At 62.8% G+C, this 54,953-nt stretch carries 56 protein-coding genes, 1 riboswitch and 1 other annotated feature (2 of these 58 running past the window's edge); of the genes, 20 read left to right on the plus strand and 36 right to left on the minus strand.

Annotated elements, in window-relative coordinates; all coding sequences use genetic code 11:
• On the minus strand, positions 1–831 hold the 5' portion of the coding sequence (locus SINAR_RS0105675; protein WP_027998178.1) for a putative bifunctional lysylphosphatidylglycerol flippase/synthetase. The gene continues 111 nt to the left of window position 1, outside the view; 831 of the gene's 942 nt are visible here — the first part of the coding sequence; its start codon is at positions 829–831; the stop codon falls past the left edge of the window.
• A gap of 59 nt (positions 832–890) precedes the next feature.
• Here SINAR_RS0105675 and SINAR_RS0105680 point away from each other — a divergent pair, with 59 nt between their 5' ends.
• Entirely contained in the window at positions 891–1,643 is a 753-nt protein-coding gene (locus tag SINAR_RS0105680) for an endonuclease/exonuclease/phosphatase family protein (RefSeq protein WP_027998179.1), read from the plus strand.
• A 76-nt stretch (positions 1,644–1,719) separates the two neighbouring features.
• Here SINAR_RS0105680 and SINAR_RS0105685 read toward each other — a convergent pair whose 3' ends face one another.
• Positions 1,720–2,226, minus strand: a complete 507-nt coding sequence (locus tag SINAR_RS0105685; RefSeq protein WP_027998180.1) for a ferritin-like domain-containing protein — start codon at positions 2,224–2,226, stop codon at positions 1,720–1,722.
• Between the two features lie 176 nt (positions 2,227–2,402).
• Between SINAR_RS0105685 and SINAR_RS1000000138155 the strand changes: the two genes are divergently transcribed.
• Together SINAR_RS1000000138155 and SINAR_RS0105695 are read left to right on the plus strand one after the other, a co-directional pair.
• Positions 2,403–2,534, plus strand: coding sequence for a hypothetical protein (locus SINAR_RS1000000138155; protein WP_272913675.1), 132 nt, complete (start codon positions 2,403–2,405; stop codon positions 2,532–2,534).
• A gap of 3 nt (positions 2,535–2,537) precedes the next feature.
• Positions 2,538–2,861, plus strand: coding sequence for a hypothetical protein (locus tag SINAR_RS0105695; RefSeq protein ID WP_027998181.1), 324 nt, complete (start codon positions 2,538–2,540; stop codon positions 2,859–2,861).
• A 19-nt stretch (positions 2,862–2,880) separates the two neighbouring features.
• Here SINAR_RS0105695 and SINAR_RS0105700 read toward each other — a convergent pair whose 3' ends face one another.
• From SINAR_RS0105700 to SINAR_RS0105710, 3 genes are all read right to left on the minus strand, one after another.
• Positions 2,881–4,863 carry a protein-L-isoaspartate(D-aspartate) O-methyltransferase gene (locus SINAR_RS0105700; protein WP_027998182.1) on the minus strand — a complete coding sequence of 661 codons (1,983 nt, stop codon included), beginning with the start codon at positions 4,861–4,863 and terminating at the stop codon, positions 2,881–2,883.
• Positions 4,864–5,009: 146 nt separating this feature from the next.
• Positions 5,010–5,615: a general stress protein gene (locus SINAR_RS0105705; protein WP_027998183.1), complete on the minus strand. Its 606-nt coding sequence runs from the start codon at positions 5,613–5,615 to the stop codon at positions 5,010–5,012.
• A 21-nt stretch (positions 5,616–5,636) separates the two neighbouring features.
• Complete coding sequence (locus SINAR_RS0105710) at positions 5,637–5,939, minus strand: PepSY domain-containing protein (RefSeq protein ID WP_027998184.1); 303 nt, start codon at positions 5,937–5,939, stop codon at positions 5,637–5,639.
• Positions 5,940–6,113: 174 nt separating this feature from the next.
• Here SINAR_RS0105710 and SINAR_RS1000000135065 point away from each other — a divergent pair, with 174 nt between their 5' ends.
• Positions 6,114–6,260, plus strand: coding sequence for a hypothetical protein (locus SINAR_RS1000000135065; protein ID WP_084617077.1), 147 nt, complete (start codon positions 6,114–6,116; stop codon positions 6,258–6,260).
• A 36-nt stretch (positions 6,261–6,296) separates the two neighbouring features.
• A complete protein-coding gene (locus tag SINAR_RS1000000135070) occupies positions 6,297–6,470 on the plus strand; it encodes a DUF1328 domain-containing protein (RefSeq protein WP_027998185.1) in 174 nt (57 codons plus the stop codon).
• Positions 6,471–6,500: 30 nt separating this feature from the next.
• Here SINAR_RS1000000135070 and SINAR_RS0105725 read toward each other — a convergent pair whose 3' ends face one another.
• Positions 6,501–6,740 (minus strand): hypothetical protein, encoded by a 240-nt coding sequence (locus SINAR_RS0105725; protein ID WP_027998186.1) that lies wholly within the window; start codon positions 6,738–6,740, stop codon positions 6,501–6,503.
• Between the two features lie 280 nt (positions 6,741–7,020).
• Here SINAR_RS0105725 and SINAR_RS0105730 point away from each other — a divergent pair, with 280 nt between their 5' ends.
• Positions 7,021–7,845, plus strand: coding sequence for a nucleotidyltransferase family protein (locus SINAR_RS0105730; protein ID WP_419761320.1), 825 nt, complete (start codon positions 7,021–7,023; stop codon positions 7,843–7,845).
• Complete coding sequence (locus SINAR_RS0105735) at positions 7,845–8,555, plus strand: metallophosphoesterase family protein (RefSeq protein WP_027998188.1); 711 nt, start codon at positions 7,845–7,847, stop codon at positions 8,553–8,555. Before SINAR_RS0105730 ends, SINAR_RS0105735 begins: the two co-directional genes overlap by 1 nt.
• 15 nt (positions 8,556–8,570) lie before the next feature.
• Here SINAR_RS0105735 and SINAR_RS0105740 read toward each other — a convergent pair whose 3' ends face one another.
• The 3 genes from SINAR_RS0105740 to SINAR_RS0105750 all read right to left on the minus strand — a co-directional run bounded on the left by SINAR_RS0105740 (position 8,571) and on the right by SINAR_RS0105750 (position 13,924).
• Positions 8,571–9,740 carry a zinc-dependent alcohol dehydrogenase gene (locus SINAR_RS0105740; protein ID WP_027998189.1) on the minus strand — a complete coding sequence of 390 codons (1,170 nt, stop codon included), beginning with the start codon at positions 9,738–9,740 and terminating at the stop codon, positions 8,571–8,573.
• Positions 9,741–10,009: 269 nt separating this feature from the next.
• Positions 10,010–13,228 (minus strand): beta strand repeat-containing protein, encoded by a 3,219-nt coding sequence (locus SINAR_RS0105745; RefSeq protein ID WP_027998190.1) that lies wholly within the window; start codon positions 13,226–13,228, stop codon positions 10,010–10,012.
• A 447-nt stretch (positions 13,229–13,675) separates the two neighbouring features.
• Positions 13,676–13,924: a hypothetical protein gene (locus SINAR_RS0105750; RefSeq protein ID WP_027998191.1), complete on the minus strand. Its 249-nt coding sequence runs from the start codon at positions 13,922–13,924 to the stop codon at positions 13,676–13,678.
• A gap of 325 nt (positions 13,925–14,249) precedes the next feature.
• Between SINAR_RS0105750 and SINAR_RS1000000138160 the strand changes: the two genes are divergently transcribed.
• A complete protein-coding gene (locus tag SINAR_RS1000000138160) occupies positions 14,250–14,438 on the plus strand; it encodes a hypothetical protein (RefSeq protein ID WP_027998192.1) in 189 nt (62 codons plus the stop codon).
• A gap of 198 nt (positions 14,439–14,636) precedes the next feature.
• Here the strand turns inward: SINAR_RS1000000138160 and SINAR_RS0105760 are convergent, their stop codons facing one another.
• From SINAR_RS0105760 to SINAR_RS0105780, 5 genes are all read right to left on the minus strand, one after another.
• Positions 14,637–15,272, minus strand: coding sequence for a response regulator (locus tag SINAR_RS0105760; protein ID WP_027998193.1), 636 nt, complete (start codon positions 15,270–15,272; stop codon positions 14,637–14,639).
• Entirely contained in the window at positions 15,272–16,939 is a 1,668-nt protein-coding gene (locus SINAR_RS0105765) for a sensor histidine kinase (protein ID WP_027998194.1), read from the minus strand. Before SINAR_RS0105765 ends, SINAR_RS0105760 begins: the two co-directional genes overlap by 1 nt.
• Positions 16,940–17,066: 127 nt before the next feature.
• On the minus strand, positions 17,067–18,062 hold the full coding sequence (locus SINAR_RS0105770; protein ID WP_027998195.1) for an SDR family oxidoreductase: 996 nt from the start codon (positions 18,060–18,062) through the stop codon (positions 17,067–17,069).
• 112 nt (positions 18,063–18,174) lie between these two features.
• Positions 18,175–18,366 (minus strand): hypothetical protein, encoded by a 192-nt coding sequence (locus SINAR_RS0105775; RefSeq protein ID WP_027998196.1) that lies wholly within the window; start codon positions 18,364–18,366, stop codon positions 18,175–18,177.
• A gap of 49 nt (positions 18,367–18,415) precedes the next feature.
• Positions 18,416–18,655 (minus strand): hypothetical protein, encoded by a 240-nt coding sequence (locus tag SINAR_RS0105780; RefSeq protein WP_027998197.1) that lies wholly within the window; start codon positions 18,653–18,655, stop codon positions 18,416–18,418.
• A gap of 197 nt (positions 18,656–18,852) precedes the next feature.
• Here SINAR_RS0105780 and SINAR_RS0105785 point away from each other — a divergent pair, with 197 nt between their 5' ends.
• The 3 genes from SINAR_RS0105785 (at position 18,853) to SINAR_RS0105800 (ending at position 22,980) form a co-directional block, all read left to right on the plus strand.
• Positions 18,853–19,710 carry an SDR family oxidoreductase gene (locus SINAR_RS0105785; protein ID WP_027998198.1) on the plus strand — a complete coding sequence of 286 codons (858 nt, stop codon included), beginning with the start codon at positions 18,853–18,855 and terminating at the stop codon, positions 19,708–19,710.
• Between the two features lie 370 nt (positions 19,711–20,080).
• Entirely contained in the window at positions 20,081–21,274 is a 1,194-nt protein-coding gene (locus SINAR_RS0105795; protein WP_027998200.1) for an MFS transporter, read from the plus strand.
• Between the two features lie 94 nt (positions 21,275–21,368).
• Positions 21,369–21,424, plus strand: a sequence feature (sul1 is cis-regulatory element that is thought to sense ions involved in sulfur or methionine metabolism; They are found in Alphaproteobacteria).
• 68 nt (positions 21,425–21,492) lie between these two features.
• Entirely contained in the window at positions 21,493–22,980 is a 1,488-nt protein-coding gene (locus SINAR_RS0105800; RefSeq protein WP_027998201.1) for a SulP family inorganic anion transporter, read from the plus strand.
• A 55-nt stretch (positions 22,981–23,035) separates the two neighbouring features.
• Here the strand turns inward: SINAR_RS0105800 and SINAR_RS0105805 are convergent, their stop codons facing one another.
• On the minus strand, positions 23,036–23,245 hold the full coding sequence (locus SINAR_RS0105805) for a dodecin (RefSeq protein WP_027998202.1): 210 nt from the start codon (positions 23,243–23,245) through the stop codon (positions 23,036–23,038).
• Positions 23,246–23,506: 261 nt separating this feature from the next.
• Between SINAR_RS0105805 and SINAR_RS0105810 the strand changes: the two genes are divergently transcribed.
• The gene (locus tag SINAR_RS0105810) at positions 23,507–24,085 is read left to right on the plus strand and encodes a dioxygenase family protein (protein WP_027998203.1); all 579 of its coding nucleotides are present in this window, start codon (positions 23,507–23,509) and stop codon (positions 24,083–24,085) included.
• 101 nt (positions 24,086–24,186) lie between these two features.
• Positions 24,187–24,633, plus strand: a complete 447-nt coding sequence (locus tag SINAR_RS0105815; RefSeq protein WP_027998204.1) for a PPC domain-containing DNA-binding protein — start codon at positions 24,187–24,189, stop codon at positions 24,631–24,633.
• A 2-nt stretch (positions 24,634–24,635) separates the two neighbouring features.
• Here the strand turns inward: SINAR_RS0105815 and SINAR_RS0105820 are convergent, their stop codons facing one another.
• The 11 genes from SINAR_RS0105820 to SINAR_RS0105870 form a co-directional block, all read right to left on the minus strand.
• Positions 24,636–24,821, minus strand: a complete 186-nt coding sequence (locus tag SINAR_RS0105820; protein WP_027998205.1) for a hypothetical protein — start codon at positions 24,819–24,821, stop codon at positions 24,636–24,638.
• A 160-nt stretch (positions 24,822–24,981) separates the two neighbouring features.
• Positions 24,982–25,380 carry a hypothetical protein gene (locus SINAR_RS0105825; RefSeq protein WP_027998206.1) on the minus strand — a complete coding sequence of 133 codons (399 nt, stop codon included), beginning with the start codon at positions 25,378–25,380 and terminating at the stop codon, positions 24,982–24,984.
• A 223-nt stretch (positions 25,381–25,603) separates the two neighbouring features.
• Complete coding sequence (locus tag SINAR_RS0105830; RefSeq protein WP_027998207.1) at positions 25,604–26,398, minus strand: class I SAM-dependent methyltransferase; 795 nt, start codon at positions 26,396–26,398, stop codon at positions 25,604–25,606.
• Positions 26,399–26,402: 4 nt separating this feature from the next.
• Positions 26,403–27,209 (minus strand): ABC transporter ATP-binding protein, encoded by an 807-nt coding sequence (locus tag SINAR_RS0105835; protein WP_027998208.1) that lies wholly within the window; start codon positions 27,207–27,209, stop codon positions 26,403–26,405.
• The gene (locus SINAR_RS0105840; protein ID WP_033057007.1) at positions 27,206–28,240 is read right to left on the minus strand and encodes a FecCD family ABC transporter permease; all 1,035 of its coding nucleotides are present in this window, start codon (positions 28,238–28,240) and stop codon (positions 27,206–27,208) included. Before SINAR_RS0105840 ends, SINAR_RS0105835 begins: the two co-directional genes overlap by 4 nt.
• 5 nt (positions 28,241–28,245) lie before the next feature.
• Positions 28,246–29,295: an ABC transporter substrate-binding protein gene (locus tag SINAR_RS0105845; protein ID WP_027998210.1), complete on the minus strand. Its 1,050-nt coding sequence runs from the start codon at positions 29,293–29,295 to the stop codon at positions 28,246–28,248.
• Positions 29,296–29,469: 174 nt separating this feature from the next.
• Positions 29,470–29,700, minus strand: a riboswitch (cobalamin riboswitch).
• 403 nt (positions 29,701–30,103) lie between these two features.
• Positions 30,104–31,450: a sigma-54-dependent transcriptional regulator gene (locus tag SINAR_RS0105850; RefSeq protein WP_027998211.1), complete on the minus strand. Its 1,347-nt coding sequence runs from the start codon at positions 31,448–31,450 to the stop codon at positions 30,104–30,106.
• Positions 31,447–33,261 (minus strand): sensor histidine kinase, encoded by a 1,815-nt coding sequence (locus SINAR_RS0105855; RefSeq protein WP_027998212.1) that lies wholly within the window; start codon positions 33,259–33,261, stop codon positions 31,447–31,449. Before SINAR_RS0105855 ends, SINAR_RS0105850 begins: the two co-directional genes overlap by 4 nt.
• A 47-nt stretch (positions 33,262–33,308) precedes the next feature.
• On the minus strand, positions 33,309–33,683 hold the full coding sequence (locus SINAR_RS0105860; RefSeq protein ID WP_027998213.1) for a DUF1850 domain-containing protein: 375 nt from the start codon (positions 33,681–33,683) through the stop codon (positions 33,309–33,311).
• Complete coding sequence (locus SINAR_RS0105865) at positions 33,680–35,797, minus strand: TRAP transporter permease (protein ID WP_027998214.1); 2,118 nt, start codon at positions 35,795–35,797, stop codon at positions 33,680–33,682. Before SINAR_RS0105865 ends, SINAR_RS0105860 begins: the two co-directional genes overlap by 4 nt.
• 208 nt (positions 35,798–36,005) lie before the next feature.
• Complete coding sequence (locus tag SINAR_RS0105870; protein ID WP_027998215.1) at positions 36,006–36,950, minus strand: TAXI family TRAP transporter solute-binding subunit; 945 nt, start codon at positions 36,948–36,950, stop codon at positions 36,006–36,008.
• A 485-nt stretch (positions 36,951–37,435) separates the two neighbouring features.
• On the opposite strand from SINAR_RS0105870, the gene SINAR_RS0105875 reads away from it, so the two are divergent.
• The gene (locus tag SINAR_RS0105875) at positions 37,436–37,678 is read left to right on the plus strand and encodes a hypothetical protein (protein WP_027998216.1); all 243 of its coding nucleotides are present in this window, start codon (positions 37,436–37,438) and stop codon (positions 37,676–37,678) included.
• A 136-nt stretch (positions 37,679–37,814) separates the two neighbouring features.
• Here SINAR_RS0105875 and SINAR_RS1000000137125 read toward each other — a convergent pair whose 3' ends face one another.
• From SINAR_RS1000000137125 to SINAR_RS0105895, 4 genes are all read right to left on the minus strand, one after another.
• Positions 37,815–38,204 carry a hypothetical protein gene (locus SINAR_RS1000000137125; protein ID WP_158500188.1) on the minus strand — a complete coding sequence of 130 codons (390 nt, stop codon included), beginning with the start codon at positions 38,202–38,204 and terminating at the stop codon, positions 37,815–37,817.
• Positions 38,205–38,743: 539 nt separating this feature from the next.
• Positions 38,744–40,705 (minus strand): elongation factor G, encoded by a 1,962-nt coding sequence (locus SINAR_RS0105885; protein ID WP_027998218.1) that lies wholly within the window; start codon positions 40,703–40,705, stop codon positions 38,744–38,746.
• Between the two features lie 215 nt (positions 40,706–40,920).
• The gene (gene hutC, locus SINAR_RS0105890) at positions 40,921–41,628 is read right to left on the minus strand and encodes a histidine utilization transcriptional repressor HutC (protein ID WP_084617087.1); all 708 of its coding nucleotides are present in this window, start codon (positions 41,626–41,628) and stop codon (positions 40,921–40,923) included.
• A 176-nt stretch (positions 41,629–41,804) separates the two neighbouring features.
• Positions 41,805–41,993 (minus strand): hypothetical protein, encoded by a 189-nt coding sequence (locus SINAR_RS0105895; protein WP_027998220.1) that lies wholly within the window; start codon positions 41,991–41,993, stop codon positions 41,805–41,807.
• A gap of 346 nt (positions 41,994–42,339) precedes the next feature.
• Here SINAR_RS0105895 and repA point away from each other — a divergent pair, with 346 nt between their 5' ends.
• From repA to repC, 3 genes are all read left to right on the plus strand, one after another.
• Positions 42,340–43,533: a plasmid partitioning protein RepA gene (gene repA, locus SINAR_RS0105900; RefSeq protein ID WP_419761325.1), complete on the plus strand. Its 1,194-nt coding sequence runs from the start codon at positions 42,340–42,342 to the stop codon at positions 43,531–43,533.
• 3 nt (positions 43,534–43,536) lie between these two features.
• Complete coding sequence (repB, locus tag SINAR_RS0105905) at positions 43,537–44,538, plus strand: plasmid partitioning protein RepB (protein ID WP_027998222.1); 1,002 nt, start codon at positions 43,537–43,539, stop codon at positions 44,536–44,538.
• 156 nt (positions 44,539–44,694) lie between these two features.
• Positions 44,695–46,005 carry a plasmid replication protein RepC gene (gene repC / locus SINAR_RS01000000133080; protein ID WP_033057008.1) on the plus strand — a complete coding sequence of 437 codons (1,311 nt, stop codon included), beginning with the start codon at positions 44,695–44,697 and terminating at the stop codon, positions 46,003–46,005.
• 506 nt (positions 46,006–46,511) lie between these two features.
• On the opposite strand, the gene SINAR_RS0105920 is transcribed toward repC, so the two are convergent.
• Entirely contained in the window at positions 46,512–47,354 is an 843-nt protein-coding gene (locus SINAR_RS0105920) for a hypothetical protein (RefSeq protein ID WP_027998225.1), read from the minus strand.
• A gap of 369 nt (positions 47,355–47,723) precedes the next feature.
• On the opposite strand from SINAR_RS0105920, the gene SINAR_RS0105925 reads away from it, so the two are divergent.
• A complete protein-coding gene (locus tag SINAR_RS0105925) occupies positions 47,724–48,881 on the plus strand; it encodes an RHE_PE00001 family protein (RefSeq protein ID WP_027998226.1) in 1,158 nt (385 codons plus the stop codon).
• Positions 48,882–48,904: 23 nt separating this feature from the next.
• Here SINAR_RS0105925 and SINAR_RS0105930 read toward each other — a convergent pair whose 3' ends face one another.
• Positions 48,905–49,435, minus strand: coding sequence for a hypothetical protein (locus SINAR_RS0105930; protein WP_027998227.1), 531 nt, complete (start codon positions 49,433–49,435; stop codon positions 48,905–48,907).
• A gap of 122 nt (positions 49,436–49,557) precedes the next feature.
• The gene (locus tag SINAR_RS0105935) at positions 49,558–50,418 is read right to left on the minus strand and encodes a DMT family transporter (protein WP_027998228.1); all 861 of its coding nucleotides are present in this window, start codon (positions 50,416–50,418) and stop codon (positions 49,558–49,560) included.
• A gap of 81 nt (positions 50,419–50,499) precedes the next feature.
• On the opposite strand from SINAR_RS0105935, the gene SINAR_RS0105940 reads away from it, so the two are divergent.
• Positions 50,500–51,924, plus strand: coding sequence for an aminotransferase-like domain-containing protein (locus tag SINAR_RS0105940; protein ID WP_027998229.1), 1,425 nt, complete (start codon positions 50,500–50,502; stop codon positions 51,922–51,924).
• Between the two features lie 92 nt (positions 51,925–52,016).
• Here the strand turns inward: SINAR_RS0105940 and SINAR_RS0105945 are convergent, their stop codons facing one another.
• Both SINAR_RS0105945 and SINAR_RS0105950 read right to left on the minus strand, forming a co-directional pair.
• Entirely contained in the window at positions 52,017–52,736 is a 720-nt protein-coding gene (locus SINAR_RS0105945; protein ID WP_027998230.1) for a cytochrome c biogenesis CcdA family protein, read from the minus strand.
• Positions 52,737–52,739: 3 nt separating this feature from the next.
• Complete coding sequence (locus tag SINAR_RS0105950; RefSeq protein ID WP_027998231.1) at positions 52,740–53,141, minus strand: thioredoxin family protein; 402 nt, start codon at positions 53,139–53,141, stop codon at positions 52,740–52,742.
• A gap of 209 nt (positions 53,142–53,350) precedes the next feature.
• Here SINAR_RS0105950 and SINAR_RS0105955 point away from each other — a divergent pair, with 209 nt between their 5' ends.
• Entirely contained in the window at positions 53,351–53,803 is a 453-nt protein-coding gene (locus SINAR_RS0105955) for a YHS domain-containing (seleno)protein (RefSeq protein WP_027998232.1), read from the plus strand.
• 128 nt (positions 53,804–53,931) lie between these two features.
• On the opposite strand, the gene SINAR_RS01000000133085 is transcribed toward SINAR_RS0105955, so the two are convergent.
• Positions 53,932–54,953 carry the 3' portion of a CaiB/BaiF CoA transferase family protein gene (locus SINAR_RS01000000133085; protein WP_050577427.1) on the minus strand. It continues 232 nt past the right edge of the window, so only the last 1,022 of its 1,254 coding nucleotides appear in the window; its start codon lies beyond the right edge, outside the window; the stop codon is at positions 53,932–53,934.

The following is a 54,953-nucleotide window of genomic DNA, read 5'->3' on the forward strand; positions in this document are numbered from 1 at the left end:
CCGAAAGGCGATCAGCGCGCCCAGGTTCGCCGAACTGCCCAGCAGAAATGCGACCGTCGCCTCGAGCACCCCGATCCCGCCCGGAACATGGCTGATAATCGCGGTGACGCCGGCGCCGACATAGGCCATTGCCGTATCGATGAAACTCACTTCTTCGAAGGCGCTGAGCAGCTGATGCAGTGCTGCGCTGACGCAAAGGAAGTTGGCGATGCCGACGATGACCTGCAGGGCGGCGATCCCCGCCGAGGGCATTTCGAAGGTCCAGCGGAAGATGCGAACCGAACCGCGCAGAAAATAAGCCAGCAGGACGTAGCCGCCCGCGGCTGCGATGCAGGCGGCGCCGAGAAGAAAAGCGCCGGTCATGGAAAATCCGGTAAGCCGAGCGGCTCCCGCCGGCACGAGCAGAAAGCAAAGCCCCGCCAGTGCGATAAGGCCCAGGCCGACTGTGACGCCGCAGAAGAGGATAACCTTCGCCACCTCTTCGGCACTCAATCCACAGCGCGAATAGAACCGGTAACGTATGGCACCGCTGCTCAAGGCCGCGCCGCCGACATTGTGGCCGATCGAAAGGCTGGTGAAAGAGGCGATGGCGATTTGCGGATAGGCAAGCTTTCGGCCGACATAGCGGATCGCGAGAGTATCGAACAGGGTCAGGCAGAAATAGGAAAGGAAGACGAAACCGATGCCCGCAAGTAAATGCCCGGCCGGAATCCGCATGACCGAGGCGACGATTTCATGAAAGCTATGCTGGCTGAGGGTGCGGTAGATCAGCCAGCCCGCCACGCCGATAGCGGCGGCGATGAACAGTCTCGCTAGGATTTTTCTGGACATCGGCCCTCCCTTGCGCACTCACCGGAACGAAAAGCAGGTGCTACGTGTTCCCGAAAGCGATGCGACAGCGGATACGTTTCCTCACCTATAACGTCCACAGCTGCTTCGGCACCGACCGCAAGCTCGATCCCGCGCGCATCGCCGCCGTCATCGCCGAATGTCAGCCCGACATCATCGCGCTGCAGGAAGTCGACGTCGGGCGCGTCCGCACCGGCGGAATAGACCAGGCCCATATGATTGCCACCCATCTCAACATGGAGGCTGAGTTCCATCCGGCACTCCATCTGGAGGACGAAAAATATGGAGATGCCGTGCTGACGGCCCTGCCCATGCGCTTGATCAAGGCCGCTCCGCTCCCCTCGTCGGGCGAGCCGCGAGGCGCGCTCTGGGTGGAGATCGACGTCGCCGAAGTCAAGCTCCAGGTCATCGTGACCCACCTCGGATTGCGCGGCGCCGAGCGCCTGCGTCAGGCAACGGCCCTTTTGGGTCACGGCTGGCTCGGAGGAATGGCGCAGAAAGACACTCATGTGGTCCTGGCAGGCGATCTCAACGCGACGGGGCGCTCGACCGCCTACAGGCTCCTGGCACGACAGCTGAAGGACGCACAGCTGCTGACCGGCGCCAAGCCGCGGCCGACCTTTCCGTCCCGATTGCCGCTTCTGCGCATCGATCACGTGCTGATCGGCGAAGACATCGAGGTGGCTTCCTGCAGAGTGCACAACAGCGCCCTGGCGCGAAGCGCTTCGGATCATCTTCCGCTGCTTGCCGAATTGGATGTCGTCCTGCGAGGTGAAAAGCAGCAATCCGCGTGAGCGCTCGGGCACTGCCGGGAAAATCGCTCGCCTGAGTCGGCCCGCACGAATTACCCGGCGCTGGGGCAGAGGAGGTTCAGTGCTTCGCCGTTACATCTTGCTGGTCTCGCTCAAGGAACCTGCGCGTGATCTCGCCGGCGTGCTGGCCCAGCCACTCGGCCATCGCGATTTCCTGCTGCAGGATGCTTTCGCAGACCCGCTTCGTCTCCTGATCGCCCACCTGTTCGGCTGCGGCTATGAGAATCCTGTAGCTGGCGATTTCCATATGCTCGAACGTGTAGCCGGCCAGCGTGCCCTTGACCACTTCGTCACCGACGAAGAGACCGCTCAAGCCTTGCCCGAGTGCCACGATCTTGCCGCTGATATCCTTGATGCTGGAAGTCCCGCCGTCGAGCCGTTCGAGGCAGCGCTCGAGCATGGCCGCCTGATCTTTCGTCTCCTGCAGGTGGTGGTCGATCCTGGTCTTGAGTTCGGGATAGTTTTCCAGCCGGCTCGATTGGCTGGTGAGCATCGTGATCGCCTGCTCTTCCATGGCATGCGCATCTCTGAGCCAAGCCACAAGGTGTTCGTTCGCGGTTGCCATCGCCTGTTCCTTTCTTTCTCGGCCGTGCTCCAACTGGCGGTTTCCGGAAATGTTCCTGCGGGATCGCAAGCAGTCCCGGTAAATCCGGGTTTCGGAACAATTCGAAGGCTTGGTGATTGGAGACCGGAAAACCGCGGGTTTCGCGGTTCGGCCTCGGCAATCGTCGGAAGGTTCATATGTCGAAAATCGTGGCTGCAGCAGTGATCGCCGTTCTGGTGCTGGTTGCAGCGCTGTGGACGATGTTTCCCCTCGACCAATCGTCCGAGCCGGGGCAACCGCCGCCACATGCGATCGACCAGTCGGAGTAGCACATGCAGGAAGAGCTCACGATATACCGTCTGTCGCCACTCGCAGGGCCTGACGATCCCAATTGGCAAAATGCCAGCTACCAGGGCGAGGTAGTGGTGGCGGCAAGGTCAAGCGGCGATGCCCGCATCGTTGCGAGCGAGGCTGAACTCGATTTCCTCGATATCGATGCCAAGCCGGCGGAAGGCGTCACGACCGACATGGCCAGCGCCTTTCGCAGCGAGAAGCTCTATACGGTCGTAGAGGAAGGGCCGGCCCCGGAGGGCACCGAGCGTGGCGTTCTGCGTGGGAAAGTGGGCGTCGACAACATCATCTCGACGCAGCTTTAGCTCAAAAGAGTTACGAGCCTCACAAACCGAATGGAAACGTGTCCGGTACGCCCTCCCTCATGTGTTCCGGGCCGAGCGGTTCGACCGGCGTAGTCTGGTCGAACCAGACGAAGGCATCGAACTGCCGCGGCAGCGACGCGTGGGCATAATGGCTGAAGCGCTCCGTGTCCGGCCTGTAGATCACCCCGATGAACCGCTCGAGCATCGGCTCGAGGAGAGCTTCGCGCAGACGGGCGTGGCGCGCAAAGTCGATGAGGAAGCGCTCGACCCCGGAATCGTGAAGCACGCGTTCGTAGCTTCCTTCGAGCGACGGCCGGATCGGCTTCACTTCCATGTCCCCGTCCCAGGCGCTTGCGGCAGCGACATGGCCGCCATGCGTGCCGAAGCCGATCAACGCGGTCTGATCGCCGAACCGCTCACGGCAGAGCTGGCCGACGTTCAACTCCTCGCGTGCCGTGCCCATATCGGTGTGTCGGGCATCGCCTATGTGTGAGTTGTGCGCCCACACGACCGCTTTCGAGCGAGCGCCGCGCGCATGCAAAAGATGCTCGAGCGTTTCGAACATATGGGTGTCGCGCATGTTCCAGGAGTCAGGCCCGGCATAATACATGATGCGGTAGTAGCGTTCGGCCGAAGCGACGAGGCGTGCATTCTGTACCGCGTCGAGAAGCTCGTCACCGCTGCCGCGGCCGGCTTCGAGCTGCTTCTCCAGGAGTTCCCGGCATTGCCTGACGACGGCCTCTTCGCATTTGCGGAAACCCGCGGTCATGGCCGCACGGCCATAGGTCGACGGCTCGTTCTGCCAGGGCGTCAGGCATCCGTAACGCTCGCGGGCGACCGCGGCGGCCTGGGGATCGGTCCGATCGAGATACCGCAGGACGGCGGCAATCGAGCCGCGCATATTATAGATGTCCAGGCCATAAAAGCCCGCCTGGTCGGAAAGGCTCCTGCCGGCGTTGTATCCGCGCATCCATTCGACGAAGTCCATCACTTCGCGATTGCGCCACATCCAAGTCGGGAAGCGTTGGAACGGCGGGTCGAGGAGCATGCCTTGCGTCCGATGGCGGACGTAGCGATCGACGGCCGCCGCATCCGGCCAGTCCGCCTCGACGGCTACGATCGTAAACCCATGTTCCTCGATGAGGCGGCGCGTGATTGCCGCGCGGGCGCGATAGAATTCCGACGTGCCGTGGCTTGCCTCTCCGAGCAACAGGACCCGCCGCCCGGCAAAGCGATCGAAAAGGCGCGCGAACGCGGGATCGTCGAAATCGGGCAGCGGCTCGGCCGCCGCGGCTACCAATTCCGGCAAGGTGGGAGCCGGCCGCAGATTTCGCCTTGCCCGCGCCTCCGCCTGTTCCTCGTTCCAGCCGTGTTCGCCGACGAGCGGCACGAATCTGACGCCGCCGAGGTCCTGTTCCTCGTATGTCGTCGCGTTCACGCGCGTGACCTTCATCAGGCGCTGCTCGTCGGGGGGGCCGACGGGTATGACGAGATGGCCCCCGAGGTCGAGCTGCTCCTTCAGCGCGTGCGGTATCTCGGGACCGCCGGCGGCGACCAGTATGGCGTCGAAGGGACCTGCCTCGGGCCAACCGGCCGTGCCGTCGCCGACGCGCACATCGATATTCCGATAACGCAGCTCGGCAAATCGTCTCTTGGCAGAGTCGGCCAGGCCGGCATGGCGCTCGATCGTATAGACATGCGCCGCGATCCGGCTGAGCACCGCAGCCGCGTAGCCGGATCCGGTCCCGATTTCGAGCACCGTATCGCCCGGCTGCACCTCGGCCCGTTCGATCATCAGCGCTACGATATAGGGTTGCGAGATGGTCTGGCCGTGGCTGATCGAAAGGGCCGAATCCTCATAGGCGAATTCCTCGAAGCCCGGATCCACGAAAGCCTCCCGCGGGACGGAGCCCATCGCCTCCACGACATGCCTGTCCCTTATCCCCCGTCGGGAGAGATGCGACGTGATCATCCGTTCGCGGGCGCGGGAAAAATCAATCATGGCGGAGGCCTTCCTTGGGTCTTGTCGCAGCCGCTGCGCAGGATCGCTTGGTCGAAGGGGGCTAAGCGGTCTAATTGCGGCGGCCGGGTTGCTTTGCGGACCCGAACGGGGCGTCCAGCCGCGGCTGCGGCCCGACAGTCCCGCCGCTAAAGCGCCGGACGGCGGAAGCGTTCCCGTTCGCGTTCGATTTCGTCGAGGGTATACGGGCTGGAAGCGGTGTCGAACCGGGTCCAGCCATCCTCGGTATAGGCGCGGCGCCGAACCGATATGTCGACGGCATCGCGATTTCTCAGGATCCCGTCCGCCTGTGCGACCAGGGTTTCCTCGGTCTTGACCACAACCAGCGTGCCGCCTCGGCGGACGCCCTCGGCGTAAAGATGCGCATCCTCCTCTTCGATCCCGGAATCGGTGAGCGATCCGATGATGCCGCCGGCCGCACCTCCGGCAAGAGCGCCCGCCGCCGCGCCGGCGGCGGTCGAGGCCAGCCAGCCAGCCGCAACCACGGGTCCGACGCCGGGTATGGCCATCAGGCCCAACCCCGTCAAAAGCCCCACCGTACCACCGCCCACGGCGCCCAGACCCGCACCGGCTCCCGCACCGGCTGCCGCACCGGAGCCGTCGCCCGAGTAGCGCTCGCCCGCATTGTTGGCGACGATGCTGATATTTTCGGAGGGAAACCCTGCCGCTTCCAGATCGCTCACGGCGCCTCGGGCTTCACCGTAATCGTCAAACAGCCCTGCCACGGTTCTCATCGTCTTCTTCCCTTTTGAGCTCTAAAGCGCGACTACGTTTCCCTGAAAGTCGAGAGCGATTGGGACGGACCTGCCGTTCTTCGTCGCGGTTGCCCGCCAGATGCCCTGATCGTCGAGCTTCAGGCCCTTGATGCCCGTGTAGCCCGCTTTTTCCATCCGCTCCCTTGCCTGGTCTTCCGTGAAGCTGTTTTCGCCCGGGACAGGTGCGGTCGGGTTTTCGGTGCCGGGGGTGGCGATGGCCGGCGTGTTTCCCGCCGTCTGCGCGAAGAGCGGCGCCGCGGCAGTGCCCATCAGCACGGCAGCGGCGAGAATGATGTTCTTCATCGCCTTTCCTCTCTCAGGGAACCTGATCCGGCCAACCAAACCGTCCGGGCCAGATTTGGTTCCGAGTGCTGCCGGTGGAGAAGCACCGATGCGTGAGCCGGCCTTGCGTCAGCCGGGAACATTATCGCGCCTCCTCGGTTGCACTCGCTCCACCGGGATCCAGGAGGAAGCGAGATGGCTACGAACGTGAAGGACGGCAAGACCGCCAAAAGCTCGAAAGGAACCCATGGCGGAAACCGCGCCGGTGATCAGGCAAAGAAGGACGACGTCAAGAAAAGCAGCCAGTCGGCCGGCAAGGATCCGCACCGGGGCAGCCGTTAACCAGCCGGCCCCCTGAGCCGAACGGAAGGAACGATCATGCTGAAGTGGGCTCTGATTTTCTTTGTGATCTCGTTGATAACCGGGTTCCTCGGCTTCTCCGGCATCTCGGCCGCGACGGCGGGGATCGCGAAAATACTGTTCTACATCGCAGTGATTATTTTTCTCGTCTTTCTGGTGCTGGCCCTGGCGGTCGGAGGCGCGGTGACCTAGTGCGACGAATCAGGCCGAAAACCGCTCCGGTCAGTGCAGGCTTTTCGAATGCATCCGCAGGAGGGATCGTGCTTCCATGGCCGAGCTTGGGCGCATGGCCGCCACATATTGTTCTGTCAGCTCCATCATTGCGAGCGCGATCTCCTGCCATGACCAGCCCGCTTCTTCAGCCAGAGCCGTAAGGACCAGGAATTCGTCCTCCAACGCTCGCTGGCATTCAAGATCGCGGCTGTTTTGCTGGCTATGAATCGTGGGGCTGATGACAGGCATATGTTCCTCCTGCAGCGCACATCGACAGACGCACGCACTCGCTACAGCGCTTTGATTTACCTAATGATTTTGCCCTTCGCTTCCGTTCCGGGCGCTCATGCGATAGCTGTCAGACAAACGCCACGACGGGGTCCGCGGTTCCATCACGTTCGCACCTTGGAGCATTTCCAGCAGAGTATCGACCGGGTTTGCTGCAAGTCCCGGGCTTTGACGGGAGCGTTCCCGCCCTGCGGAACTTCCGAAAGACTGACGTGTTGTCAGGGAAGTCCCGTTTATTTGGATGACCAGCATGACGTCAATGCCTCCGAACGCACCTTCGGAACACCCTTCCGAGCCGCTCGCACTGCCGCGTCTGGTCGACGAGGAGGCCGAGGCCTTCGTCGCCGAGGCAATCGCCGAGCTGGGCCGATCGCAAATTCCGTTTCTGATCGCCGGCACTTTCGCCGTCAGCGCGCATACCGGCATATCCAGGCCGACCAAAGACCTCGACGTTTTCTGCAAGCCGGGCGATTACACCCGCATTCTCAATCACTTCAAGTCGCTCGGATACGCCGTCGAAATCGAGGACGACCGATGGCTGGGCAAGGTCTTCAAAGGCAAGTCCTTCTTCGACGTCATCTTCTCTTCGCCGAATGGAACCATGCTGGTCAGCGACGCCTGGTTCGCCAATGCCCTGTCGGTAGAGATCGGTCCCTCCACCTGCTCGATCGTCGCGCCGACGGAACTCGTGTGGTCCAAGGCCTTCATCCAGCTTCGCCACCGCTACGACGGTGCCGACGTCGCGCACCTGATCCTGAAGGCGCATGACCGAATCGACTGGGCAAGATTGCTCGGATACATGGAAGCGCATTGGGAGGTCCTGCTCATCCACATCCTGAACTTCAGATGGATCTATCCCTCCGAACGCTGCAAGGTCCCGCTCTGGCTGATGGACGAGCTCCTGAGCAGGCTGGCGGAACAGAGAAGCCTCCCGCCGCCGCTGACGAAGATCTGTCGCGGCCGGATGTATTCGCGTCCCGACTACGAAATCGATGTGAAGGAATGGGGTTTCGCCGATGTCGGAGGCGACTCCGACGTCAGCGCAGAAACTGAGGATACGGACTGATGCGCAAGTTGAAGGTAGCCGCCGTAGCGGACCTGCACGTGAAGGAGGACCGGTCGGTCTCCTATACGGACCTGTTTGCGGAGATCTCGCGCGCCGCAGACGTGCTCGTGATCGCCGGCGACCTGACGGACCTCGGGAAACCTGCGGAAGCGGAGCTTCTCGCGGCTGATCTGAAATCCTGCACCATTCCGGTTGTCGCGGTGCTCGGAAATCATGATCACCAATGCGATGCCGTGGAGGAAGTCTCGTCGATCCTTGTCAAGGCGGGTGTGCATCTCCTCGACGGTCAGAGCATCGAAATTGCCGGGGTCGGCTTCTGCGGAACCAAAGGCTTCATCGGCGGCTTCGGCCGGCACATGCTCGGCGCCTTCGGCGAAGCTGCTATAAAGACCATGGTGGGGACAAGCGTCGACGAAGCAATGCGGCTGGAAAACGCCTTGAGGGCGACCAGGGCGGAGCGCGCGCTCGTCGTGCTGCACTACGCGCCGATCCCTGAAACCGTCGCCGGGGAGCCGAAGGAGATCTACCCGTTTCTCGGATCTTCGCGGCTCGCGGAGACGATCGACCGTTTTAAGGTGAGCGCCGTCGTTCACGGCCATGCCCACAAGGGCGCCTACCAGGGACAGACGCCGGGCGGCGCCCCGGTCTTCAACGTCGCCGCCCATGTGGAGAAGCCTACGGGCAGGCCCTACGCGATACTCGAACTCTGAGGCGCCTTCCGAAGGTCACGGCCTGAGGACAACCTTGATGCAGCCGTCCTTTCTTTCCGCGAAAGTCTTGTAGAGTTCGGGGCCGTCCTCTAGCCCGCCGCGGTGAGTCACCACGAAGGACGGATCGATCTCGCCCTTTCGAACCCGCTCCAGGAGCGAGGGCAGATAGCGTTGCACGGGCGTCTGAGCCATTTTGAGCGTCAGTCCCCGGTTGAGCGCCGAACCAAGCGGTACCTTGTCGAGAAAGCCGCCATAGACGCCGACGACGGAGACCGTGCCGAAATTCCGGCAGCAGTGGATTGCCTGCCTGAGCACATGCGGCCGGTCCGTTCCCATGAAGGTTGCAACCTTCACGCGGTCGACCAGCGAATCCAGGCTCGCCCGGCTGTCGGGTTCCGTCCCCACGGCGTCGATGCAGGCATCTGCTCCGCGGCCATGGGTGATCTCCATGATACGGTCGTAGATATCCTCCACCATAAAGTCGAGCGTCATGGCTCCCGCCTGCTCGGCAAGCCTCAGACGCTCCGCGATCGTATCGATGCCTATGACCCGTTCGGCGCCGAGCAGGAATGCCGAGCGGATGGCCATCTGCCCGACGGGGCCGCAGCCCCATACTGCGATCGTCTGGCCGGGTTCGATGTTGCAGAACTCCGCGGCCATGTAGCCCGTCGGGAAGATGTCGGAGAGGAAGAGCGCCTGTTCGTCCGTGAGTTCCTCGGGGACTTTGATCGGGCCGACATCGGCATGCGGCACGCGGAGATACTCCGCCTGTCCGCCGCTATAGCCGCCGAGAAGATGGGAGTAGCCGAACAGGCCGGCGGGCGAGTTGCCCCAGAGTTTCGCGGCCCTTTCCCGATCGGGGTTGGTCCGCTCGCAGGCGGAATAAAAGCCTTTGCGGCAGAAGAAGCACTCGCCACAGGCGATGGTGAAAGGAACGACCACCCGATCGCCCACCTTCAGCCCCGTCGCGCCCTTCCCGACCTCCACAACCTCGCCCATGGTTTCATGGCCGAGAACGTCGCCATTCTCCATGGAGGGAATGAGGCCGTGAAAAATATGCACGTCCGATCCGCAAATCGCACAGGCAGTGACCTTGATGACGGCGTCGCGGTCATCTTTGATCTTCGGATCCGGCACGCTCTCGCAACGGATATCGCCTTTGCCATGCCATGTCAGGGCTCTCACGTCGCAGCTCCTTGTCATCGCTGGAAGGAAAAGAAAAGGACGGCGCGCTGCTCGTCCTCTCACGTTTCTCCAAACACCCAGCCAGGACAGGTGTTCCCTGGAACGGAGGCGATCGATGGTCCGCCCGGATGCCCGGCTACAGCACCTGCAGGAAAACTGTGATTTTCCGTGCAGAAACGCGTAGCTTCAAAGTGCTGGAGCGTTTCGCTGCTTTAATGAAACAGCGAAACGCTCCAGGGACGGGCTTCAGGCTTGCTTCCTTCGGACGATCACACGACGAGCACGAAATCGCCCGCGGTCAGGCCAGGATGCGTCGACAGCGAGGCGAACTGCACGGCGGCATGACCGGACAGGCTGCCGTCGGCGTCGTAGTAGAGCGCACCGTTTGTCGTATTGTAGATGATCTTCTGGTTCACGTTCTGCGCCGCGGTTGCACCGGCCGCCGCGTAGAATTGCGAGTTTGCCAGCGAACCGCCACTCAGTGTGGTGAACACGCTCTTCGACAGGAAGAGCCTGTCTCCGGTGGTGAAATCCAGGACCGTGTCGACGTTGGTGGCACCGAGAGCGAAGTCGAATTGGAAGATATCCGCCCCCGCACCGCCGAAGAGGACATCGCTTCCGCCGCCGCCCGAAAGGAGATTCGCGTTGGCGTCGCCGCTCAGGCTGTCATTGCCGGTCCCGCCCCAGATATTCTCGATGTTGCGGATGGTGTCCTCGGCGACGCCACCGACCGTGACGGTGGTATAGTTGGCGCCGTCGAGTGTGACGGAAACCGATGCTGTCTTGTCCTGGTAGTTCGCGGTATCTGAGGCCGCCCCACCATCGAGAATGTCCGCCCCGCCGCCGCCCGTGAGCAGGTCCTTGCCGTCATTGCCGTTGAGGGTGTTGGCGAAGTCGTCGCCCGTAAGCCTGTCGTTGCCCTTGCCGCCGAACACGTTCTCGATGTTGCGGATGGTGTCTTCGGCGACGCCCCCGACGAAGACGAAGCTGTCGTTGGCTCCGAAAAGGGTCACATCGACAGACGCCGTCTTCTCCCTGTAGTCCGCAGTGTCCACACCCGCGCCACCATCGATGAAGTCGGCGCCGAGAGCTCCCCGGAACAGGTTGTTGGCGGCATCGCCGATAAGCGTGTCGTCGCCGGAACCCGAGAGAATGTTCTCCACACCGCGGATGATGTCTTCGGCGACGCCGCCGACGAGGACGGTCGCGTTCGTGGTGCCGTTCAGCGTGACAGAGACCGCTTCGGTCTTCTCGAGATAATCCGCGGTGTCGGTACCGTTTCCCCCGTCCAGAACGTCGTTGCCGAGGCCCCCTTTCAGCGTGTCGGCGCCGTCGTTGCCGATAAGGACATTGTCCAAGCTGTCGCCGGTGAGCGTATCTGCGGCCGAGCCCCCGGCTATGTTCTCGAAATTGCGGATCATGTCCTCCGTCACACCGCCGACCCTGACGCTCGCGAAGTTGGATCCGTCGAGCGTGACGACCACGGATTTCGTCTTGTCCCGAAAATCGGCCGTGTCCACGCCGGCGCCGCCGTCCAGCGTGTCGGCGCCCGCGCCGCCGCGTATCGTATTGCTGCCGCCGTCGCCGGTCAGCACATCGGCACCGGCACCGCCGAAGATGTTTTCGATATTGCGGATCGTGTCCTCGGCCACGCCGCCGACGGTCGCGATGGCATTGGCTGCGCCCGCAAGCGTCAGCACGACACCTGCCGTCTTGTCGCTGAAGTCGGCCGTATCGGACCCGGCGCCGCCGTCGATGATATCCTGTCCGCCGCCGCCCTTGAGAAGGTCGCCGCCGCCGCCGCCAATGAGGATGTTGGCCTGCAGGTCGCCGGTGATCACATCCGCGACCGCGCTGCCGGTGACATTCTCGATATTGCGCAGCGTATCCTCCGCAGCGTTGCCAACGATCACCTTCGCGTCGTTAGCGCCGTTGAGCGTTACCGCGATCCCCTTGGCGGAGGCCGAATAGTCGACCGTGTCGCTGCCCGCCCCGCCGTCAAAGAGGTTTTGAAACCCGTCGCCGGCGAACACGTCGTTGCCCGAGCCGCCGATGACGTTCTCGATGTTGCGCAGCGTATCCTCCGCGACGCCGCCGACGAAGACCGTCGCCGCGTTCGCGCCGGCCAGCGTCACGACCAGCGATGCCGTCTTGTCGCTGTAGTCGGCCGTGTCGCTGCCCGCACCTCCGTCCAGCAGGTCGGCGCCAAGGCCGCCGCGGAACGTATTGGCGGCGGCGTCACCGGTAAACTGGTCATTGCCGGATCCGCCGATGACGTTCTCGATGTTGCGAACCGTATCCTCGGCCATCCCGCCGACCGTCGCAACGGCATCGGCCGCCCCGTTGAGCGCCAGCACGACGGATTGTGTCTTGTCGCTGAAGTCTGCGGTGTCGCTGCCGGCGCCGCCGTCCAGCACGTCGGCACCGAGGCCTCCGCGAAACGTATTCGTGGCCGCATCGCCGATGATCGTGTCATCTCCCGCGCCGCCGACGATGTTCTCGATCTTCGCGATCAGATCCTCCGCAACGCCGCCAACCGTTACCGTAACCGGCTTGCTGCCGTTCAGCGCCACGGCAATCGCGGCCGTCTTGTCGCTGTAATCGGCGGTGTCGCTGTCTTCGCCACCGTCCAGGGTATCGGCACCGTCGCCTCCCTTGAGCCAGTCGTTGCCGCGCGCGCCAGAGAGCTTGTTTGCCCCCGCATCGCCGATGAGCGTGTCGTCCGCCGACCCGCCGACGATGTTCTCGATGTTGCGGATCGTGTCCTCGGCGACGCCGCCGACGAAGACCGTCGCCGCGTTCGCGCCGTTGAGCTGTACGACGACGGAGGACGTCTTTTCGCGGAGATCGAAGGTATCCACTCCGTCGCCGCCGTCGGCCGTGTCGTTGCCGGCGCCGCCGAAGAGCGCGTCGTCGCCGCTGCCGCCGTTGAGAATGTCGTTCCCGGCCTCGCCGCGAAGCACGTTGTTCCGGTCGTCACCGGTCAGAATGTCGTTGCCCGAACCGCCATAGACGTTTTCGAAGTTGCTGATGGTGTCCTCGGCAACACCGTTCACGAACACAGTTGAAGGTGTCGAACCCGCCAGCGTGACCACGACCGAGGCGGTTTTGTCGGTGTAGTCGACCGTGTCGTTCCCGTCGCCGCCGTCGAGCACGTCGTTTCCGCCGCCGCCCCTGAAAAGGTTGTTCTGCGTGTCGCCGGTGATGACGTCGTCACCGGAGCCGCCATAGATGTTTTCGATTGCGCGCAGGATGTCCTCGGCAATGCCGCCAACCATAACGACCGCGTCGCTGGTTCCGTTGAGCGTGACGGTGATCCCGGCGGTCTTCTCTCGATAGTCGGCCGTGTCGACGCCCGAGCCGCCGTTGATGATGTCCGCGCCTCCCAGCCCCTGAATGAGGTCGTCGCCGGCGAAGCCGCTGATCGTGTCGTCCAGATCCGTGCCTATGAGAATATTGTTTCCCGATGTGCCGCTAATGACTGCCATGGAAATCCCTCCCTGTGGCTCCCGACGGGGCGACCAGGTTTCTGGGCCCAACGCTTAGAGTATTGCCGAGCTGAGCATTTCCGCTTTTCTCCGAGTTGAGGAAATGCTCTACCCCTTTTGTTTTGCCGCAATTCCGGACGGAAGGCCCATGAGCATTGGAATTGCACTAGAGAAATTCTTCACTGGTTCATGCGCGCAGCCCTATCTGCCCGTGTCTGCATCAGGAAGTCGCGCTGTCTCAACTGGTCGTGTCGCGGGATGGAAGAATGCCTGCGGCCTGTCGTCGCTTCCCGCTTGAACTTATCGCAATCAAATGTGTTCTATGATTTTGGGCCGGCTCTACCCGAAAATTGGGCTATTGCGGCGCTCCTTCACAATCGCAAATATGGTCCGTTCGCCAATTCCGGCATGACCTCGTCCGGCAAAACAGACTACCAAAATTCCCTACTACAGCCTGTGCCCGTCACGCCGCCTGCCCTGTTTCGCTCCATCCTGCCGGGGTGCGGCCTGTTTGTGGTCCCCGATCCTGCCACCGCCGGTTCCCGACTTGGCAATCGCGTCTGAGGTGAGACTGGTGGAAAGCAGCGTGGTGACCAGCGGCGGCGTCGAAACGGCAAAGCGACCGCAATTCTTCAGAAACTGGCGGCGATCCTCTTCGCTGTCCGCTGTCGAATTTTTCGGTTCCTTGATCGGCATCGTCGAAATTCCGGTGCGTTCAGCAATATGCGCAAGACTACACCGAGGGATACTGGCACCGCCCGCTGCGGTTGGGAATATAGGAAACCATATAGTGAAGGTGGCACTCGCGTTGACTTACGAACTTTACGACTGAGCGGAATGCTGTCGCCCCCATCCTGGATTCGCGCCCGAGGAACAAAGCATATATTGTTCTCTATATTTCGGCTTATACGGTTTGATGTAAACATTCGTGCTGTGAGGTTGTGTCTACTTCGCCGGGCGCAAAACGCATTGCAGCAACGCGCCCGTAAAAATCTTCACCTCTTTGAGGAAAGGGTCACCTATGCTTACACGTAGGAGAATTGTTTCCATATGCGCGCTTGGAGTGTCCTTTCTAATGGTGCTCCCGCTTGTTTCAATCACTGTATTTGACGGAACTTCCGACAAGGCCTTTGCAGACAGCCGCGATATCGGCCACAAGAAAGGCGATAAAGGCAAACAGGACAGCGGCACGGTTAACACGGGAGATTGATCGGCACCTGTGTGTCGCAAGCTCCATGCAGTTCGGAGGCTCGAGGGCCTCCGTTTTTTTGTGAGATTCTCTTGGCAGAGCCTCTAGACGAGATGAGGAAAAGCGTGTGCGGTTTTCCGCCCGCAGTCCGCGTCTCAACCTCTTGGGAATCGATCACGGTCATGCTTTTAGGTCGACCGGACCTGAATGCATCGTGATCTAAGACTTCAAGGGGTTGGTGTACTGCACATGAAGCGCGGCGAGCGTCGCGCGATTGCTGATGTCCAACTTGCGGAAGATGTTGTGCAGATGGATCCCGATCGTACCTTCGGACGTTCCGAGTTTCGACGCGATCATGCGGTTGGAGAGGCCGCCGCAGATCAGCGCAGCGATCTCGCGTTCGCGCGGCGTGAGCAGACTGAACCTCTCCAGCGTCGCGTCGTCGCTGACTTGCGACGCTTTCGCCATCAGATCGGCCGGCAGCCACTTCCCGCCCATGGCGACTTGGCGCATGCAGTCCAGCAGTGCCTCTGGAGCATATTCCTTCAGGAGAAGGCCGGAGAGCCCCATCTTCAGCGCTTCGGCGATCTGCGGCCCGCTGATCGTCGCGGTTAGAAAAATTACTCTCGTGAGACGACGGGTGCCACGGATGGCACGAAGAATTTCCAATCCGCCCATGCCGGGCATAGCCACGTCGAGGACGGCGATGTCGGGCTGAAGGCGGGATATGAGTGAAACCGCCTCGACGCCGCTTGCCGTTGCACCGACGACCCTGAAATCAGGCGCTGCGACGATGATGTCCTGCAGCCCTCGCAGGATCAGCGGGTGATCGTCCACGAGCAGCACCGAATGCATCACCTGAACTCCAGCTTCAGCGGCAACGTGATCTGGAGACCGAGGCCCGGCGCATTCCGGCAAACCGCCAGCTTGCCGCCAAGCTCTGCGACCCGCTGCGACAGCGAGATGGGCTTCTTGAGTTTGAGTTCATCCGGCATTCCCGTGCCGTTGTCGGTGATCTCCAGGTTCAAGAGCTCCGCGGTCCCGGCAAAAGCTATCCGCAACTCAGTGGCTCGCCCATGGCGGACCGCGTTAGCGGCGGCTTCGGAGATCAGTTGCATTATCTCGTAAAGCATCCATTTGGGGACCATCAGTTCCGCAGGTCCGAGCGAGACCTCGATCGCGCAATTCCACTGCGCCTTCAGGAGGTCGAGGAACTCCGGCAGCTCCTGGTCGAGCCTGGCAAGGTTCCCCTCCTCGCCCTGCCGGTTCTCGTCCACGAACTTGCGTACGCATTGCTGCTGCTCCAGGATGAGTGAACCCACCTCCGTCAGCTGTGACTTTGCGCCTTCCGGGATCCCCTCCCCGATCAGTTTCAGTTTGAGGCGCGCAGCGGTGAGGTTCTGAAGCACGCTGTCGTGCAGATCCCGGGCAAGGCGCATGCGTCCTTCGGCACGGGCTGCCTGAATGAGGGCGACACGTTCCAACTCCGCCCCGACCCGTGTGGCCATGATCCTGGTCAGGTCCTTGGTGTCGTCAGCTGCATTGCCGAAGCTGATGACGAAAACTGCGCCGCGATAACGCAGGCTCGAAAAAGCGGCCGAAAAGACTTTGCAATCGGATTGATCGGAGCTTGCGCGGATTTGGGGCAGGTCGGCGAAAAGGCCGTTCAAAGCCTCACCGCTCTTGGAGTAGCGCCCGTCGTAGCGATCGGGATCGTGACGCCGCCAGAATTCGGGCTCGTTGAGGTCGGCGAGTTGGAGCGTTCCGTTGGTCCAATACGCGGCACATCCGGATTCGAACTCCTGCTCGCGCCAGATGACGAGCAGGTGTGCATCGCCGAGAACGCCGGAAGCATGCTCCAGCAAAATGCTCAACCAGGACACCCGGTCCTCCCCGATCGCACCCTGCGGCCACTGAGCGAGATGCGCCAGGCGCTGACGGCTTCGTTCCCTGTAGGCTCCGAAATAGCCGAGCGTCGCCGCGATGAGCACGAAATAAGTGGACCGCATGATGAGCAGGTTGAGCCCGGTCTCGCCGTCGAGAAGATCGGGGAGGCCCACCACGAGCTGAACGAAGAGGGCAACCAGGGCTCCAAGCGCGGCTCCCTTCAGTCCCCAGCGCATCGTCATCGCGAGGATAACGAAGGGGAGGATCGAGAAGAAAGGGCTCGCCAATTCATTTGTCAGGAAGGTCAGCCAGCCGACGACCGCCGCATCGATGCCGTGAATAAGCAGGTGCACCGGACTGATGAACGGGTAGCGCAGCGGGAAGATGACCAGGGCCACCGAAAGCAGAAGATAGAGACCGAGAACGACTCGTGATTCATAAAGGAACGAGTTCGGCCGGGTGGGGTCGAGATAGATCGCCAGAATTGCGAAGACGGCCGTGATCACGCGACCGAGACAGATCAGGCGTTCGGGATCGGTGCGCAGCAGCCATTCGCGCGCCAGCCCGGCCAGTTCCTTGGCGGGACGGTGGGCGCGCGTCGCCGAATCGTTTTGGCTTGATTGCGTGATCGCCATGCGCAACTCCGAATCCGCGCACTCGCGAGAGTGAAAATTTATTTTAGTATTTTGCGATCTTCACTGCGATCGGGCCAAATGTCAACGAGCTGCTACAGAGCCGGAGTCAGCGCGTTCCCATCGTGATCTAGCGCGCCGTTCGACGGCCCCGGCGGAGGGGAGAGCGGGAACCGCCGAGGACCAGAGCTGCGGCGGCAATGCCCAGCACGCAGACAGCCGTGGCGGCGATCGGGATCCGGGCCGGCGAGCGGAGCCCTCCGTCTATGCCTCCGGCCGCAGCCGGTGCCCTGAAGAGGTTGCCGTGGCTCTTCGCTATGCGCGGTGCCCGGCTCAGATAGCGCGATGTCAGCCGCGCCACCAGCCGCGTTGTCGTATTCGGAGCGACGAAATGCGCGAACCGCGTTAGGTCGGCGACGACACCGACGGTCATCGAATTGCGCGGACGTTCCGCCAGGCGCACGATAGCCCGGGCGGCGCGGCGCGCATTGTAGACCGGCGGGGGAACACTGAGCTTGCGGCCGGTATAATTGGCGCCGTGCGCAACGCCGGGTGTATCCATGAATGTCGGATAGACGTCGCAGATATGGATGTCGCGCTCGTCGGCAAGCTCCGCGCGCAGAGCCTCCGAAAAACCTCTCAGACCGAATTTGCTGGCGCTGTAGGCAGCGGCAAAGGGTGCCGAGGCGAAACCGCCGAGCGAGATCATGTTGATGAAGACGCCGTGACCCTGCTTGCGGAAGATCGGGATCGCCGCATGCGCGTCATTGATATGGCCGATCAGGTTGATGCGAATGACCTGTTCATGCGCTTCGATCGGCGTTTCCTCGAAGCGGCCAACGGCGCCGACGCCGGCATTGCTGAACCACACATCTATCCTGCCGAAGCTCATCGCCCGGTTGGCGAGATCCTTGACTGCATCGGCGTTGGTCACGTCGGTGGGTGCGACAAGAACCTGCGCGCCGAGCTCCCGGCAGGTCCTCGCCACCTCATGAAGTGCGGCCGCGTCCCGCGCCGCAAGTACGAGCTTCGACCCCCGCCGGGCAAAAGCTTCGGCCGTGGCCTGCCCGACACCTGACGAGGCGCCGGTGATGACGACCACAAGCCTTTCGAGAGAGTTCCTCATGTCGCTCCTCCATCCGCGGCGCGGGCGCCAGCCGCGACCGCATCGCGAGCACGCCCGCCAATCCCTCGGGAACCGCGAACGCTCGGAGATGTTCCAGAGAAGCCTGCGGGTATCAACGCCTGGTCTTTCCGGCGTCCGACACCTTACCGCGATGCGGATCCTTCAGGTTTTCGCCGACGGCGTCCCGGTCGCGTTCCGGATCATCCTTGGCGGGGAGGTAGCCTCTCGGGCGTGTCTCTTTCGGTCCTTCCCACCGCGGCGATTGCTCGGTGGTGCCGGGTGTTCCTTCCTTTGGCGTTTTCATGGTTTTCTCCAATCGAGGCAAATTCCAGGAACGGCTACGGCCGTGGCGCTCATTCCTGATCTTTCATGTCGGGCAGAGGATTGCGCTGGTCCGCGTCCTCGAGGTCGGACTTGACGATGTATTCATCCCTCCTCAAGCGCGCCGCTTCCCGTGCGGCCTTTTGGTTGGGAATGTCATCCGGTTCGATCGGAGGCTTCTCGGCCTCCGGCCGCAGGTCGCTGTCACTCTCGACACGTTCCTTCGTCTTCACGTCCACGGCACCCGCCGATTGCTGCTTGTTCTTCTCCATCTTGCTCTCCTGCTGCACGTTTCCTTGCGTCAGTGGGGCAACGTGAAGCCGTTGGCGAAGTTCCATCGCAGGCACTGCCACATGGCCCGATGGGCCGGAACAAAGGCAGTCTGCACGAGTTAGGGCCGCGTGCTCGCGCGGCAGCCCGGCACTGCCGAGGCCATTCCGCATGAAGCCTTGCGAAGGAGTTTGTGACGATGGAAGAATTTCCGCACCCTCCCTTTCCCCGCCAAACCCAGGAGATGCCCGGCACCACCGATCAGATGCAGCCGCTGCCGGACCACGGGGAAAACTCCTATCAGGGCTCCGGACGGCTGAAGGACAAGCGAGCCGTCATTACTGGCGGCGACAGCGGGATCGGCAGAGCCGTGGCGATCGCCTATGCGCGGGAGGGAGCGGACGTCCTCATCAGCTATCTGAGCGAGCATGACGATGCCATGGCGACAAAGGCTCTGGTGGAGGAGGCCGGCCGCAAGGCGGTGCTCGCCGCAGGCGATATCCAGTCCTCCGACCATTGCCGGCGGATCGTCGAAACGGCGGTTCGTGACCTCGGCGGCATCGATATTCTGGTCAACAACGCGGCCCATCAGGCCTCGTTCAAGAACATCGAGGACATCAGCGACGAGGAATGGGAACTGACATTCCGCGTCAACATGCACGCCATGTTCTATTTGACCAAGGCCGCGGTGCCGCACATGAAAAAGGGCAGCGTCATCATCAACACCGCTTCCATCAATGCCGACGTTCCCAATCCGATCCTGCTCGCCTATGCGACGACCAAGGGGGCGATTCACAATTTCAGTGCCGGTCTGGCGCAGATGCTGGCCGATCGGGGGATAAGAGTGAATGTCGTGGCCCCCGGCCCGATCTGGACGCCGCTGATCCCCTCCACCTTGCCCGAGGATTCGGTCGCCAATTTCGGCAAACAGGTGCCGATGAAGCGGCCGGGGCAGCCCGTGGAGCTCGCCTCCGCCTATGTCATGCTTGCAGATCCGATGTCGAGCTACGTATCGGGCGCAACAATCGCCGTGACCGGCGGCAAGCCTTTCCTCTGAGGGCGGCGCGTCCACTCCATAGCAGCCGCCTTCGAGATCAGGATGCCGAGGGTGTCGGCCACCACTGCCCGGTCCGATAGCGCCTTCCTCACCATCCTTAATAGCGGCATGCAGGCTCAGGCCGCCAGGCTCGCGGCTCGAGAGCCGGGCTATGAAGGCGGCGAGGATCGAAGGAGGAGCCGCCGCCGCGCAATAATCCTCCCCCGGGGCAACACAGCCCACCATTCGTGAATTTCATTCACAGGCATTGCGACTGGCGAGGTGCTTATCGCAGCCGCCCGACGGCAGCATATTGCACTGCGAAACGTCAACCTTCGCCAACATCTGTAATCCCGCTTCGCTTGCGAATGCGGGCGGAAAGGACTTTGCCATGCCTTTGGCCATCTTCGCGTTAACGATCGCGGCTTATGCGATCGGAACCACCGAGTTTGTGATTGTCGGTCTCCTGCCGACGGTCGCCACCGACCTCGCAATCACCCTGCCGCTTGCCGGACTCATCGTCAGCGTCTACGCGCTCGGCGTCACTTTCGGCGCCCCGATCCTGACGGCGCTGACCGGACGGATCGAACGTAAGCCCCTGCTTCTCGGCCTGATGGCGCTCTTCATCGGCGGCAACACGATGGCGGCACTGTCGCCGAGCTATGAAGTGCTGCTCGTCGCGCGCGTGCTTTCGGCCTTCGCCCATGGGGTCTTCTTCTCGGTCGGCTCGACAATCGCCGCCGATCTCGTGCCGGAGGACCGCCGCGCTTCCGCGATCGCCATGATGTTCATGGGACTTACGGTTGCGCTCGTCACCGGCGTGCCGATCGGCACCCATATCGGCCAGGTCTTCGGCTGGCGGGCGACCTTCTGGGGCGTCGCTGCACTCGGTGTCGTCGCCTGTGCCGGTATTGCCGCCCTGCTCCCGGGCACGCTCCGCAAGGCTGCCCCGGCGACCGTTCTCGATCAGCTGCGGGTGCTCGGCTCCGGCCGGCTGCTGATCGTCTTCGCCATGACTGCCCTCGGCTATGGCGGCACCTTTGTCGCCTTCACCTTCCTGGCACCGATCCTGCAGGAGGTCACCGGCTTTTCCGAACAGAGCGTCAGTCTCATCCTCGTGCTCTATGGCGTCGCCATCGCCATCGGCAACATCGCCGGCGGACGGATCGCCAACGCCGACCCTGTGAAGGCACTCGTCGGCCTCTTCCTCCTGCAGGCGCTCGTGCTGGTGATCTTTTCCTTCACCGCCGTCTCGCCGGCCCTGACGCTCGTGACGCTTGGCGCGCTCGGCTTCCTCTCTTTCGCCAATGTGCCGGGCCTGCAGCTCTACGTGGTGCAGCTCGCCAAGGAGCACCGCCCCGGTGCCGTCGACGTCGCCTCGGCGCTTAACATCGCCGCCTTCAACCTCGGCATCGCGCTCGGCGCCTGGCTCGGCGGCACGGTGGTCGCTTCACCGCTCGGGCTCGCCGCCACCCCCTGGGTCGGCGCCATCCTCGTTTCGGGCGCGCTGCTGCTCACGCTCTGGAGCGGCGTGCTCGACCGGCGCGGGTCGGCATCCGGCGAGCCGGCAACCGCCGCAAACTAGGCCTTTCGGGAGAGCAGCGCTGCCGCTTGCATGCGGCAGCGCACAATTGGTCGTTGCGTTGCTCGCAGCCAGTCCGTATAAAGCCGGAACTCACCCCGGACCCGGTGAAACCCCGGGTGGCTCTTCTGGCCGCCGATCCGCCAGACAACGCAACAGCATCAAACCATGACGAGCCGGTCCTCACGCCGGCCTGGTGCGCTACTCTTGCGAAGAAAATCATGAAACTGACACTTGCCAGCTATAAACGCGAATGGTTCTCCAACATCCGCGGCGACGTCCTTTCAGGCATCGTCGTGGCGCTTGCACTGATCCCGGAGGCGATCGGCTTCTCGGTTATTGCCGGCGTCGATCCGAAGGTCGGCCTCTTCGCCTCGTTCGCCATCGCCTGCGTTTCCGCCTTCGCCGGCGGCCGCCCTGGGATGATCTCGGCGGCGACCGCCGCCACCGCCGTCCTGATGGTCACTCTCGTCAAGGAGCACGGGCTCGAATATCTCTTTGCAGCCACTCTGCTGATGGGGCTCATCCAGATCGCCGCAGGCTTCCTGAAGCTCGGGCGGGTGATGCGCTTCGTCTCGCGCTCGGTGATCACGGGCTTCGTCAATGCGCTCGCAATCCTGATATTCATGGCGCAGCTTCCCGAACTCATCGGCGTGCCGCACGTGACCTATGTGATGATTGCGGCGGGACTAGCGATCATCTACCTCTTTCCATATGTCACCAGAGCGGTTCCATCGCCACTCGTCGCGATTGCCTTCCTGACCGGGGTCGCCTTCTGGACCGGCATGGACATCCGCACGGTCGGCGATCTCGGCGAGCTGCCGTCAAGCCTGCCGATCTTCGCCCTGCCGCAGGTGCCGCTTACCTTCGAGACGCTGCAGATCATCTTCCCCTATTCGGTGGCGCTTGCCGCCGTCGGCCTGCTCGAGTCCCTTCTGACCGCTCAGATCGTCGACGACATGACGGACACGACAAGCAACAAGAGCCAGGAATGCATCGGCCAGGGCGCCAGCAACATCGCCTCCGGCCTTATCGGCGGGATGGGCGGCTGCGCCATGATCGGCCAGTCGGTGATCAACGTGACCTCCGGCGGACGCGGGCGTCTCTCGACCTTCGTCGCCGGCGCCTTCCTTCTCTTCCTTATCCTTGTCCTCGACGATCTCGTGCGCATCATCCCGATGGCTGCACTAGTGGCCGTCATGATCATGGTGTCGGTCGGCACCTTCTCCTGGCGTTCCATCCTCGACCTGCGCCGCAATCCCCTGCCCTCGTCCGTTGTCATGCTGGCGACCGTCGTCACCACCGTCGGAACCCACGATCTCGCAAAAGGCGTTCTGGTCGGGGTGCTCCTGTCCGGAGTGTTCTTCGCCGGCAAGGTCGCCCGGCTCTTTCATGTCCGCTCCATCCTGGACGAGGGCGGCAAGCTGCGCACCTATCATGTCGACGGACAGATCTTCTTCGCGTCGACCGAGGGTTTCATCGGCGCCTTCGACTTCGCCGAGCCGCTGGAGAAGGTCGTCATCGACGTCAGCGAGGCGCATCTGTGGGACATCACCGCAGTCGGCGCTCTCGACAAGGTGGTGCTGAAGTATCGCCGCCACGGCGTGGCGGTCGACGTCATCGGCCTCAACGAGGCAAGCGCTCACATGCTCGACCGCTTCGCCGTGCACGACAAGAGTGATGGCGGGGCGCTTGCGGCAATGCATTGACTCCGGCAGATGGAGCGGGATGCGATGCCTCCCGCTTCTTGGCGCCGCGTGCACCTCACTCGTCGATCCGGAAACCCACCTTCATCACCACCTGGTAATGCGCGACCTTGCCGTTCACGATCTGGCCGCGAATTTCATCCACTTCGAACCAGTCGAGATTACGGGTGGTTTTCGAAGCGCGGGAAATCGCCCCGTCGATGGCCTCGGTTATCGAATTCGGCGAACTGCCGATCAGCTCGATCTTCTTATAGACGTGCTCGCTCACGATTTCCTCCTGAAGGATTACGGTTGATCCCAGGCTCGCCGAGCCTCCTTGCGGGGCGCGGCAAGGGATGACAGCGCGATCGCCGCCAGGGACAATCATGCCCCTGTTGAGCGCGAACCGCCAGCCATCGGGCGAATTCGGCCTGCCTTGCGCTAGTCGGCCGGCTGCCATCGGGATCAAAATGCTCTATTCTGTGCCCTGGCCAAGTCCAACGCGACGTCCCCGTCAGGGATGCGCGAACGGGCCAGGAAGGAGGCCGCGATGCTGCCTACCCGACGTTCCCTGCTTGCCGCGTTTCTGGCCGTGCCCGCCCTGCCCGTCGCCAATCGGGCCGAGGGTCAGGAACCGACATTGCCGCTTACACCCGCTTGCGGCGACGATGAGGACCTGACCCCCGCACTGACGGCAGGCCCGTTCTACAAGCCCGACGCACCTCTCAGGCACGAGCTTTCCGGCGACGCCCCGAACGGAAAACGCATCACCATCGCCGGCTACGTGCTCGACGGCAATTGCCGGCCGGTCGCCGATAGCCTTGTCGAAATCTGGCATGCGGACGACACGGGCGCTTACGATACGCGCGGCTACAGGCTGCGGGGCCATCAGATGACGGACAAGCGCGGACGCTGGTGGTTCGGCACCATCGTCCCGGCGCTCTATCCGGGGCGCACCCGGCACTATCACTTCCGGGTGCGCCGTCCCGGTGCCGCGGTCCTGACGACGCAGCTCTTCTTTCCCAACGAACCTCAGAACGACCGCGACCGCCTCTATTCGCCTTCGCTGCTGCTTGACATCCGCGACACGGAAGACGGCAAGTTCGGGCGGTTCGATTTTGTCGTGTGACGCGCTCGCGGAGGTGTCGGCACCGGATGAACCGCCGGGCGCTTCGCCGACATCGAAACAGATGGCCCTGGTAGAATTCGGCCGGAGACGAGGACGAATTGATGAAACAGAGACTTTTGGCGCAGGACGCAAGCGAACGCACCTTCATTCTGGTGCTCGAGGAGGGCGACGAAGCGTTTTCCGCGATTTCGGCCTTCGCAGCGCAGAAGGACATCGCGGGCGCGTCGGTGTCGGCGATCGGCGCCTTCAGCCGTGCCACGGTAGGCTTCTTCAGTATCGAAGCCAGAAATTACAGGAAGATCCCCGTAGCGGAACAGTCGGAGGTCCTGAGCGCGATCGGCGACATTGCACGCGACGAAGCCGGCGAACCCAGCTTGCATATGCATGCGGTTCTGGGCCTGGAAGACGGGTCGACCCGTGGCGGACACCTTCTCGAGGGTTACGTCCGTCCGACCCTGGAGGTCATCATCCGCGAAAGCCCAACCGAACTGCGCCGGCGCAAGCGGCCGGAACTCGGGATAGCGCTTATCGATCTCGACGCGGAATGAGCTCAGCTCTTCGCGCTGGAATTCGGGTTGCGCTTGTCTTTCCTGCTGACGTCGCCTTTTGCCGCTTTGGTGCCGCCGCCCCATTCCTGCGCCTTGCGAGACTCATCTCCGCCGACCTTACCAGGCTGGTTCTTCTTGGCGGTGCCGCTTTCCCCCTTGGTCTTGGCACGATCCGATTTACTTTCCATCTTGGGCTCCATCCGTCATTTCTGGCCGCGCAGGCCGAAGAAACCGAAACTGAGCGCTCGCCCGTTACGGTATCGTCACGGGCGGCGGGCGTTGCGACCAGCGGCGCGTTCCTCCCGCGGAGTCATCGTCTTCGGGAGGAAGGGCTCGCCAGTGGGCCAGTCACCAGGCCCGCCAGCCGCTTGACCAGTAACGGCCCTTCAGGTCGCCCAGCCGGTCCTCGATGTCGGCGATCAGGTCCTCGATGCGCGAGGAGCTTCGCGAATGCCAATAGGGACGGCTCGTACCCGCAAGGAGCAGCCCAAGAAGACCAATCACGGCGAGTGCCGTCCAGGCGGGATGTTCCCTTGCCATCTCCCCGGCCCTGCGGCCCGTATTCGCGATGGCCCTGCCGGAATAGATGCCGAGATCGGAAAGCCTTTCCGTCAGTACGTCGACCTGCTCGCGCAAGGACCTGACTTCTTCTTCGATGCTCGCCTGGTTCGGAACGCCGACCGAACCGCTCTTCGTATCGACGACCCCGCGCGGTATGGTGGAACCGAGTCGCTTTTCCTGTGCCATATGCTCATTCCTCCGTATCTGGGCCCCAACTCATCAGAGATAGCAACGCGGAAACGGCGGGCGAGGGTCCGGAGTTCCTTTAGCGGTTGAATTTGGATTCGATGAACGCCGAACAGGCGGTCTGCGATCCATCCGCCTGCCGGCACCTCTCCCGGCAAGCGGAACGAAGACCCCGGCAGGCGGCTGAGAGTCAGCAGCGGATTGTAGATGCTTTGGAAGGGCTCTAACTTCGCCCGCCATCTCCCGAAGGCCGCGCGCAGGTGAGGACGAAGCGGCGGTAGAAGAATGTCCTCAGCCTGTTTCTGAGATCGGCTTTCCTGCGCTGGGCAGCTGCGATCGGCCAATGGGAGCACAGCCGTATGTCTCGAAAGCCGGCTGCCCCGATCAAGGGGACGAGCCTCTTGGTGGTGAGGCCGTCGCCGAAGGGCAGACGCTCCATGATCTTCGCGTGGCGTTCGCTCATGGCTCCATCGTAATGCGGGTCATGCCCGATGAACCGCTCGAGGGCAGACACCGCAAGCGACGCCAGGCGGCCGAGCGGCGTCGGTTTCGACCAGTCTCCGTCGAAGACGAGCAGTCTGCCGCCCGGCTTCAGCAGGCGGAACCATTCGGCGAAAGCCTCCTCCGGTTCGGTCAGCGTCCAGACGAGGTGCCTGCAGACCACGGCATCATAGGCCCCGTCCGGCTCCATGGTGCGTTCCGCATCGGCGAGTATGAACCGAACCCGGTCGTTCCCGGCGTGCTTGCGTCGCGCGACGGCGAGCATGGCCTCGGAAAAGTCGAGCGCCGTCACCTCATGGCCGAGCGAAAGGAGCACGTTGGTGACCTCACCCGTCCCGCAGGCGAGTTCGAGAACCTTCATCGGTCGCGCGCCGAGCGCATGGCGCATTGCTGCCGCCCAGGCGTCGAGCTCCGGCCCCGGCGGTATGCGGTGGCCGAAGGCCAGGTCGAAGGTTTCCGACCGCTTCGACCAGTATTCGCGGATGTCTTCCTTCAGGTGGTGGTTGCGCATGTCCATGGGATCAGGCCCCGACGGCGGCGATCGCGGCACGCGGGCGGGGCTGAGGGGGTCTTGCGCGGTACCGGATGGAGCAGCTTCCGTCGAAGTCCTGTTCGACCTCGACCTCGATTCCGAAGACCGCGCGGATGCGCTCCACCGTCAGCACCTCCAGCGGGCGCCCGAGCGCCACCAGCCGGCCGGCTTGCATCACTGCGATCCGGTCGCAGAACATCGCGGCGTGGTTGAGGTCGTGCAGCGCGGCGACCACCGTCAAGTCCTGGCGGCGAACAAGGTCCAGCAGACTGATCTGATGGCCGATGTCGAGATGGTTGGTCGGCTCGTCGAGGAGCAGGATCTTCGATTGCTGCGCCAGCGCCCGCGCGATGTGCAGCCTCTGCCGCTCGCCGCCGGAGAGCGTGTGCCACAGGCGATCGGCGAGATGCGCCATATCGACATTTTGGAGAGCCGCGTCGACGATCGCGTCATCCTCCGGTGACCAGGGCGAAAGCGGCCCCAGATAGGGTGTGCGGCCGAGTTCGACCGCCTGACGCGCAGTGATCCGCTCTCCCGTCTCGGCCTGCTGCTCGACCAGAGCGAGCCGCTGCGCGACCGTGCGGCGTCCGAGCGTGCCGATCGGACAACCGTCCAGAAGCACCTCTCCCCTTTTCGGCTTGCGGATGCCTGATATGAGCGACATCAGGCTCGTCTTGCCGGAACCGTTCGGGCCGATGATGCCAAGAAACTCTCCCGTCTCGACCGTGAGGGAGACCTCCTTAAGAATTTCGGCCCCACCGGCCGACCATGAAACCTCGCAGGCCGAAAGCGTCATGCGCGGCCCCTCCTTTGTCCAAGTATAATCGCGAAGGCCGGAGCGCCGACGAGTGCAGTGATCACGCCGATCGGCAGGACCTGGCCGGGGATGAGTATGCGCGACAGGATGTCCGCGACGATCATGAACACGGCGCCGATGAGCGCCGCTGCCGGCAGCAGGACACCGTGGCGGACCCCGACGAGCATGCGGGCCGCATGGGGAATGACGAGGCCGACGAAACCGATCGACCCGACGATGGAGACCATGACCGCCGTCATCATCGCCGAGACGCCGACGAGCGCGAAGTAGGTCCGCCTGACCGAGATGCCGAGAGATGCGGCCGATTCCGAACCGAAGGTGAAAGCGTCGAGCGGACGGGCATGCCAGAGACACACGAGGAGACCGAGGAGCGTCACTGGTATGGCGAGCCAGGCATCCGGCCAGCGCACGCCGGAAAGGTTGCCCAGCAGCCAGAACATGATGCCGCGCGCCTGTTCGGCCGTCGCCGCCTTGGTGACGATGAAGGAGGTCAGGGCGTTGAAAAGCTGCGACCCCGCCACACCCGCAAGAATGATCGCCGAGGTGCCGCGGCCGGCCTTCACCGCGAGCAGGCTGACCAGGATGAAAGCGACCAGCGCGCCGATGAAGGCGCCCAGCGGCAGCGTCAGCAGGCCGGCGCCCGCACCGAGGATGGCGACGCTGACCGCGCCTGTCGAGGCTCCCGCGGAGATGCCGAGAATGTAGGGATCGGCCAGCGGATTGCGCAATAAAGATTGCAGGACGGCGCCGGAGAGCGCGAGCGCCGCCCCGCAGGAAGCGGCCACGACTGCCCGGCTCAGCCGGTAGCTCCAGATGATGCCCTCGTCGATCCGCTCCAGAGGATAGCCGGCATTCCACAGCCGGTTCGCGACCGTCTGCGCAACGGTCTTGAAGGGGATCGCCGTTTCGCCGATCGCAGCGCCCATCCAGAGCGCCGCAATCAGAATGACGAGCGCGGCAAGAGCCGCACCCAAGCGCCCGGTTCCCCTGCGCCCGGCCAAGGTCAGCATGCGGCTCACTTGCCCAACCCACCCTTGGAGGCGAGTCCGGCCTTGGCGATGGCATCCGCCAGCGCCTCTATGCCTTCGATCGTGCGGATCGTCGGGTTCATTGCCTGCGCATCCATGCCGAACACGTAGCCTTTGGCGACCGCCGGCATGAGTCTCGCCACGGGATCTGCCTCCAGGAATTCGAGCTTGGCTTCCAGGCTGTCGAGGGGGTAGCGGCGGCGTTCCATGGAGCCGGCAACGATCATCGTCGGTTGGGCCTTGGCGATGGTTTCCCAGCCGACCGTCGGCCACTCGTCTTCGGTCTTGATTATGTTTTCTATCCCGAGTGCAGCCATGATGTAGCCGGGTGCGCCATTCCTGCCGGCGACATAAGGGTCGGCATCGGCGGCGCTGGAAAACCAGAAGACCGCCGAGAGCCCGCCTCCGGCCGAAGCGACCTTGGCGCGCGCCGCCTCCTCGCGCCGCTTGAGCCCGGCGACGACCTCCTCGCCCTTTTCCTGGACGTTGTAGATTTGCGCCAGTTCGCGAATTTCCCGATAGACGAGGTCCATCGTGAAGACCTGCCGGCGCACGCCGTCGCTCGCTGCCGAATTCTCCTTTCCGGCGCAATCGGACGGAGACGTATAGACCGGAATACCGAGCTCCTCGAACTGCTCGGGCCTCGCGACCACGCCTTCCGGGCCGACCTGCCACTGGAACTGAACCGCCACCATGTCCGGCTTCTTGGCGAGCACGCTTTCGAAGCTCGGATCGTTGTCGGCCAGGCGTTCGACCTTGGTATTAACCTCCTCGAAGCCTTCAAGAACCGGGCCGACCCAAAGGGCGGTGCCGACGACCCTGTCCCCAAGGCCTAGCAGATAGAGGATCTCGGTGCTGCTCTGGCCGATCGAGACGGTGCGCATGGGCATCTTTTCGAAGGTGACCTGCCGCCCGCAATTCTCGAGTGTCAGCGGATAGGTCGTCTCGGCAGCGGCGGCAGGATGGCCGAGAGCCGTTGCGTCTGCGGAAATGGTAATGAGAGCCGCAATGAGCGGTCGTTTCAGAAAGGTGTTCATGAATCTTCCCCGAATGTGGTTGAAGGCCGCTATGCGGCTGTGGTGGTCAGGCGGCCGATCGGATTCGATCAGACGAATGGTGGCTGAGCCTCGGGGAAACTGATGAAGGGCTGCGCTGCAAGGCGCGGAATGTGGTCATGGCTTGCTCCTGCTCCGGGCATCCCCGCCCGTGACGTTGGATCGATGTTGACGGCAGGTCTCCTGGCTCACGGACAGAGGTCGCTCATCTGCCTTCCCGCGCTTCACACGCAGTGGCTGGCGCCTTGGCGCCACGAGGATGAACGACGATCCGCTTACAGTTGCGGGGGCAGCCACGGTTTTGGTCCCTTTTGGGTCGTCCGCACCGTGTTCCCTATTAATCCCCTCCACCTCACGGGTAGGGGAACCGTCAGTCCCAGTTAATGTGGAACGCAGCCGCCGGTCAAGGTGGAAGGCGACGGTTGTGCCCGCACACGTGATCCGGCCCATGCTGTCAATGTCCGATCACGGACTTGTCCAGTATGTTATATCATTACACGAGTCAACAGTGGATGCTCTGCATTGCAGCAGCACGCCTGCAAGGTACGCAGGTTCGCAGCACAGTCCCTGCCCCCCCGGCGGCAGAGATCACCATTCGAGCCCTGCACCCCAAAAAGCGGATCCACCTGCCCGCCATCAGGACTGTCAGGAGAATGACCGTCCCGCCTTCGACGAACTCTATCCTCCCGCCGAGATCGGCCGCCTGTCGGCCGTGACCGCCGCGCGCCTTCCCGTCAATGTGAACGGCACCATCATCCGGCAGGTCTGAGAAGCCGCCGATAGAAGCCCGTCAAGGAGCCGAGCGCTTCTCGGCAGACGTCCGCAGTCCATAGCGGGCAATCTTCTCGTTCAGCGTACGATGGGGAATCCCGAGGCTTATGGCGGCCTTCGCCGTACCGCCTTCGTGTCGCTCCAGGGCTTCGCGGATCAGATGGGCCTCGTAGGCCGCGAGTCGATCCGGCAGTGCGGCATCGGCAGACGCCGGGGCCTCCTCGGAATGATTCGCCGGTTCATCGAGGCCCAGCGCGAACCGTTCCGCCCGCGCCTTGAGTTCGCGGACATTGCCGCGCCATGCCTCCTCGCGCAATTGCGCCACGAGACCGGCCGGTACCTGCCGCTCGGCGCGGCCGTAGCGATGTGCGGCAAGCGAGGCGAAATGTCCGAATAGCAGGCCTATGTCCTCCCTACGCTGCCTGAGAGGCGGAATGCGTATGTCCACGGTCGCGAGCCGGTAGAAAAGGTCCTCGCGGAACCGCCCGGCGGCGATCTCGCCGGAGAGGTCGCTCTTGGCGGCGGCGAGGATACGGACATCCACCGGCCGCGGGCCGTTTTCCCCGAGCCGCTCGATCACCCTTTCCTGAAGAACGCGAAGGATTTTCGCCTGCAGGCTCAGTGGCATGGATTCGATCTCGTCGAGGAAGACCGTCCCGCCCGCAGCATGCTCGAACTTGCCCTGCCTGTCCGACAGCGCTCCGGTGAAGGCACCCTTCACATGGCCGAAAACCTCGCTCTCGAAGATGCTCTCGGGCAGCGCAGCGCAATTGATCGCCACGAAAGGACCGGCCGATCGCCGGCTTTGCCGGTGCAGGGCCTGGGCAACGAGCTCCTTGCCGGTGCCGGTCTCGCCGATGATCAACGTATCTATGTCGACGTCGGCCAGCATTGCAACGCGGCTGCGAAGATCGCGGATGGCCGGGCTGTCGCCGACAATCTCCATGCCGCCGCCCTCCCGGATCAGTCCCTGAAGCCGCGCGATCTCCTGTTTCATGCGGCGCTTTTCGACCGCCTTGTCGAGGACGGAGAGGAGGTGGTCGGCGTCATAGGGCTTTTCGATGAAATCCTCCGCGCCTTGCTTCATCGCCTTGACCGCCACGGTCACGTCGCCGTGGCCGGTCATGAGAATGACCGGCACCTCTCCGTGCGTCCGCACGATCGAGTTCAAGAGCGTCATGCCGTCTATGCCCGGCATGCGGATATCGGTCATCACCACGTCCGGCTCGTGGCTCATGAGCTGCCTATAGGCCTCTTCCGCCCGGTCAAAGGCGGAGACCGAAAAACCGCTGATCTCCAGCCAGTCGGTGGCGGCTTTCAGAAGATCGCGATCGTCATCGACCAGGAGAATGCGCCCACGGCTCATTGCGCTGCCTCTACAATGGCGGATCGACTGCCGATTGGCATCGAAACGGTTGCCACCGTACCGCCGCCGGGGGCTTCCGCAAAGGTGATCTCGCCACCGAACTCCCGCAGGATCGCGGTCGCGATGGCGAGGCCAAGACCCAGTCCCTCGCCGGTGAGTTTGGTGGTGAAGAAGGGCTCGGCGATCCGGTCGCGATGTTCAGGGGCAATCCCTGACCCGTTGTCCGTGACGACGACGCTCACACGCCCGGCTTCGACCGTTCGCCGGATCAGGATCAGCGGCCCCTCCCTGCCCTCGACGGCATCGAGCGCATTCAGGATGAGGTTGAGCATGACCTGCTCGAGCTTCACCGCAACGGCCGTGACGACCGGTGCCGGCCCCGATGCATCGTAGAACGGCACGACGCCAAGCGTCTTCGCCCTTGGTGCGGCGAGATCAAGCGCGTTGCGAATGACCAGGTCCATGTCGACGGGCTCGAGATCGGAGGCTCCCTTGCGGCCGAAGGTCTTCAGGTGCTTGACCGTCCGCTGCATTCGTTTGACCAGGGCACGGGCGTCGAGAAGCCGCTCGCCAACCTTTTCCGTGCCCCCCTTCTCGAGGAGGACACCGGCCGTCGCGAGCGTTGCTTCCAGCGCCGCGAGCGGCTGACTGACCTCGTGGACGATTGCCGTCGACATCCGCCCGAGAGCGGCCATCTTCTCCGAATGGATCAGCCCCTCCTGTGCGTGGCGCAGTTCGTCTTCGGTGCGCTTGCGCATCTCGACTTCGCGGGCGAGATCCCGGGTTCGCCGGGCCACCTTTCGCTCCAGGATCTCGCCTTGACGCAGGCGTGTCCGGATCATCAGCGCCCGTTGCTGAAGGAAATAAAGCGTCCCGGTGGCGACGATGCCGGCGATCAGCGCCGCAAGCGCCCAGAAACCTGCGACCTTTCCGGTGTCGCCGGCGCTCGTTGCCGCCAGCACCAGCCAGCCGTCCGGCTGGACGACCGAGAATTTCGCCACGAGCTGCTGCTCTCCCTCCTCCACAAGGAGCGCCGGAGCTTCCGCTTCTCCGGACGGCAGTGCCGCCACGCTCGTCGGCAGGATCGGCCTCGTCGCGGCGACATTCACACCGTCATATTTCCTTTCTTTTTCTACATGCGCCAAGGCCTCTGGCGAAAGCGGCACGAGCGGGCGGTATTTCCAGTCCGGATTGCCGGAAAGAAAGACGATTCCCCATTGATCGGCAATCGCGGTCTGGACGCCCGCAGCCTTCCATGTCGCCTCGAAAGGCAGGAGATCGGCCTTCACGACGACGATGATCGGCGGCCGGCCCGGCACGTCGATCCTCGAGGTCAGAAAGTAACCCGGTTTCCTGGTGGTGACGCCGATCGCATAATAACGGCCCGCGCCGGTGCGAAGCGCATCTTCGAAATAGGGTCTGAAGCTGTAGTCGTGCCCGACGAACGTCTCGGGCGTCGCGAAGTTACTGGCGGCCAGCGCAATGCCGCGCTCGTCGAGGACATAGAGCTCGGCGGCTCCCGCCTGTGCGACCACCGTCTCGAGGTAGCGGTTTGCCGCTTCGAGAACGTCGGGGCTCCGTTCCGTTCCGGCAAGGGCGCGTATGCGGGCATCCTCCCCGAGAACCAGCGGCAGATAACGAAAGCGCTCGATCTCGGTCTCGATCGCCCTGTTCGTCACGACCAGGCTTCGCTGCAGTTGCCCTTCCAGCGAACCGATCGCCGCACCGAGCGCGAGATGATAGGCCACGAAGGGCGCAATGCAGGTCAAGACCAGCATCAGGACGGTCATTCTGCCGATGTTGCGCATCATTGCCGTGGTCTCATTCCTCCTGCCTGTACTTCTCCTCGGCGACGGCGCTATGGCTTCGGGCTATCGCATGGCCGCAGGACGATGGGGTCCTGGCTTTGCGCCGCGAGCTCTCGGCAGCCGCCGGCGTCACAAAGCGTCCAGCCGGAGACGGTCGCCCCAGAGGCGGCCAGCACGAGCTCGGGGATCGGCGGCAGGTCGGGCGTCCAGACCCACCAGCCGCCCTGGCGACGGGCATTCTCTCCCGGCTCCATTCCGGCACCCGAACCCTGCACGCGCGCCTCCTCGAGAACGAAACCCCCGGTCGTGACGGCCCAGCGCTCCTGCCATTCGGTCTTCTCGACCGAATGGGTCCAGCCGAGGGTGAAGACACCTGCAGCAACGGTGACGGCCTTGCCGCCGATGATGCAGGCAAGCGCGCTCATGCTGGTTCCGCCTTCTGCCCGCCGGCGGCGTGGCGGGCGCGCCGCCAGATCAGGACGGCGAAAGCCGCGGAGAGTGCAAAGCCGACCTCGTCGGTGACCGGCAGGGCCGCCAGCAGCGTAAAGGCGGCAGCGGCTGCGAGGACCCGCTCGAACGCCCTGAGCCGGACCGCGGCGAAGCCCACCACGGCGGTACCCCATAGCGCGATCGCCAGGCCCGTCTTGACGACGATGTAGGCAACGGCAGCCGGATAGCCGATGGATCCGGCCAGTGCGCCGCCATCCTGCAGCATAAGGGCCGGCGAATAGATGGCCATGAAGGGGATGACGAAGCCTGCCGCCGCCACCTTGATCGCCTGGATAGAGATCCTCAGCCCGCTTTCCCGCGCGATCGGCGCCGCGGCGAAGCAGGCAAGCGCCACCGGCGGGGTCAGATCGGCAAGAATGCCGAAATAGAAGACGAACATGTGGCTGACGATGAGCGGCACGCCGAGTTCCAGAAGCGCTGGCCCGGCGATCGACGAGGTGATGATGTAGTTCGGGATGGTGGGAATGCCCATTCCCAGCACGAGGCAGGTCACCATGGTCAGAAGCAGCGACAGGAACAGGCTCTTGCCACCGACCGAGACGATGAACTGGCCGAAGGTATTGGCCGCTCCGGTCAGCGTCATCGTGCCGATGATGACGCCGACGAGCGCGCAGGCGATGGCCACCGGAAGTGCCGTTTTCGCCCCTTCGGCAAGCGCGTCGCGGCATATCACCAGCGTCTCCCGTCCGCCCTTCAAGAACGCGTTGCCGGCAATCAGCAGCGTCAGTGCGGCGACGATCACGCCGATGCCGAACTGGAAGAAGGCGGCCGCAACGAGGCCGAGACCCACCCAGAAGATGATCCGGATGACGCCGGCAGGAAGGCCCAGCGCGAGCGAACTGCCGAGGATGAGAAGGCCGGTGAAGGCGAGGCCGACGGTGCCTGCGAAAAGCGGCGTATAGCCGGAAAACAGCAACCAGACGAGCGCCGCCAGAGGCAGGATCAGGTGCCATTGCTCGAGGATTGCCGCCTTGGCCGAGGGCAGTTGCTCCTTAGGCAGGCCGAGCAGCCCGTACTTGCCGGCTTCGAGATGCACAATCCAGAAGGCGGAGGCGAAATAGAGGATCGCGGGTATGATCGCCGCCTTGACGACCTCGTAATATTCCACGCCCAGCGTCTCGGCCATGATGAACGCGACCGCTCCCATCACGGGCGGCATGATCTGCCCGCCCATCGACGCCGTTGCCTCGACGCCGCCTGCAAAGGCCGGCCGATAGCCGAACTTCTTCATCAGGGGAATGGTGAACTGACCGGTCGTCACCACATTGGCGACGCCGGAACCGGAAATGGTGCCCATCAGACCGGAGGAAATGATCGCCACCTTCGCGGCTCCGCCGCGCTTATTGCCGACAAAGCTCAGCGAAACATCGTTGAAGAGCCGGATCATGCCTGCCTTTTCGAGGAAGGCGCCGAACAGTATGAAAAGGAAGACATAGGTCGAGGAGACGAAAGTCGGAATGCCGTAGATGCCTTCCGTTCCATAGGCCATGTGGTCGATCACCTGCGAGAAATCGTAGCCGCGGTGATCGAAGGGGGGCGGCAGATATTCGCCCAAAAGGCTATAGGCCAGAAATACGCCGGAAATGATCGGCAGGGCCGGTCCCATCAGCGCCCAGGCGGCGGCAAAGACGACGGCGAGCGCGACGACCCCGAAGACGATGTCGCGCGGCAACGGGTCGCCGGCACGCACCAGCAGCTCCGCATATTCGTAGCACTGATAGAACGCGACCGCTGCACCGAGGAAGGCGAGGCCCCAGGCAATGATCTTCGCGGCCGCGCCGCGGCCTGCCAGCGTCGCCAGCAGAGGAAAGACGAGGACCGTGACGAAACCGACGTGAACCGCGCGCACGATCTGGCTGGGGAAATCGACGAGATGCGCCGCGGTGGCGATCTGGAACACGGAAAAGGCAAGGGCGATGGCAAACAGGATCCGTCCGTCCCATGTCGCCGGAAAGGCCTGGGTCAAGGCGTCGTGCCGGTGCAGTTCGGCAGACATGGCACGGCTTTGTTCATTGGTATCGTTGATCATGATTCCTCCCCGAATCCAGCATGGCCGGCGGCGCCACCGCAATTAAACCTCAAGCTTCCGATCGGATCGCAAAGTGCTGCATTGCGTGGCCGGACGCCGCCGTTCTCCCTTAAAGCACGTCGCCTTCAATGAAATTCAGCGACGCACCTCAGGATGTTGTCTGCCCGTAGTCATCCAAAACCGCTGGGACGGTTTTGGGAGACCTGCATCAGAGCAGGCCTTTTTCCTTGTAGTAGCGCTCAGCCCCCGGATGAAGCGGAATGGGCATACCCTTCAGCGCGTCCTCGATGCGGATATTCTCGGCTGCCTTGTGGGCTGCAGTCAGCGCGGGGAGGTTCTCGAAGAGCTGCTTCGTCATCTGATAGGCGGTTTCATCGGAAATCTCCGAATGAGTGACGAGGAAGTTGACGACAGCGACCGTTTGCACGTCGGTGTCCTGACCCTGATAGGTGCCGGCCGGGACAGTCGCGGCGATATAGGGCGCGCCGAGCTTGGTGGCTATCTCTTCGGGGACTGCGACCATCTGCACGTCGAGCGAGGTCGCCAGATCCTTGAACGAGGAGACGCCGAGGCCGGCCGATTGCAGGGTCGCATCGAGCTGGCGGTTCTTCATCAGCTCTACGGATTCGGCAAAGGGCAGGTACTCGGTCTTGCCGAGGTCGTCATAGCTCATACCGGCGGCGTCCAGAATCGCCCGCGCATTCAATTCCGTGCCCGACTTCGGAGCGCCCACGGAAAGGCTCTTACCCTTGAGGTCTGCGACGGTCTTGATGCCCGACTCCTTCGACGCCATGATCTGGATGTAGTTCGGGTAGATCGCGGCGATGCCGCGCAGCTTGTCGAGAGGTGCCTTGAAACCGGCATCCGCGTTGCCCTCCCAGGCAAGCTTCACGGAATCGCCGAGGGAGAAGGCGATCTCGCCACGCCCCTGTTGCAGGAGATTGAGATTCTCGACCGAAGCCTTCGTCGCCTGCACCTGCGTACGGACGCCTTCGATCTTGTCGCCATAGATCTTCGAAAGTGCGACGCCGAGCGGGTAGTATACCCCGGAAGTGCCGCCAGTCAGGACGTTGATGAACTCGGCTGCGCCTGCCGATGCGGCAGAAAAGGCGATGGACGTGCTTGCGATCGCCGCGAGGGCGGCGCGTTTCAATGTTCGATTCACAGAGATTCCTCCCATTCATTCACATTTGGCGCGGAAGACCGTCCCTCCGGAAACGGACCGCGGCACTACACTAGCAAGAGATGGGCCAACTCTAAATGATTGATTTTGTGGAAGCGTGAGGAAGCCGCCCGGTGAGCCGGGGCGGAATCTTGCCAGAGATCGGGCAGTCGACAGCAAGAATTTGCCTCGCCCCGCTCTTCAAGAACCGGTCGCAACCCGAACATGACAGCCTCTGTGGAGTCGGGCGTATTGTCTGACTGTCAGGGTTTCCCTGAACACGTTCAGTAGTACGTCTGCCCATGACGCTCTTTATGAGCACAGGCTCCCTTGCTCAGAGGCTTCTTATCCAACCGATAAACGTTGTTGTTCCGCTATTACTGCGAGCCAGAGGAATACTCCGAACTCTTCTTTCCGGAACTTAAGTCTACCATGAAAGTTTCCTGAAAAGCACGAAATGTGAAGGAGATCTTCAAATGGCAGACAGAGGACCCACAGTCGTCAATACTGGCGGAAGCGGGGGCGGTTGGGCCGTCGCAATAATCCTGGCTCTCGTGATCGTCGGAGCGCTGTTCCTGTTCGGGGGCGATCTGCTGGACGGTGCCGGTGGTGGCGGCAACACCGATGTGGACGTCAACGTACCCAACGTCGAAGCACCTGAGGCACCCTCAGGTGGTCAGGGAACGCAGCAAGCCCCCTCGGGCGGGACAACGCAATAGTGAGCCATTTGCTTCCGCCATTCCGGACGGAAGTGAAGTAGCGGCTCTGGCTTGGATGCGAGCCGACAGGATTGCCGCGCGTTCGACGGACGCGCGGCGCTGCAGATGTTCGACACCGGTATTCTGAGATCGGTGACTACCGCATACCCTTGCACCGGCGCCGCTCGGCCGGCGCTTTGTGCGCGAGGTGCCCCACCCGCCTGGAGACTCTCAGGCTCCAGCCGTTTCCGCTGGCTTTCCAGTCGTTGATGCAGGATCGCGTACACCCGGCCGCGTCACGACCGCTCAGCCGGCGCGCTCTGAATCTCGACACCAGTTCGGCCGGATCGACCATGATCGCCAGCATGAAACCGACCGGCGCGAGCATATATGCAGGAATGCCCGTCGGCACGCTGATGAATGCAGCGACCGATACGGCAGCGGCAATGCAGATCAGATTCGTAAGCGGGTGGGTGATCGTCCTGATACAGGCTTCAGAAATCGTGTTGTTCCGTCCGTAGTCCGACAATGCCATGGAGAGATCCATTCGATCTATCTTGAGTTGTCACTCGCCTGCTGCATGTTTCCGGCGCCGGATGCGATTCCACGAGGAAACGATCGGCAATTCAACCCGCTGCAACGGCCATTGAGCGTCCATCGAGACGCGCGTCGCCGTATCTCCGGCAGCGCGATTGCTGCAATATGTACCCTGAGGCTCGGCTGGCAACGGGCCTAGGACCTTTGCCTATATGGGGTCGGACCAAGGTCCTATAGATGGAGGCGGTCGGCACCCTAGCTCCCTGGCTTCCCACCTATACAAGAACCGAAACCTTTTCAGCGACACTTTGAGGCGGGCCCCTGCCGCTTTGGCGGGGCCCCGCTTGCGTCATTGGAGCGGCGGCGGCGGATTCGTCTGGCGGAAATGCGAGTGCCCGCGCAGGGGACGACGCGGGCACTGCAACAGGTTCGGGTCCTGATGTCGCTGGGGGACAGAAGCGACACTAATTAATTCTTCAGACGATAATTTGTTCCACTGCGGCCGCGCGCTACAAACATCCTCGGCCGGCGGCCGCTTCGTGCAGTCGGTCAATGCTCGTTGGCCGGCGCTCCATGCGCGGTAACGATCGCCTGGGCTTCCTTGCCGTAGAGTTCCTCGAAATGATCAAAACTCTTGGAAAAATAGCCGATGCCCTGGGTAGCGGATCTGAGCGAACGCGCCAGATCGTCGAGCGCGCTGCCGGGAAGAAGGGCGCGGAAGATGTCCCAACCCTTGGCCCCCTCGTCCCTGTCGAAGCCTAGTACCTGGCCTTTCAGCGCCGCGACGATCGGCACGAGACTGCCGGAATAGATCGACGGCACGTGGATTTCGACGCGAAAGACCGGCTGCATCAGGACGGAGGCGGCCTGCGAGAGCGCCTGACGGACGCCAAGCTTGCCGGCCGTCCGGAACGCATATTCCGAACTGTCGACAGAATGATGCTGGCCGTCGGTGAGCAGCACGCCAACGTCGATGACCTTGAAGCCGAGGGGGCCCTTTTCCATCGCTTCGCGCGCGCCCGCCTCGACCGCGGGGATGAAGTTGCGCGGCACCGCACCGCCCTTGACCGTCTCGGCGAAGGAAAATCCGTCGCCTCGCCCATTGGGATGGACGCTGAGCTTCACATCCGCGAATTGACCGGCCCCGCCGGTCTGCTTGCGATGGCGGTAGTGAACGTCCGAGGATTTCGATACCGTCTCGCGGTAGATCGGGCTCGGGGGGCGGTCGCTCACCTCGACATGGAAGACCTCCGACAAGGTCCTGCAGACTTCGCGCAGGTGCACCGGCCCTTGAGCGCAGACGAGCTGCGCACCGGTCCCTTCCTCCTGCATCACCTTCAGTCCCCGATCGGTCTCGGCGAGTCTCGCAAGCGTTTCAGACAGCTTGGTCTCGTCGCGCTCGCTCGCCGGCACCAGTATCCGTTCGAGCATGGGGGTCGGCGGCGTCGTCCAGTCGGGCGCGGCGAGCGCCGCGCCCGCCGTCAACAAAGACGGGACCGGCAGATGATCGGATTTGACTGCTCCGAAGAGCTGGCCCGCCTCGGTCACGCCAGAACCGATAAGCCGGCCGGTTGCGGGATCCTGCAGAGCGCCGAGGCTGGCGCCGCCGAGCGCCGCCCCCTGCTTCACGCCGTTCTGGAGGGCGCGGGCAAGGACCGTCTTGCCGACGCCCTGGCGATAATGAGCATGGAAACTGACCGCGAGCAGTGTCGCCTCGTCGACCCCGGCACCGGCGGCAAGCCGCTTTCTCAGAGCTTCGGCACGCGGCGCCTCGTGGCGGAGCGCCTTCATCAGCCTCATCAGGCCGTTGCTGTGGCTTGCCGAGCCGAGGAGCACCGGAATGATCTTGTTCTCGTTCAGAACCCGTGTCGAGATCGAATAGATCACCTCACTGGCCGGCTCGCGATCCTCGATGAGCTCTTCCAGCAGCCAATCGTCGAATTCCGAAAGATGCTCAAGAAGCTCCGCGCGTGCTTCGTGTTCGCGCTCGAGCGCACTTTCGGGAATCTCGAAGAGAGAGGAAGGCTGTCCCTCGCGATAGCGCCAGGCCCGCTCCGAAATAAGATCGCAGCTGCCGATGATCTTGTCGCCGTCGCGGATAGGAACCTGCCGCAGGATCAGCGGTCGGCTGCAAAAGTCCTGCAGGGCAGCGACGATGTCCCTTATGCGCCCTCGCGGTTCGTCCATGCGGTTGACGAAGAGAATGCACGGGGTGCCGGACGCCTCGATCATACGCAAATAGGGCGCGGCGAGAACGGCTTCCTCCAGTATCGGTGAAACACAAAGCACACAGGCGTCGCTCGCGAGCAGGGCATGCTGCGCATGCGCCAAAGCCTCGTTATTACCGGGGACGTCGAGCGCACACCAGGCTTCACCGCCGAATTCGAATTCGGTGAGGCCCAATCCATAGGGCGTAACAGATTTTTTAGGCTCGCCTCCCAGCGAGCCCACCCTTTCCACGAGCGTGGTTTTTCCGATCTGCGAAGGACCGAGTACAGTAAAGCAGCGCATCGGCGTTCCTCCCTCTGCCAGGATGACACTGCCGACAGGATGCCCCCCGAAGAGCGAAAGCGCCAGAGATTGCTGCCTTTTCTTGCAAAAATTGCGCGTTCTGTGGAAGTGACGCGCCTGGAGCACTCCGGGAAGATGCGTAGCGGTTTTCCGTCCGGAAGTCCGTAGTTCCAAAGACTTAGCGCGCCAGCGCGTCCAAGATATACTGAAACGCTCTAAGCGGTGGCGCTCGGGGCGAACTCGGCGATGAGCTCGTGGCGGTCGCCAGGATAAGTAAGCAGCACGCTTGTGACCGGCACGCCGCCGCTCCAGGTCCGGCGCTCGATAACGAGACAGGCCGCACCAACGGGAATTTCAAGCGCCTGGGCCGTCGGGCGGCTTGCCGCAACGGCCCTGATGCGGTGTTCCGCCGTGCTCCAGGGCACCTTGCCGAGCAGCCACGAGCCCGGGGCGGCGGTCTCGAATGTCTCGCTTTCGGCTTCCGGCACCGCCGAAAGATTGATCAACCGCTCCTCGAAGCAGAAAACCCGCCCGCCGGCAAAGTGGCGGCAGGTGATATCCAGAAGCCGCGACGAGGCGGGCAGATCGATGCGCCCGTCGTCGCCGGCACGCATCTTGCGCACAGTTCGCTCGCCAAGCCGGTAGGCGTAGTCGAGCCCGAGGGACTGCACCTCCCGCTTAACGTCGTGAATCTCCATCACCGCGGACTGGACCTGCGGAAAACTGACATAGCTTCCCGACTTGCGCCGCCGCTCGATCAGGCCCCGCTTCACGAGTTCGCTCAAGGCCTTGTTCACGGTCATTCGCGAACAGCCGTATTGCTCCGTGAGTTCGTGCTCGAACGGAATGCGGTATCCCGGCGGCCAGTCGCCGGAAAGAATGTGGCTCTCTACCTCGCTCAGAATTTTCTGATGCAGCGACAGGGGCTGTTCCTGACGTTTCTTTTCGCTGTAGGCACGATTACTGGAAATGGCGGGACCCTCGCTCGTAAACGACCCCGTACCTTACCCGTTTCGCGCCGCGACGACAGCCCTCCTGCATGTTTCCCGAAGCGTCGTCGCATCGAGAAGAAATGCAGCCATTTCCCTGGATGCGGCGGTCAATAGAAGAGATGCCACGGCGCCAGAAATGCATGCGCCCACTCCGGCTCGCGTCCGCCGTCGCCCTGCGCGCCATCCTGATCGGGACAGGCGTTCCCCCGTTCCTTGCACACCGCCGGCTTGCGGGCTGCGATGCCGCGCACAGGTGGAACGAGATAGCCGAGGGTCATTCCGCCGAGATAGAACATGCCTGATCCTTCTCTTATCCGACCTTCCAGGCTCGATCCTTTCACAATCCGGCCGGCTGTCAATAGTCTACAAATTTTATGATCTACTGGCGAGCGCTTTTGCTGCAACGGCCGGACGAGGCTTTGCTCGGATGTGCCCCATTCCTGTAGCGGTCTCCGGCTGGACAACGGTCGAGTTGTCCGCGGACAACCAATGAGCAGACAAAGGATAATGCCGCAGCGCTCCGGCGGCACATCCGCGCTTTTTGTTAAGCGTTTGTAAAATGGCAACGAATCGGCGCATAGTATAACTGCGCAGATCGGCTTCTATTGGCGAATTTTGCGCAGTTTTTGGAGAGTTGGAATGTTGCAGCAGAGAATCCAGAGTCTTGAGGAGCAGGAGCATCTGCCATCGCTCTTGTCTGCCGACGCTCGGGAACTCGCACACCAGTTGCAGGAGCATCAGAAGAAGATCTTCTCTCCGTCGGCACAAAAGACGATGCGGCTCTTCAGCCCGGCAGAGGCAGCGGCGTTCATCGGAATCGGCGAAGGTTATCTGCGCCAGATCGCCTCAGAAGGCCACGGCCCGCAGCCGCTGTCAAACGGTCGCCGCATGTATGCCGTGGAGGACATCGACCGGATCCGCCGGGTTCTCGACGAAGGCAGCAAGAGCGGCAAATATATTCCGCATCGCCGATCGGGCGAAAAGCTTCAGGTCGTCTCCGTGATGAATTTCAAAGGCGGTTCAGGCAAGACGACGACATCCGCTCATCTTGCGCAGTATCTCGCCCTGCGCGGCTATCGAGTGCTGGCGATCGACCTCGATCCGCAGGCCTCGCTCTCCGCCCTCTTCGGTCATCAGCCGGAGTTGGACGTCGGCGAGGGAGAAACACTCTACGGCGCCATCCGCTATGCCAGCCCGCGCCCGGTAGCGGACGTAGTGCGTTCGACCTATACGGCCAACCTTCATCTCATTCCGGGCAATCTCGAGCTCATGGAGTTCGAGCACGAGACGCCGAAGGCGATGGTCGCAGGCTCCACCGAGACGATGTTCTTCGCGCGGATCGGCGAGGTGCTTTCCGAGATCGAGAGCTTCTACGACATTGTCGTCATCGACTGCCCGCCGCAGCTTGGCTTCCTGACCATGTCGGCGCTCTGCGCCGCAACCTCCGTGCTCATCACCGTGCATCCGCAGATGCTCGATGTCATGTCGATGTCGCAGTTCCTGTCGATGACGAGCGAGCTCATGGCGGTTGTCGAGAACGCCGGCGGACGCACCAGCTATGACTGGATGCGCTATCTGGTTACGCGTTTCGAGCCGAACGACGGGCCGCAGAGCCAGATGACCGGTTTCATGCGCGCGATCTTCGGCAACCGCATGCTGCAGAACGCCATGGTGAAATCGACCGCGATCTCCGACGCCGGCGTGACCAAGCAGACGCTCTACGAAGTGGAGCGCTCGCAATTCATACGGGGTACCTACGACCGGGCGATGGAATCGCTCTCGCTCGTCAATGCGGAGATCGAAGAGATGATCCGCAGGGTCTGGGGGAGGAAGTAACCAATGGCGCGCAAAAACCTGATCGCCATTTCCGACAGCCACGCCGCAGCCGACGGGGAGCGTCCGGCCGTCGGCCGTCCGATCGCCGGCCTTGCGCCCGCCCCGCGGTCGAACGGCCTGGTCGGCGGCATCACCAGATCCCTTTCGAATATCACCCAGAAAGTCGAGCGCGCGGAGGAACTGGAGCGTCAGCTTGCCGAAGGGCACGCGATCGTCGAACTGGAGCCATCGCTGATCGACTCTTCTTTCATCATTGATAGGCTGGGTGTCGCTCCCGAGGTTCAGGCCATGCTGGTTCAGCAGATCCGGGACCACGGACAACAGGTTCCGATCCTCGTACGGCCGCATCCGACGGAGAGCGGTCGTTACCAGGTGGCCTATGGTCACAGGCGGCTTGCCGCATTGCGCGAGATCGGCAGCAGGGTAAAGGCCGTCATCCGGGAGTTAAGCGACGAACAGCTCGTCATCTCCCAGGGACAGGAAAACAATGCCCGCACCGACCTCTCCTTCATCGAGCGCGCGTTGTTCGCGGCTCGCCTCGAGGAGCGAGGTTTCTCGCGGGACACGATCATGTCGGCGCTCGGTGTCGACAAGGCGGCGCTTTCCAAGATGATTGCAGTCGTGCGGCGATTGCCGTTGGGCGTCATCGAGGCCATCGGTGCCGCGCCCGGTTTCGGGCGAAGGCGATGGATGGAACTCGCCGATCTCATCGAGCGCGACGATCGCCGGCTGAGGGCCTTGGAGTTCATCGGGACGGCAGAGCTCAAGAAGCTGGACAGCGATCAGCGTTTCGAAAAGCTCTTCGCCTTCCTGAGCCTCGCAAGGAAACCGTCAAAGGCGGAAACCTGGGTTGCTCCTGACAGGAGCCGCGCCGTGCGCATTCGTGAAACCGACACGGAAACGATGCTGGCCTTCAGCAAGAAGGCAGCACCGGGCTTTGCAGATTTCGTGAGGCAGAGGCTCGAAGCGCTCTACCTCGAATATCAACGGGAAACAGGAGACTAAACAGAGCAAAAGAAAAAGGCTTCCGAACGACTAGCGCTGCGGAAACCCTTCTCTCGTGTAGCAACTTGAGAATCCCACTTCCGCGAATCAGTGTCAAGCGTTTTTGACGTCGTTTCGGCGAACGGATTTCTTTTGCCTTGGAAAAGGTGAAGAAAAATGGAACGTGGAAGTGTGACGACGCCCTTCGGGCGGCGGGCGATGACGCTTGGCATGCTCGCGAGTCAGATCGCGGCTGGTGACATCCCGCCGGACCGATCGGTGGACAAGTGGAAATTGTTTCGTTCACTTTGCGAAGCGAAGACCGTAATCGGCGTGTCCGACCGGTCACTTGCAGTGTTGAACGCCCTTTTGAGCTTCTATCCGGGTGCCGAGCTCTCGCGAGAAAGCGGTCTCGTCGTTTTCCCGTCCAATGCACAGCTTGCGCTCCGCACGCACGGAATGGCGGGTACGACGCTCCGCCGGCATCTCGCATGCCTCGTGGAATCAGGCCTGATCCTCCGGCGCGATAGTCCGAACGGAAAGCGTTACGCTCGAAGAGGTCGTAATGGCTCGGTAGGCGAAGCCTTCGGATTCGACCTGTCTCCTCTCGTCGCCCGCGCAGAGGAGTTCAAAACCGCCGCTGCCGAACTTGCCGCAGCGCGGCAATATCTCCGTTTGATGCGCGAAAGACTGAGCCTCTGCCGGCGAGACGTCGTCAAGCTCCTCGAACTTCTTCGCGAGAGTGCACCGCAAACCGAATGGCAGTTGCAACAACGGCGATACGAAGCCCTTTCCGTGCCTCTCTCCCGTAAGGCCTCGGTCAAGGATGTCGAGATCCTTCACGAGGCTATGGAGGGACTTCGTGCCGATCTCTCCAATCAATTGGAAAAATTGCTTAATTCCGAAAATATGGACGCCAATGATCGCCATAGTGGGCGTCACATACAGAATTCACATCCAGACTCTCAGTTTGAATCTGAACCTGGCTTTGGAAAAGACCTGGGGTCGTTTTCGGCAGGCGCCCAAACCTGCAACCGGGACGTTGCCGCACCGGGATCTAGCCTCTCGCAAGCCTCGGCGCCCAGCAACGGTTCGTCACCGGCCAGCTCTGTGCCTCCGCTTTTGCCTGACCCGCGGCTCACCCGGGAAATCCCCCTGCCGGTCCTCCTCTCCGTGTGCCCGCAGATTGCCGATTACGGACCACAGGGGCGGATTACCACCTGGAAGGATCTCCTAACCGCCGCGATCGTTGTTCGGACCATGCTGAATGTAAGCGCGGATGCCTATGACGACGCCTGCGCGGTTCTCGGCCAGGAAAATGCCGCCAGCGTCATCGCCTGCATCCTGGAGCGAGCGGACCGCATAAGTTCGCCCGGCGGCTATCTACGGGTCCTTACCGAAAGAGCAAGGCGACGGACATTTTCGGTTGCGCCGATGGTCGGAGCCTTGAGCCGTGCGCGAAGACAAGGCGAGCCGCTCGCCAGCTGATGTCTATCGTTGCACAACGTCTATATAAGACAGGGACCTCACGCGGTCGCATGGAAGCTTAATCGTGCGGCGCCTGATGCGAAGACGGCCTTTTGGCAAGCGGCAAGCTTGCGCCGGTGAAGGCTTGCGATTGCATTGGCGCCCCAAATGGCGGAAACTCGCCTCGGCCACAGATTCGCAACTGCGGCTCGATTTGACCGCCTTTGGTGTCTGTTTTTTAACAGATTTGCTTCTATCGTAACTCATTGGCGAAAAAGGCGAAGCTTCGGCACTACGGAAGCAATTTCGCCCTTAGCTTCCGTCACACAGACGGCGGCCATAGGGGATCGGACGACGCCAGCAAAGTCCCATTGACCGCCTCCCCTCCCCTCCTTCGAATTAGTCTAGCTCCGTTCAGCGGAGCCGAACAGCTGGAATAGAGTACGGCTGGCCGGACGATATGCCGGTTTCCAGCCACAAGGCCGCTTCCATTGTTGACAGCTGTCAACCAGGCGGGCGCTTGCCGATCATTCGCGCCAATGTTCTGCTACCCAAGGGCTCGGGAGGATGTAGTGGCGAAGGTAGCGGAAGGGGCGCTTCTCTCTTCTGTCTGGGGAAAAGAGACCGCGAACATGACCGAGTGGCGTAGTTGCCCGCCCCTTGTAACCGAACTGTCCGTCTATCGCATGCTGAGGCAGCAGGCCGCGCGGGAAAATGACTACGCGCGCATCCGCCAGTAACCGCGGCGGGAGGAAGTAGTTCAACGGGAAGGGACGCCGGCAGTCCTGGCGGAAATGCAGAACGAACCGCCGGGGAAAAAATTTAGCCCCTCCCGGCGCGTTGCGCGTCACGAAGCGCTGCTCGAACTCGTATTCGTCCGCCACCTTTTGCGGATCGGCGCGGAACTTTTCCTGCAATGGAAGCAGCTTGCCGACCGGGAAGCGGAACAGCGACGTCTGCCCCAGGCGCTCCAGAGGCGTGGTCTGATTGCGGGCCATCACGACTTCGTCGGCATTCCCGATTTGGAAAAACGCGTCGAGCGATCCGACAATCACGAGATCGAGGTCGAGAAAGAGCACCGGCCCCTTGAGTTTGCCGAGCTCCGGCCCCCAGAGGCGCGCCTTGGGCCAGATCCCCTTGGTGTTGACGGGCATTTGCTCGACATCGAGGGGAGGAAGATCCTCGCAGAGGATCTCCGGCCGCAAGCCTTCACGATTATCGGTAAAACAGGTGAAGGTGAAAGGCGGCGTGATATTCCGCGCCACCATCGCGAAGAGGCGATTCACGAAAGGCGCGCCGTATTTCGTTCCCCAATTTATGCAGATCACCTGCTTGACGCCGCCGGACGCGGCGAGAATATCGGATGCCATTCGCGCTTGCCTTTTTCCTGTGTTTCACGGCGCCTCCGCGAGGTTGACTTCGCCGCGGGGCGTTGCGCCTGCCCGGCACGCGATCGCTGTTGCAGGCACCCCTCCTGGACAGTCCGGGCGAACCTGGGAACTCGCTGTCGAACGTCCCCTTGCGATGGCGGCCGAAAGTTGACAGCTGTCAACCGCACGAAGGCGTACGGTCCTAGGTCGGTCTTAAGATTTTCGCCACCGGCGTGCAAGCATCGGCGTCGCCTCCCTCCGGGAAGCAGGTGCAGGCGGAGCACAATAGGGGTGGAAAAACTTCGAAAAGCTGTGCTGGAAAGGAAGCGCGTGTTAGGTTCCGTATCGCCTCCGACACATCAGTTTCAGATGAGATACGAAATTCCCGATCCCTTCGAGCCGGCGCTGTTGCCGGCATTGATTTCCGCCGAAGACGGGCTGGCCCGGCTCGACGAGCGGGCGGGGCGCCATGCCGTGGCCGAGGGCTTCCGGGAGCGCGGCCAGTTCTTCGATGCGGCTGCGGCCCTTTGGCTCGCCGGGGAACTCGTCCATGTCGAGGATCTGGTCCTTCATGATTCTCATATGGATACGCGCGCGCCGTCACACGAGTTGACCATTGCGCATGCGGTTCTGAGGACGCGGCGGCGCTTGGATCTGGCCGATGCCGACTGGGCCTTGTCGACCTTCGGACTGAACGCGTTGCGCGGTGAGGGCAGATTGGTCCCTAGGCAGGAATCTCTTGAGCCTTCGGCCCTCCGGGGAGATCCGGACGAAACGCATGTGCCAGATGCGGCGGACGATTCGATGGACAGCTCCCTGTCCGACGCATTTGCCGAGATCGATGCGGCGATCGCCCGGTCGGAACGGCTGTTGGACATCCATGCAGGAAGCGCGGCCGAGGTGGAGCAGGCCGCCATCGGAACACAGACACAGAGAGTGGAGCCCACCGGGCAACTCGGCCTGCTCTTCGACGACGATTGGGATGAAACCGCCCGGCTCGACGCCTGGCGCGCCGTGCTGCCGGTCGCAGATCAGCTGCCCGCTTCGCTGGGGGCTGCCGTTCTCTTCGATGCCTGGGAGCGCATCGAGCCGCTGCGCCGGCAGCACTGGCTCGGCTCGCTTCTCGTCGGCGCCTATCTGCGCTTTCGCGGCAAGGTCGGCTCGCATGTGCTCGCCTATAATACGGGCCTGAAGACCATTCGGCACGAGCGCCGGCGGTCCAAGGACCGGCTGACGCGCCTCACCGGTTTTCTCGAGGCGATGTCCGCGACCGCCGAGCTTGGCCTCAAGGAACTCGACCGCCTGTCGCTCGCCAGGACGCAGATGGAGATGCGCGTCAGAGACCGCCGCTCGAACAGCAATCTCCCGGGTCTGATTGATCTTGTCCTGTCGCGGCCGATCGTCTCGGCTCCTCTGATCGCGCGCCATCTTGGGGTCACTCCGCGCGGCGCTCTCAATCTCGTGCGTGAACTCGGTGTGCGTGAAATGACGGGCAGGGGGCGCTATCGCGGTTGGGGCGTGCTTTGAAAGCAGCCAGAGAAATGGCCGTTTCAACTCCGCCGCAAATTAAGTTCGCTCGTCACGACGCGCTTGCCTGAAGCCGGATCCACGTCGACGGTACTCAGCCGCATCCCGTTCGCACCGAGCTTCTGCACGATGAGCGTCGCCTTTCGGTCGCCATTGACCTCCCTTGCCCAGGTGACGGTGAGATTGATCGCGTTGCCCCGACGGCTGCCGGACAGGGCGGAGCGCCCGCCTCTCGGGCCGACATAGACGCCGCTATAACGCGTTCCGTCGGATCGCAAATCCGCGCTGATCGAACGCGACACCACCAGCAGGCCACGGCAGGTTCCTCTCATCGCGAGGGCCGTATCGCTCGCCTGAGAGTCGAAATTGCAGGACACGTTGATCGGGCCCCGGTCGATGCGGAGCAGCACCGTGCCGCCGCCGCTCCATCTGCCTTCGAGCGAACTGAGAAAGGCCGCCTCGTCGGCAGGGGCGGCGCTCATCTCGAAGGGAAGCATCCCCCCGATAAGCGCGAGTGAGGCAAACAGGAGGCGGAATCTTTTTCGCGGCATCATCGTCATAGGCTTCCCCTTCTCGACGAAACGCGCGTGGCGTTATCAGTCCGCATGAAACGACAGCATCGCTGAGAAGGTTCCGGCGTGTGCCGGATGATTTCCGGCGATCCTTCGATCGACGATCAGGCGAACCTCTTTGCGCCGGCGACGCAGGCGACGATCGCAACCGTTGCGGCAAGCATGCCCCAGCTGACCGTTTCGCCAAGCAATGTCGCTGCGAGCGCCAGGCCGAAGAAGGGCTGCAACAATTGCAACTGCCCCACCGCCACGATGCCGCCCAGCGCCAGGCCGCGGTACCAGAAGACGAAGCCGACAAGCATGCTGAAGACCGAGACATATCCGAAACCCAGCCAGGAAGCGGTGCTTAGGCCCGCAAGGCTCGGAGGCATGGTGGCGAGCATCAGTGCCGCCATGACCGGAAGGGAAAGGACGAGGGCCCAGGAAATGACCTGCCACCCCCCAAGCTTGCGCGACAGTTTGGCGCCCTCGGCATAGCCGAGCCCGCACGCGATGATGGCCGCAAGCATCAGGAGATCCCCGACCGGCGACGCGGAAAAACCCTGACGGGCCGCAAAGCCGACGACGATCGCGCTGCCGAGGCCGGAGAACAGCCAAAAGGCCGGGTGCGGACGCTCGCCGCCGCGCAGCACGCCGAAAATCGCGGTCGCGAGCGGCAGAAGACCGATGAAGACGATGGAATGGGCGGAGGTCACGTGACGCAGCGCGAAGGCCGTCAGGAGCGGGAAACCGACGACGACCCCGAGCGAGATCACGGTCAGAGATGCGAGATCTCCCCGGGCAGGCCGCCTTTCTCGGAATGCGAAGAGAAGACAGAAGGCGAGAATTCCGGCGATCGTGGCCCGGGCGACGGTCAGGAAGATGGGATCGAAGTCCATCACCGCAACGCGCGTGGCCGGCAGCGATCCGCTGAAGATCACGACGCCTGTCAAACCGCTCATCCACCCGCTTGCTGCCTTGTTCATACCGATGCTCCCTTTTCTCCGGTATCGGGCGGGACCGCTGGCTCTTCCAGAGACAGTAGGGTACAGTTTCGAAGATCTGTCATGGAGCAGGGACCAGTACGGATACAGCGGGATGCAATGAGTGCCACCGGCGAAAGCCTGATCGCCAGGGTGATGGGAACGGTGAAACACCGGATCGCCGCGCGGAGCTTGACGCCGGGCGCAAGGCTCCCATCCATCCGCTCCTTCGCGTCGGCCATGAAAGTCTCCAAATCCACGGTGGTCGAGGCCTATGAGCGGCTTCAGGCCGAAGGCCTGATCCGATCGCGGCCCGGCTCCGGCTTCTTCGTAGCGGCGCCGCTTGCGCCGCTCACGCTTGCCGAGATCGGCCCGCGCGTCGACCGTGCCGTCGATCCTCTATGGATCTCGCGCCAGGCACTGGAGCCGGGGGAGGGGGTGCTGAGGCCCGGTTGCGGCTGGCTCCCGCCGTCCTGGATGCCGGAGGCGGGATTACGGCGGGCGTTGCGCGGTATCGCCCGCGGCGACGCCGCGATGCTTGTCGATTATGGTGCGCCGCTCGGATTGCTGCCGCTGCGCCAGCTCCTGGCAAGGCGCGTGGCGCAGCACGGAATCGAGGCTTCGCCGGATCAGATATTGCTGACCGAATCCGGCACGCAGGCGATTGATCTGCTTTGCCGTTTCCTGCTGAAGCCGGGGGATGCGGTGCTGGTCGACGATCCGTGCTATTTCAATTTCCACGCACTTCTCAAGGCGCATCAGGCAAGGATCGTCGGTGTTCCCTATACGCCTGGCGGTCCGGATATCGGTCGCTTCGGCGAGGCGCTCGCGCAGCACAAGCCGCGGCTCTACATCACCAATTCCGCCCTTCACAATCCGACCGGCGCAATGCTGTCGCCGCTCGTCGGCCATCGTGTCCTCAAGCTCGCGGAGCAGTCCGGGCTGACGATCATCGAGGATGACATCTTCGCCGATTTCGAAGAGGCGCCGGCGCCGCGGCTTGCGGCTTTCGACGGGCTCGAACGGGTGGTGCATATAGGCAGCTTCTCGAAAACACTCTCGGCGGCGGTGCGCTGCGGCTTCATCGTGGCGCCTCGCGACTGGGTGGAGGCGTTGACCGATCTGAAGATCGCTACCTGCTTCGGCGGCGCCGGATTCTCGTCCGAACTGGTGCTGGCGCTCTTGAAGGACGGCAGCTATCGTAAGCATATGGAAACGGTGCGCCAGCGGCTGGCAAGGGCGATGGCGGAGACCGCCGAAAGGCTGACCCGGATCGGGATCACGCCCTGGATCGAGCCGCAGGCGGGAATGTTCCTCTGGTGCCGGCTGCCGGCGGGCATCGATGCCGCAAAGCTCGCGAGCGGAGCTCTCGGCAGAGGCATAGTGCTCGCGCCGGGAAATGTTTTCAGTCATGCGCAGACGGCCGGCGGTTTCCTGCGCTTCAATGTCGCCCAGTCGGAAGACGAGCGGCTTTTCCGGGAGCTTTCAGCGCTGATGGCCGCTGCGTAGGTCACGATCATTTTAGGCCTGCAAACTCCGCCATCGGCGCCGAAAGCCGCAGAGGCATCGGGGTGGTGCCGAGGCGGAGTTCGTGGCCCCTGTCAGAAACGCGTGGTCAGGCTCGTGAGCCAGGCCGGGGATGCCTCGACCAGCGCGGCCTCCAGCCGCTTGTCCACGCCGGTCAGGATGGCGATCCCGATCACCAGCAGCACGGCGCCGAATACGGCTCTTGCGGCCTTGCCAAAGCCCAGCATCCGGTCCCGCCAGCGGTTGAGGACCTCACGCGACAGATGGCCGAGGAGCAATAGCGGCGCGGCCGCCCCGAGACCGAAGGCCGCCATGGTCAGGAAGACCTGAGCCAGGCTCTCGCCCCGTGCTGCCATGAGCGACGCGGCGCCGAGGGTCGGGCCGACGCAGGGGCTCCAGACGGTGCCGAGCAAAATGCCGACGACGAACTGGCCTCTCCAGCCTTCGCCTTCCAAACCACCGAAGCGGCGCTCGGTCCAGTTGCCGATCGGCCCCGCTGCCGCAGCGAACCGGACTTGCATCGAGGGAAGGATGAGGACGACGCCGAGACCGATCATCAGCAATGCGCCGAACGAGCGGAAAAAGTCGAGGTCGAGCCCGATACCGAACCCCAGCAAGGCGACGAACATCCCGACCGCCACGAAGGAGCCGGCAAGCCCCGCCGCAAGTGCAAGATGGCCGTAGCGGTGCTTGCCGATGGCGGTCGCGAAGACGATGGGTACAAGTGGAAGAACGCAGGGCGACAGAATGGAAAGGACGCCCGCGACCGCCGCAAAAATCAGCGTTGAAATCATCGTTCAGTTCTTCAATGCGGACCGGAACAATGCCTCGATCGAGGCGGCGTCGGTATCGCCGACCGAACGGGCCGTCTCGGACGCCCCTTTGAAGGCGATCAGCGTGGACTGGCGCTGCGCCCCGAGCGCCTGCACGACCTCCTTCTGCTTGTCGAAGTCCACCTTGAATACGGTAACGGACGAGAATTCCGGCGAGGAGATCAGCTTTTCGATAATCGGTTCCTGCGCGGCGCAGGTCGGGCACCAGCTCGCCCAGACGTCGACGACGATCGCCGTGCCAGCCCGCTGGGCCGCTTCGAAGGCCTTGGTTTCGAATGGCCTCAAATCGCCTGCGAACGCCGTCGCTGCGGCCAGCGTAACGAATGCGGCGCCGGCAACCGCCGCCATGCGTGTAAAAGTTCTCATTGTCATTCTCCTGCTGGTGCCGTCGTCCTCCCAAGGCGGCGAAGGCAAAGGTCACGGGTGGAATGGCCGTCATGAAACGCCGCTCCGGTGATTTGACCGGGCAGGCAGGCTGGCTGTTACATCCTCAGGGAACACAACATCGTGATCCGTGGCCGCGAAACGGCAGACGCGCCCCGATGGTCTCATCTTCATTATCTTCAGGAGGTACGATGATGAATTCCAACTGGACGGTCGCTGCTGCGGCAGCTTGCCTCTCGCTCATCCTGAGTTTCACACCCTCTGCGGCCGGTGAAATCTTCGAGCGGGAAGGCGCGGCCATCTCGGGCTACGACCCCGTCAGCTATTTCACATCCGGTGGGCCTGCCAAGGGTTCGCCCGCCATCGAGGCCGCTTACAAGGGCGCGACCTTCCGCTTCGCGACCGCGGAAAATCGCACCCGGTTTATTGCCGACCCCGAGAAATACCTGCCGCAATACGGCGGCTATTGCGCCTACGGCACTGCTCGCGGTTACAAGGCGCCCACCGACCCCCATGCATTCACGATCGCCGGCGGGAAGCTCTATCTGAACTATGACGCTGCGGTCCAGGACACCTGGCGGCAGGACAAGGACGGCTATATCTCCAAGGCGGATGCAAACTGGCCCGCGGTCAAGGATCAGTAAAGTTGGCGGCGGCTGCCGCAAAGGCTTGCCCTGCCGTCGGACATCACAAGGCGTATTTCAGCCGTCCTGCAGGCCAAAGGAATCGGGCAAAATGACCGCGAAACGACGGTCGCTTCGCCGCCGCCGCCTCAATCTAACCGCGGGCAAATAAGCTTGCCCTCACGCCTTATATCGATCGAGGTGCAGGGCGCGTCGCTGCGCTCGACCAAAGCGACGATCTCGGCGCGATGCTGGTCGAGATGCGGCGGAGGGTGCTGATATGCGATCGGCGTCGCGGAGAGCTTCAGCGGGTTGCCGAGGAGGCGCACGGGCCGCCCGTCCTGCTGCTCCATGGTGATGACCATGTCCCGGGCCAATGTGTGCGGATCGGCCAGTACGTCGTCGATACCGGCGACCTGCCCCGCGGGAACGCCCGCTTTTAGAAGCCGCTCGGCCCAGACGTCCGCATTCTCCGTCCGGAGCGCTTCGGTTATGATCTTCGCAAGGTCGTTCCGGTTTTCGACGCGGTCGCGATTGGTGCGGAAGCGACCGTCGCAGCCGAGTTCCGGCAGGCCGATGGCGCAGCAGAAGCGCCTGAACTGCTCGTCGTTCCCGACGGCCACCGCGAGGTCACGGTCGGCCGTGGGGAATGTCTGATAGGGGGCGATGTTTGGATGCGCATTTCCGAGCCGCTCAGGCCGCTTCCCCGATACGAGATGGTTGGTGGCGGCGTTGATAAGCCAGGCGACCTGCGTGTCGTAGAGGGAGAGATCGATATACTGGCCCTCGCCAGTCGCCTCCTTGTGCCGGAGCGCCGCCAGGATACCGATCGTGGCGTACATTCCGCACATGACGTCCGCGATGCCCACGCCGACCTTCGTCGGCTGTCCGCCCTCCGCGTCCGGATGTCCGGTAATGCTCATCATCCCGCCCATCGCCTGGATCAGGAAGTCGTAGCCGGTCCTGTCCCGATAGGGGCCGGTCTGGCCGAAACCGGATATGGAGCACCAGACGAGGTCCGGTTTCAGGCGGGCCATATCCTCGTAGCCGATGCCGCGACGGGCGAGGTCACCCGGCTTGTAATTCTCGATCACAACGTCCGAGATCGCTATCAGCTTCTTCAGAAATCCGACCTGGGTCTTATTCGTGATATCGATGGCGATCGACTTCT

Source organism: Sinorhizobium arboris LMG 14919, assembly GCF_000427465.1.
GTDB lineage: Bacteria > Pseudomonadota > Alphaproteobacteria > Rhizobiales > Rhizobiaceae > Sinorhizobium > Sinorhizobium arboris.

Excerpts from the sequence above, each read along its gene's own strand:
- SINAR_RS0105680 (WP_027998179.1), top strand. The coding sequence starts at position 891 with ATGCGACAGCGGATACGTTTCCTCACCTATAACGTCCACAGCTGCTTC.
- SINAR_RS0105685 (WP_027998180.1), bottom strand. The coding sequence starts at position 2,226 with ATGGCAACCGCGAACGAACACCTTGTGGCTTGGCTCAGAGATGCGCAT.
- SINAR_RS1000000138155 (WP_272913675.1), top strand. The coding sequence starts at position 2,403 with ATGTCGAAAATCGTGGCTGCAGCAGTGATCGCCGTTCTGGTGCTGGTT.
- SINAR_RS0105695 (WP_027998181.1), top strand. The coding sequence starts at position 2,538 with ATGCAGGAAGAGCTCACGATATACCGTCTGTCGCCACTCGCAGGGCCT.
- SINAR_RS0105700 (WP_027998182.1), bottom strand. The coding sequence starts at position 4,863 with ATGATTGATTTTTCCCGCGCCCGCGAACGGATGATCACGTCGCATCTC.
- SINAR_RS0105705 (WP_027998183.1), bottom strand. The coding sequence starts at position 5,615 with ATGAGAACCGTGGCAGGGCTGTTTGACGATTACGGTGAAGCCCGAGGC.
- SINAR_RS0105710 (WP_027998184.1), bottom strand. The coding sequence starts at position 5,939 with ATGAAGAACATCATTCTCGCCGCTGCCGTGCTGATGGGCACTGCCGCG.
- SINAR_RS1000000135065 (WP_084617077.1), top strand. The coding sequence starts at position 6,114 with ATGGCTACGAACGTGAAGGACGGCAAGACCGCCAAAAGCTCGAAAGGA.
- SINAR_RS1000000135070 (WP_027998185.1), top strand. The coding sequence starts at position 6,297 with ATGCTGAAGTGGGCTCTGATTTTCTTTGTGATCTCGTTGATAACCGGG.
- SINAR_RS0105725 (WP_027998186.1), bottom strand. The coding sequence starts at position 6,740 with ATGCCTGTCATCAGCCCCACGATTCATAGCCAGCAAAACAGCCGCGAT.
- SINAR_RS0105730 (WP_419761320.1), top strand. The coding sequence starts at position 7,021 with ATGACCAGCATGACGTCAATGCCTCCGAACGCACCTTCGGAACACCCT.
- SINAR_RS0105735 (WP_027998188.1), top strand. The coding sequence starts at position 7,845 with ATGCGCAAGTTGAAGGTAGCCGCCGTAGCGGACCTGCACGTGAAGGAG.
- SINAR_RS0105745 (WP_027998190.1), bottom strand. The coding sequence starts at position 13,228 with ATGGCAGTCATTAGCGGCACATCGGGAAACAATATTCTCATAGGCACG.
- SINAR_RS0105750 (WP_027998191.1), bottom strand. The coding sequence starts at position 13,924 with ATGCCGATCAAGGAACCGAAAAATTCGACAGCGGACAGCGAAGAGGAT.
- SINAR_RS1000000138160 (WP_027998192.1), top strand. The coding sequence starts at position 14,250 with ATGCTTACACGTAGGAGAATTGTTTCCATATGCGCGCTTGGAGTGTCC.
- SINAR_RS0105760 (WP_027998193.1), bottom strand. The coding sequence starts at position 15,272 with ATGCATTCGGTGCTGCTCGTGGACGATCACCCGCTGATCCTGCGAGGG.
- SINAR_RS0105765 (WP_027998194.1), bottom strand. The coding sequence starts at position 16,939 with ATGGCGATCACGCAATCAAGCCAAAACGATTCGGCGACGCGCGCCCAC.
- SINAR_RS0105770 (WP_027998195.1), bottom strand. The coding sequence starts at position 18,062 with ATGAGGAACTCTCTCGAAAGGCTTGTGGTCGTCATCACCGGCGCCTCG.
- SINAR_RS0105775 (WP_027998196.1), bottom strand. The coding sequence starts at position 18,366 with ATGAAAACGCCAAAGGAAGGAACACCCGGCACCACCGAGCAATCGCCG.
- SINAR_RS0105780 (WP_027998197.1), bottom strand. The coding sequence starts at position 18,655 with ATGGAGAAGAACAAGCAGCAATCGGCGGGTGCCGTGGACGTGAAGACG.
- SINAR_RS0105785 (WP_027998198.1), top strand. The coding sequence starts at position 18,853 with ATGGAAGAATTTCCGCACCCTCCCTTTCCCCGCCAAACCCAGGAGATG.
- SINAR_RS0105795 (WP_027998200.1), top strand. The coding sequence starts at position 20,081 with ATGCCTTTGGCCATCTTCGCGTTAACGATCGCGGCTTATGCGATCGGA.
- SINAR_RS0105800 (WP_027998201.1), top strand. The coding sequence starts at position 21,493 with ATGAAACTGACACTTGCCAGCTATAAACGCGAATGGTTCTCCAACATC.
- SINAR_RS0105810 (WP_027998203.1), top strand. The coding sequence starts at position 23,507 with ATGCTGCCTACCCGACGTTCCCTGCTTGCCGCGTTTCTGGCCGTGCCC.
- SINAR_RS0105815 (WP_027998204.1), top strand. The coding sequence starts at position 24,187 with ATGAAACAGAGACTTTTGGCGCAGGACGCAAGCGAACGCACCTTCATT.
- SINAR_RS0105820 (WP_027998205.1), bottom strand. The coding sequence starts at position 24,821 with ATGGAAAGTAAATCGGATCGTGCCAAGACCAAGGGGGAAAGCGGCACC.
- SINAR_RS0105825 (WP_027998206.1), bottom strand. The coding sequence starts at position 25,380 with ATGGCACAGGAAAAGCGACTCGGTTCCACCATACCGCGCGGGGTCGTC.
- SINAR_RS0105830 (WP_027998207.1), bottom strand. The coding sequence starts at position 26,398 with ATGGACATGCGCAACCACCACCTGAAGGAAGACATCCGCGAATACTGG.
- SINAR_RS0105835 (WP_027998208.1), bottom strand. The coding sequence starts at position 27,209 with ATGACGCTTTCGGCCTGCGAGGTTTCATGGTCGGCCGGTGGGGCCGAA.
- SINAR_RS0105840 (WP_033057007.1), bottom strand. The coding sequence starts at position 28,240 with ATGCTGACCTTGGCCGGGCGCAGGGGAACCGGGCGCTTGGGTGCGGCT.
- SINAR_RS0105845 (WP_027998210.1), bottom strand. The coding sequence starts at position 29,295 with ATGAACACCTTTCTGAAACGACCGCTCATTGCGGCTCTCATTACCATT.
- SINAR_RS0105850 (WP_027998211.1), bottom strand. The coding sequence starts at position 31,450 with ATGAGCCGTGGGCGCATTCTCCTGGTCGATGACGATCGCGATCTTCTG.
- SINAR_RS0105855 (WP_027998212.1), bottom strand. The coding sequence starts at position 33,261 with ATGATGCGCAACATCGGCAGAATGACCGTCCTGATGCTGGTCTTGACC.
- SINAR_RS0105860 (WP_027998213.1), bottom strand. The coding sequence starts at position 33,683 with ATGAGCGCGCTTGCCTGCATCATCGGCGGCAAGGCCGTCACCGTTGCT.
- SINAR_RS0105865 (WP_027998214.1), bottom strand. The coding sequence starts at position 35,797 with ATGATCAACGATACCAATGAACAAAGCCGTGCCATGTCTGCCGAACTG.
- SINAR_RS0105875 (WP_027998216.1), top strand. The coding sequence starts at position 37,436 with ATGGCAGACAGAGGACCCACAGTCGTCAATACTGGCGGAAGCGGGGGC.
- SINAR_RS1000000137125 (WP_158500188.1), bottom strand. The coding sequence starts at position 38,204 with ATGGATCTCTCCATGGCATTGTCGGACTACGGACGGAACAACACGATT.
- SINAR_RS0105885 (WP_027998218.1), bottom strand. The coding sequence starts at position 40,705 with ATGCGCTGCTTTACTGTACTCGGTCCTTCGCAGATCGGAAAAACCACG.
- SINAR_RS0105895 (WP_027998220.1), bottom strand. The coding sequence starts at position 41,993 with ATGTTCTATCTCGGCGGAATGACCCTCGGCTATCTCGTTCCACCTGTG.
- repB (WP_027998222.1), top strand. The coding sequence starts at position 43,537 with ATGGCGCGCAAAAACCTGATCGCCATTTCCGACAGCCACGCCGCAGCC.
- repC (WP_033057008.1), top strand. The coding sequence starts at position 44,695 with ATGGAACGTGGAAGTGTGACGACGCCCTTCGGGCGGCGGGCGATGACG.
- SINAR_RS0105920 (WP_027998225.1), bottom strand. The coding sequence starts at position 47,354 with ATGGCATCCGATATTCTCGCCGCGTCCGGCGGCGTCAAGCAGGTGATC.
- SINAR_RS0105925 (WP_027998226.1), top strand. The coding sequence starts at position 47,724 with ATGAGATACGAAATTCCCGATCCCTTCGAGCCGGCGCTGTTGCCGGCA.
- SINAR_RS0105930 (WP_027998227.1), bottom strand. The coding sequence starts at position 49,435 with ATGATGCCGCGAAAAAGATTCCGCCTCCTGTTTGCCTCACTCGCGCTT.
- SINAR_RS0105935 (WP_027998228.1), bottom strand. The coding sequence starts at position 50,418 with ATGAACAAGGCAGCAAGCGGGTGGATGAGCGGTTTGACAGGCGTCGTG.
- SINAR_RS0105940 (WP_027998229.1), top strand. The coding sequence starts at position 50,500 with ATGGAGCAGGGACCAGTACGGATACAGCGGGATGCAATGAGTGCCACC.
- SINAR_RS0105945 (WP_027998230.1), bottom strand. The coding sequence starts at position 52,736 with ATGATTTCAACGCTGATTTTTGCGGCGGTCGCGGGCGTCCTTTCCATT.
- SINAR_RS0105950 (WP_027998231.1), bottom strand. The coding sequence starts at position 53,141 with ATGAGAACTTTTACACGCATGGCGGCGGTTGCCGGCGCCGCATTCGTT.
- SINAR_RS0105955 (WP_027998232.1), top strand. The coding sequence starts at position 53,351 with ATGATGAATTCCAACTGGACGGTCGCTGCTGCGGCAGCTTGCCTCTCG.